Raw genomic sequence first — 55026 nt, 5'->3', positions numbered from 1 at the left:
CCGATATATTTCAGATGATAGCGCAGATTGGCGCGCGCCACCCGGAGCGATGTCGCATCCGGAGAGCCGCCGCCCTGCTCGCGGGTCATGTAGCGCTTGTGGATGCGCTCCCGCACCAGCGGCTCGGTCGATTCGACATACATCTTCTCGTTGAACCACTGGGTCAGCCGGCGCACTTCGACGCGGCCGGCGGGGTCCTCCGGCAGGAGACGGTGGTTGCCGAGGGCCAGGCCCCGGGTCTCATCGAGATATTCGGCGATGATGAAGGCGCCCGGCACCGAGGCCGCCATCTCCTCCACGATCACCGGCGTCTCCCCCGACGGATTGAGCGCGAGGAAGCCCGGCCGTCGCTCCCACACGCGCTCCTCCACCAGCTCCGGCTCCAGGCCGTATTCGGCGAGCAGCAGGCGGACGAATCGGGAATGGGGGCAGAAAGGGTGATGATGCAGATACATGGGCCGATTTCGCCGGGGGTCGAAGGGAGGGGGCGAGGCACCCGGCGTTGCCTATGATTAGAAGCCGAACCTTTCCGATTGGTTCCTCCCTGCTGCGGCGCAGTGGCGGGGCCGGAGGCTCCCGCAGTCCCCAGTCCGATCATGGTGAAGCGATCGTTAAGGCGCCAATCTCAGCTGCCCCAAGGTTATTTTCGGGCGTGTGGCGATGCGGCCACAGCGTGGCCGGAAACGCGCCGGCCGCGCCGGCCCTCCCCTTCCGCAGCGGCGCGCCACATTGCACCCGCGAAGGCAAGCGGAGAGGATGACGCCCGTCTCTTCCCGCCTCCCGGATTTTCTGACCCATGACTCTCGGCGACATGCTCGAAGCGCTGATCCTCGGCCTCCTGGAAGGGCTGACGGAATTCATCCCCGTCTCCTCGACAGCCCATATCCTGCTCGCCGGACACTTCCTCGGCTTCGAAAGCAACGGCCACACGTTCGAGGTGCTGATCCAGCTCGGCGCGGTGCTCGCCATCCTCACCGTCTACTTCCAGCGCTTCCTGCGCGTCGCCCAGCAACTGCCGACGAATCCGGGGGCGCGGCGCTTCGTGATGGGCGTCGTCATCGCCTTCCTGCCGGCGGCGGTGATCGGCGCCATGGCGCACGGCTTCATCAAGAGCGTGCTGTTCGAGACCCCGACGCTGATCTGCGGCACGCTGATCTTCGGCGGCATCATCCTGCTGTTCATCGACAAGGTGGTGCCGGAGCCGCGCTACAACAACGCCATGGGCCTGCCGTGGCACATCGCGCTCGCCATCGGCTTCTTCCAGTGCCTCGCCATGATTCCGGGCATGTCGCGATCGGGCTCGACCATCGTCGGCGCCATGCTGCTGGGCGTGGACAAGAGGGCGGCGGCTGAGTTCTCGTTCTTCCTCGCTTTGCCCACCATGTTCGGCGCGTTCGCCTACGACCTCTACAAGAACCGCGGCAACCTCTCCATGGACGATGGGCTGCTCATCGTCATCGGCTTCGTGGCGGCGTTCTGCGCGGCGGTGGTTGTGGTGAAGTCGCTGCTCGATTTCGTGTCGAAGCACGGCTATGCACCGTTCGGCTGGTGGCGCATTGCGGTGGGCATCGCCGGCCTCATCGGCCTCGCTCTGGTCGGCTGAGGTGCCGTCAGAAGTCGGTGGCGATGCCGCCGACTTCCCAGTCGCCGTAACGCACGGGCTCCGGTCCGTTCCGGCCGTTGATCTCCTTGGGCCGGTCCTTCTGGGCGGCGTCGATGGCCGCACGGCGGGCCTCGGCCTCGGCCAGCGCGCGCTTGGCGGCCTCGCTCAGCGGCTTGCGTGGCGGGATGGTGGTATCGTCCATGATCCTGTCTCCAAACCTGTCCGGGAGGCATCCTTCCGGTTGAAGGCCGGGGTGCCTCACCCGTTCGCGTCCTTGCACCGGTTGCGGAAAGCGTGCTAGCAGCGCCGCGCTTTCCGGTCGTGCCCGCGGGGCCGACCCAACACCCCACGGATGGAGATGCGCATGGCCTCGCAGAATGGCGGCCCCAACCCGAATGCGGCGCCGTCGCTGAACGTGCTCGCGCAGTATATCAAGGATTTCTCCTTCGAGAATCCGAACGCGCCGCGTTCGCTTGCCGCTCCCCCGGCCCAGCCCGACGTCAGCATCCAGATCCACGTCAACGCCAAGCCCGGCGGCAATGGCGAGTTCGAGGTCGAGCTGAAGATCGACGGCGGCGCGAGCGTCGAAGGCAACACCCTGTTCGCCTTCGAGCTGGTCTATGCCGGCGTGTTCCGCATCCTCAACATCCCCGAGCAGAGCCTGCAGCCGGTGGTGCTCATCGAGTGCCCGCGCCTGCTGTTCCCGTTCGCCCGCCAGATCATCGCCGACGCCGTGCGCAACGGCGGCTTCCCGCCCCTGATGATCGATCCGGTGGACTTCGCCGCCCTTTACCAGCAGCGCCTCCAGGCGGAAGCCGAGCGTCTCCAGGCCGGCCAGGCCTGAGCCTCAAGCTGACCTGATCGCCGAAGAGCCCGTCGCCGCGACGCCCTGCGCCTGCGGCGACGGGCTTTTTTCCGCGGTCCTTTTCCTTTTGCCCGCGCGCTTTCGTGTGGCAGGCTCCGCCGCGCCGGAGCGGGCCAGTGGTGGCGCCGCCGGCAGGGGGCGGGAGGCATCCGCGCGGCGATGCGATCCATCCGTTTCAAACTGGCCGCGCTGGCGGGCGCGACAGCCGTGCTGGCGGTGCTCGCGGGCCTGAGCCTGCTCATCGCCTTGCGGGCCGTGGACGGGGCGCTGGAGGCGGCCATCTCGGCCCAGCAGCGCCTCGACGTGCTGACAGAGATCTCGGCCCGCTTGTCCGATTACGGCCTCGCCGCCATCGCCGCCACCGAAAGCCCGACGGTGAGCGCCGGCCGGCTGGAGGACACGCGCTCGCGCGTCTCGGCCCTGCTGGAAGCCTCCACAGTGAAGGCGGCGCAGGCGGCGCCCGACATGCAGAACGGTCTGAGGCCGCAGGAGCGACTGCTGGCCCGGCTGCGGGCGGACTTCATCTCGCTGGACCGTCAGATCACCGCCGCGACCCGTGATCCTGATCCCGCCCGCCGGGGCGACCGGGTGCGCGGCTCCCTCAATGCGTTTGCGGCCTCGGCCGGGCCGACGCTTTCCCTGCTTGTGGAGAGCGAGCGGCGCGGCGTCACCGCCGCGCGGGAGGAAGCCGTGGCTCTGGCCGACCGGCTGCGGATCGGCGCGGTGGCCATGGCGCTGGCGGTGTTCGCGGCGGCGCTGGTGCTGTATCGCGCGCTGGCCCAGCCGCTGCTCGGCCGGCTGCGGGAGATCGACCGGGCCGCCGCGGCCATCGGTCGCGGCGATCTTTCCGCCCGCCTCGCCATCGGCCAGCGCGACGAACTGGGCGTGCTGACGGCCCGCTTCAACCGCATGGCCGCCCTGCTGGCGCGGCGCGAGCGCAAGGTCGCGCAGGACCGGGCGGAGCTGGAAAAGACCATCACCGACCGCACGGCGGACCTGACCGAGGCCAATGCCCGCCTGGCCGCCATCGATGCCTCCCGGCGGCGCTTCTTCGCCGATGTGAGCCATGAGCTGCGCACGCCGCTGACCGTCATCATCGGCGAGTGCGACGTCACCCAGCGGGCGCCGGCCATCCCGGAGAGCGTGAGCCGCACGGTCCTCGCCACCATCCGCAAGCGCGCGGGCATGCTCCACCGCCGGGTGGAGGATCTGCTGCGGGTCGCCCGTTCCGAGAGTGGGGAGATCGAGCTGGTGTTTCAGGACACGCCCCTTGCACCATTGCTTGCCGACGCGGTGGCGGGGCTGGAGCCGGTGGCGCGGCGGCAAGGCGTGGCGCTGGTGCTGCACGCGCCGGAGCCGGCGTTTCTCGTGCATGCCGATCGCGAATGGCTGCGGCAGGTGGTGGAAGGGGTCATCGACAACGCCTTGCGCCACGGACGCCCGCTCACCCGCGTCACCGTGGCGGTCACGCACGGGACGGATGCGGACGGGCATGGGGTGGACACCATCAGCATCACCGACGACGGGTGCGGCATTGCGCCCGACGCCCGGACCCGCCTGTTCGCGCGCGGCGCGCGGCTGGGCGCTGGCGAGGGTTTCGGCCTGGGCCTTGCCCTCGCCGATTGGGTGGTGACGCGGCACGGCGGACGTATCACACTGGAGGACGGGGAGAAGGGTGGCACCCGGGTGGCGATCGCGCTCCCGCAGGCCGCCGCAGCGCCCGGCGAGACCGCAGCCGAGCCCCGACCGACCGCGTGACCGGCCGCCAGCAGTCGCGACCCTCTGCAGAGGGCCGCGGGCAGCCGCGCCAACGCCGATGAAGCACTGGAGGAACCATGAACATCCTGGTGGTGGAAGACGACAGCGACATTGGCGCCATGCTGAGCCGCGGCCTCTCCGCCGAGGGGTTCGACGTGACCGTCGTGGGCCGCGCCGACGAGGCCCTGGAGACGGCGCGGCAATACAATCCCTGCGCCGTGGTGCTCGACATGATGCTGCCGGACGGCTCCGGCATCGATGTGTGCCGGGCGCTGCGCAGCGCGGGCCACTCCGGCCCCATCCTGTTCCTGAGCGCCAAGGATGAGGTGCATGACCGTGCCGAGGGCCTCGGCGCCGGGGCCGACGACTACATCGTCAAGCCGTTCGTGTTTGGTGAGCTGGTGGCGCGGCTGCGCACCCATCTCCTGCATCGCCTCGGCGAAAGCCACGCCGACCGCGTGATGGCGGGGCGGCTCGTGCTTGATCCCTCCACCCGCACGGCGAAGTTCGGCGAGGTGCATGTGCGGCTCACCGAGCGCGAGGCTGACCTTCTGGCCCTGCTCATGGCCAGCCCCAACCGCCCGATCGCCCGCGGCGAGATCTTCGACCGGCTCTGGGCCAGCCAGGGCGGCGCCTCACTAAACGTGGTGGACGTCTACGTGGGCTATCTGCGCACCAAGCTCGCGCCGGTGGGGCGCGCGGGCGGCCCCCAGGTGGCGACAGTGCGGGGACGCGGCTTCATGCTCGACCTGTCCGCACCGTCACCGCACTGATGTGCTCCAGAAGTATTGCAATGCACCATCAGATTTCACTTGCGGGAACCGATTCGGCTGCCAATATTCGACTCCGTTGTAGCGAAAAACCTCGTTACATCAATTTCTTATGATCTTCTTATAAGGATCGTAAGAGCACACAGGAGGAAAGCATCATGCGCTGGAACAAGCCCCAGGTCTGCGAAGTCTGCGTCGGCATGGAAGTCACTGCTTACCTGCCGGCCGATTTCTGATCGACCGAGGTCGGGAGCCGCGAGCGATTGGGCAGGAGCGTTTGTCGCGTCATGCAGGTGATCGTTCTCGGTTCAGCGGCCGGCGGCGGCGTTCCCCAGTGGAACTGCCGCTGTCCGGTGTGCCAACTGGCATGGATGGGTGATCCACGGGTCACACCCCGCACCCAGTCGAGCATCGCCGTCTCGGAGGACGGTGCCTCGTGGGTGCTCCTGAATGCCTCGCCCGATCTGCGGGCCCAGATCGCCGCGACCCGGGCGCTTCAGCCTCGGGTGGATGGCCGCGACAGCCCCATTCGCGCCGTCGTCCTCACCAATGGTGACGTGGACCACATCGCCGGTCTGCTGACCTTGCGGGAGCAGCAGGCGTTCGAGGTATACGGCACGGCCGACACGCTCACGCTGATCGCGCAGAACCAGGTCTTCGACGTGGTGTCCAGGGCGCTGGTGCGCCGGGAGCCCGTCTCGTTCGACGTGCCGTTCTCGCCGGTGCCGGGCCTGACCATGGAATTCTTCACCGTGCCCGGCAAGGTGCCGCTCTGGCGCGAGGATGCTTCTCTCGTGATCGGCGAGGAATCCGGCTCCACCGTGGGTGTGACGATCACGTCCGCCGGACGCCGTCTCGTCTACGTGCCTGGCTGTGCCGCCGTGACGGATGGCCTGCGCCGGCGCATCGCCGGGGCCGACCTTCTGTTCTTCGACGGCACGCTCTACCGCGACGACGAGATGATCACCGCCGGCATCGGCACCAAGACGGGCGCGCGCATGGGGCACCTCTCCATGTCCGGCACGGATGGCACGGTGGCGCTGCTTGCCGATCTGCCGGTGGCGCGCCGGGTGTTCATTCACATCAACAACACCAATCCCGCGCTGATCGATGGCTCCGATGAGCACCGCGCCGTGGAATCGGCCGGCTGGACGGTCGCCCGGGATGGAATGGAGTTCACCCTATGAGCGCGCAAGCCACCGTCCGGGTGCTGGCCGAAGCGGCCGATCTTCCCGCCGATTTCCCGCCTTTGCCCGCGCCGCAGGAGCCCCTCTCCCCAGAAGGGCTTGAGGCGGCGCTGCGCGCGGTGGGCGCGACGCGCTACCACAACCTCCACCCCTTCCATAAGCTGCTGCATTCCGGCCGGCTGAACCGCGATCAGGTCCGCGCCTGGGCGCTCAACCGCTACTGTTACCAGTCCGCCATCCCCCGCAAGGATGCGGCGCTGATGGCCCGCTGCGACGACCGCGAGCTGCGCCGGGAATGGCTGCACCGCATCACCGACCATGACGGCTTCGGCGCGGATTCCGGCGGCATCGAGCGCTGGCTGGTGCTGACAGACGGCCTCGGCCTCGACCGGGATTATGTGGTCTCCAGGGAAGGCGCCCTGCCGGCCACCAAGTTCGCGGTGGAAGCCTATGTGCGCTTCGTGGCGGAGAACACCTTGCTGGAGGCGGTGGCCTCCTCGCTCACCGAGTTGTTCGCGCCGGGCATCCATGCCGAGCGCATCTCGGGGATGCTGGAGCACTACGATTTCATCAACGAGACCGTCGTCGCCTATTTCCGCCGCCGCCTCGACCAGGCGCCGAAGGATGCGGACTTCGCCCTCGAATACGTGAAGCAGCACGCCCGCACGGCGGCCGAGCAGCGCGCCGTCATCCGCGCCCTCACCTTCAAGACCGAGGTGCTGTGGGCGCAGCTGGACGCGCTCTATCTCGCCTATGTGGCGCCGGGTTGGCCCGCGCCGGGTGCCTGGCGACCGGGCGTCGCCATCGTCGGGGAATGAGATGCGCGCCGAGGAAACCGACGTTCCGCGCCTGCCCCGTGGCGTGAAGCTCAAATACGATCAGGTGCGCGCCCGCCATGTGCTGCTGGCGCCGGAGCGGGCGTTCGACATCGACGAGATCGCCGCCGCCGTGCTGGAACTGGTGGACGGAAAGCGCACCTGCGCCGAGATCGTGGATGCCCTCGCCGCCCGCTACGACGAAAAGCGCGAGGTGATCGCCGATGACGTCAAGGACATGATCGGCAGCCTCATCGCGCGCCGGGTGATCGAGACATGAGCGGGATCGGCAGCGATATCCGTACCGAGGTGCGCGAGGCGCCCCGCCCGGCGGTGGCGCCCCCGGTCGGCCATCCCATCGGCATCCTCGCCGAGCTGACCCATCGCTGCCCCCTGCGCTGTCCCTATTGCTCCAACCCGCTGGAGCTGGAGCGCCGCGAGGCGGAGCTGGACACCGCCACCTGGAAGCGGGTGCTGAGCGAGGCGGCGGCGCTGGGCATCCTCCACGTCCACCTCTCCGGCGGCGAGCCGACCGCCCGGCCAGACCTCGTGGAGCTGACCGCCCATTGCGCGGCGGAGGGGCTCTACACCAACCTCATCACCTCCGGCATCGGTCGCGCCTCCGGCATGATCGACGCGCTCTCGGATGCGGGGCTCGACCATGTGCAGCTCTCCGTGCAGGGGGCGAGCGCCGAGACCGGCGACCGCATCGGCGGATACAAGGGCGGCCACGCGGCGAAGCTGGAATTCGCCCGCAAGGTCACCGACCTCGGCCTGCCCCTGACGCTCAATGCCGTCATCCATCGCGGCAACATCCATGAGGTGGAGGACATCATCGCCCTTGCCGTGGCGCTGAAGGCCCGCCGGCTGGAGGTGGCGCACACCCAGTATTACGGCTGGGCCTATGCGAACCGCGCTGCCCTCATGCCCGCCCGCCCGGACGTGGATCATTCCGTGGCGCTGGTGGAGGAGGCGCGGCGGCGGCTCGAAGGCATCCTCGTCATCGACATGGTGATCCCGGACTATTACGCCCGCTATCCCAAGCCCTGCTCCGGCGGCTGGGGGCGGCGCACGCTGAATGTCACGCCCACCGGCCGGGTGCTGCCCTGCCATGCGGCGGAAAGCATCCCGAACCTCGAATTCTGGTCCGTGCGCGACCACGCGCTGGGCGATATCTGGCGTGCCTCGCCGGCCTTCAACGCCTTTCGCGGCACCGACTGGATGCGCGAGCCCTGCCGCAGCTGCGACCGGCGGGAGATGGACTTCGGCGGCTGCCGCTGCCAGGCCATGGCGCTGGTGGGTGATGCGGCGGCGACCGACCCGGCCTGCTCGCTCTCGCCCTTCCACGCCCGCGTCGAGGCGCTGGCGACGGGGGAGGCGGCGGCGGTCGCCCCGGATTACGTCTATCGCACCATCGGCGGGGCGCCCGCGAAGACGCCCGAAGGAGCCGCATCGTGAGCCTCAATCGTGCGCTGGGCCTCTGGCTCGTCTCCATGGCCGCCCTGTTCTCCGGCGGCGCCCTCGTGATGCCGCAGGCGGCGAGCGGTGCCGAGGCGCAGGCCGCCTCCCAGCCGGCCACCCCTGACGCGGCGACGCTGCTGTTCGAGGAGCCGCAGCTCGCCAACACCAAGGCCGGCCAGACGCTCACCTATCGATATGCCCGCAAGGTGGCCAATCCCGAACTCGGGGCGACCTTCGAGGATCGCGTGGTTCTCATGATCGAGACGAGCGCGGGCGGGGGCGATGCGCGTGACGTGAAGGTCGATTTCTTCTCGCCGGAGCGCCACCACGCCGCCGGGCCGTTCGAGGGCGTGACCACCAACCCCATGCTGCTTCTTTTCCTCGAGAACCACCTCGGCGACCTGTCGGGGCGGCTCAAGGGGAATCCCCGCTACTTCAAGACCGCCATCCGCACTGCTTTGCGCGATGCCGCCACCGTCACCGCAACCGACCTCACCGTGGGCGGGCAGACGGTGAAGGGCTGGCGCGTCGCGGTGAGCCCGTTCAAGGGCGATCCCAACGCCGCGCGGATGCGCGGGCTCGAAACGCTCGTCTATACGTTCGAGGTGTCGCCGGAGGTTCCCGGCCAGATCGTGCGGCTGGCCATCAAGGCCGAGGCGCCGGGCGGCGCCCTGTGGGAGGAGAGCATCGGTTATGATCCGACGGGCCATTGAGGCCGGCGCCCTGCTGCTCACCCTCTGCGGGGCGGCGGCTGCGGCGAGCGCCAGCGACAACGATTATCCCACCTCCGCGCGCGTCGATTACGTGTTCGGCTGCATGGCCGCCAACGGCCAGACCCGGGAAGCCATGGCGCGCTGTTCCTGCTCGGTGGACACGCTCGCCTCGATCCTGCCCTATGACCATTATGTCGCGGCCGAGACCATTCTCTCCATGCGGCAGGGCGTGGGGCAGGCGGCGAACATCTTCCGCAACACGCCCCAATATGAAGACACCATCGCCGAACTGCGCCGGGCGCAGGCGGAAGCAGAAATCACCTGCTTCAAGTAAATCGTTTCCGCGCCGCACAAATCCTTCTCGCAGGCGCCGCACATGTGACGGGTTTTCGGCTCCGCTTCGCTGTGTTAGCGTCCCCGCCAAGAACAGACGCATGGCGCACGGATCTTTCCGAAGCGCACTGCAACGACAAGCGGGCAACCGCCGCGGCGTCTTGATTGGGTCCATCAATCCCAAGGCAAAGCCATGGCCAGTTACCGCTTGAGTCCCGTTCTCTTCTCGCTTGACCCCCGTTTTGGAGCCGGCTTCGCGCCGATGCTGGGCTTTTGTTCGCCGGCCGTGCCGTGCGACGCCTCTTCCGGGCAGGGGTGAGCCTCATGTCATCGGGCGAAACGACCGAAGCCGATGCCCCCCGCATCGTGCGAGACGTGGTGTGCGGGTTCTGCGGCCTCGGCTGCGACGACATCGAGGTGGCCGTCGCCGGCCGCGTGGTGATGCCGCGCAAGGCCTGCGCCGATGCCGCCCGCCTCCTGGCGCGTGGCGACGTGCCTCCCCCTTCTCCCCGCGTCAACGGCGCGCCCGTAAGCCTTGCCGAGGCTGCGGCGGCTGCGGCGGGCCACCTGAAGGCGGCGCGTGCGTCCGTCTTCTCCGGGCTCGGCGCTGATCTCGAAGGGCACCGGCGGCTCTACGATATCGCCATGACGGCGGGCGCGAGCATTGACCATTCCGCGTCGGCCGGGCTGTTCGCCAATCTCGACCGCCTGGCGCGCCGGGGGTGGATCGCCGCGACGCTCGCCGAAGTGCGCAACCGCTGCGACCTGCTGGTGGTGTTCGGCGATGATCCCGCCGCGAGCTTCGGCCGCCTGTTCGAGCGCATCATGCCGGTGCGCGCGGGCGAAGGCGGCGACGCCGCCCCTTTGTTCGCCCCCTCCGCCCGCCGGGTGGTGATGATCGGCGCGCCGTTCTCGGACGCCTCGCGCAAGGCGCTCGCCGGCCATGAGCTGAGCGAAATCCGCGTGCCGCCCGAACAGGTGGCCACGGCCGGCGCCATGCTGGCGTCCGCCCTCGCCGGCCGCGACATCGGCGCCGTTCCGGTGCTGCCGGGCCTAGCCGGAGCCTCGCTGGCGGAGCTTGCAGGCCTGCTGCGCGCGGCGCGCTACAGCGTCTTCACCTGGAACGCCGCGACACTGCCGGCTTCAGATGCGGCTGCTGTCGCCGGCTCCGCCGCCGAAGCGGTCGACCTCCTCTCTCCCACCACCCGTGCGGCGGTGCTGCCTCTTGGCGGACGCGACAACGTGACGGGCGCCCACCAGCTTGCGCTCTGGCGCTTCGGCTATCCCCTGCGCACGGTGATCGGCGCCGGCACCTCCCGCCACGCGCCGGACCTCTACGCGACCGAAACGGCGCTGGAGGACGCGGACCTCCTGCTCCACGCCAGCGCCTTCCGGCCCGATCCGCCCCCGGACTTCACGGCCGGTCCGGTCATCGCCCTCGCCCATCCCGACACGTCGTTTGCCCGCGAGCCGGACGTGTTCATCCCCGTCGGCACCCCCGGCGTCGATCATCCGGGGCATGTCTTCCGCATGGATTCCGTCGTCTGCCTTCCGCTCCAGGGCCTGCGCCCCGCCGAGCTTCCCAGCGTCGCCGAGGCGGCCTCCGCCATCCTCGCCAACCTTGGGAGGGGCGCATGAGGACGCGCGTCACCGGCGGGCGGGTGTTCGATCCCGCCAACGGCATCATCGACCAGGTGCGCGATGTCGTCGTCGAGGACGGCCGCGTCATCGCCGATCCGGGGCCGGGCGGCAGCGAGGAGGTGGTGAACGCCTCCGGCTGCATCGTACTCGCCGGCGGCATCGACCTGCACAGCCATATCGCTGGCGGCAAGGTGAATCTCGGCCGCCTCCTCATGAACGAGGACCGCGCCCTTTTCCCCGAGCCGTTCGGCGATTTCTGCGGCTGTGGTGGCGGGCGGGCGGCGCCGACCACCCACGCCACCGGCTGCCGCTATTCGCAGATGGGCTATACGGCGGTGTTCGAGCCGGCCGTGGTGGGCGCCAACGCCCGCCATGCCCATCTCGAGATGGCGGACATCCCGAACATCGACACCGGCGGGTTCCTGGTGCTGGGCAATGACGACTTCCTGCTGCGCCTGATCGCCATGGGCGAAGGCCAGCAGGCGATCAATGACTATGTGGCCTGGATGCTCAAGGCGACCCAGAGCTGCGCCATCAAGATCGTCAATCCCGGCGGCATCAACGCCTTCAAGTTCAACGGCCGAAACCTCGATCTGGACGAGGCCGGCCCCTTCTACGACATGACGCCCCGGCGCATCCTCAATACGCTGCAACGGGCGGTGACGGAGCTGGGCGTTCCCCATCCCATCCACCTGCACGGCTGCAACCTCGGCATTCCGGGCAATGTGAAGACCACGCTCGCGACCATGGGGGCGACGGAGGGCTTTCCCCTCCACCTTACCCACATCCAGTTCCACTCCTACGGCACCGAGGGCGACCGCCACTTCTCTTCCGGCGCCGCCGAGATCGCGGAAGCGGTGAACGCCATGCCGCACATCTCGGTGGACGTGGGCCAGATCATGTTCGGCCAGACGGTGACCGCCTCGGCCGACCTCATGTCGCAATACCGCAACCACAACATCGCCGATCCCAAGAAGTGGATCGGCATGGATATCGAAATGGATGCGGCCTGCGGCGTGGTGCCGTTCAACTACCGCGACACGTCCTTCGTGAACGCCCTGCAATGGGCCATCGGGCTTGAGCTGTTCCTGCTCATTGAGGACCCCTGGCGGGTCTACCTCACCACGGACCATCCCAACGGCGGCCCCTTCACCTCCTATCCGCACCTCATCCGCCTGCTGATGGACAAGCCGTTCCGCGACCATCACCTGCGGCAGATCCACAAGGCCGCGCGCTCCCACACCCGGCTTGAAAGCATCGCCCGCGAATACACGCTAGAGGAGATCGCCGTCGTCACCCGCGCCGCGCCGGCCCGCACTTTGGGCCTCAAGGATCGCGGCCACCTCGGCCCCGGCGCGCGGGCGGACGTGGTGCTCTATGAGGATCAGGCCGACCGCGAGGCCATGTTCGCCCACCCGCGTCTCGTGATGAAAGACGGCGAGGTCGTGGTGGTGAATGGCGAGATCGTCGCCCTCACCGAAGGGCGCACCTATGCGGTGCATCCGCCCTCCGATCCGTTGATGGACAAGCGTTTGGAGCGGTGGTTCGACGAGGCGGTGGGCCTGAAATCCAGCCATTACCAGATCGCCGACAGCGAAATCCGCGGCGGCCAGGGCCCCGAGATCGTGGAGCTGAAGCCGTGAGCGCGCCGGCCCCCCTCATCATCAACGGCGTCGAGATTCGCGACAGCTTCGCCGAGGCGTTTCCCATGGCGGGGACGCGCCTGATCATCACCGCCGATACGCCGCGCTGGGCGCATACGGCGGCGGCGAGCCTCACGGGGTTCGCGACCTCGGTCATCGGTTGTGGTTGTGAGGCGGCTATCGAACGGGAGATTCCCGCCGCCGAGACGCCGGACGGGCGCCCCGGCTATGCCGTGCTCATCTTCGCCATGTCCCTCAAGGACCTTAAGAAGATCGTGCCGCTTCGGGCCGGCCAATGCGTGCTCACCTCGCCCACCTCGGCGCTTTATGCGGGCCTTCAGGGCGGCGCCGCCGTGCCGCTCGGCAAGGCGCTGCGCTATTTCGGTGATGGCCACCAGATATCGAAAAACCTTGGTGGCAGCCGCATTTGGCGCATTCCCGTGATGGAGGGCGAGTTCGTCTGCGACGAGATCGTCGGCTCGACCACGGCGGCGGTGGGGGGCGGCAACTTCCTCATTCTCGCCCGCTCGCGCCCGGCGGCCCTTGCGGCTGCGGAGGCTGCGGTGGCGGCCATGGGGCAGGTGCGCGGCGCCATCATGCCCTTCCCCGGCGGGGTCGTGCGCTCCGGCTCCAAGGTTGGGTCCAAATATGCCGGCCTGATCGCCTCCTCCAACGAGGCCTATTGCCCGACCCTGCGCGGCATCGCCAAGACTGCTTTGCCGGCTGAAGTTGAGAGCGTGCTGGAAATCGTCATCGACGGCCTGAGCGAGGGCGAGGTGGCGGACAGCATGCGCGCCGGCATCACCGCCGTGTGCGGCCTCGGTGCCGCGGGCGGGGTGGTGGCGGTGGATGCCGGCAATTACGGCGGCAACCTCGGACCCTTCCATTTCAAGCTGCATCAACTGATGGCGCCGGTTTCCGGCGCGACCCCGGAGGCGGGACGATGAGCGGATTCCGCCTGACCTTGAAAGCCCCCCTCGCCGCGCGGGTGGATGCATCGAGCCTTCTGCCCGCGGCGCTGGCTGGCGCGAACGTGGCCGATGTGGCGGCCCGCAGCCTGCCGTTCGGGACCGGCACGGCTCTGCTGGGCGACCTATTCGCGGTGGAGGCCACCGAACAGGACGGGCTCGTCATCTCCGGAGATCGGCGGCTCGACCATGTGGGCGCCGGCATGACCGCCGGTGAGGTTCGGATCGAGGGCAGCGTCGGCGCGGCGGCGGGCGCGGGCATGAGCGGCGGGCGTCTCACCATCTCGGGAGATGCCGGAGATGGGCTCGCCGCCGGCCTAAGTGGCGGGCGGATCGAGGTTTTCGGCAATGCCGGCGACCGCGTCGGCGGCCCGCAGCCGGGCGAGCGGCAAGGCATGCGGGGCGGTGTCGTTTCCATCGCCGGCTCGGTGGGGGACGGCCTGGGCGCGCGGCTGCGTGGCGGCCTGATCCTGGTGGGCGGCAATGCCGGGACGTGTGCGGCTGACGGCTTGTTAGCCGGCACATTGGCGATTGCGGGACGGCTTGGTCCCGGCGCGGGCCGTGGCATGAAGCGGGGTACCGTCCTCGTGGCCACCGCTCCCGATGCCCTGGCGCCGGGCTTTATCGAGGCCGGCCCTCAGGATTTCATAGCCTTGAAGCTGCTGGCCAGACGGGTGCCGGACTTAGCTGCGCTGTTCGGCGGGCAGTTGTCAGGCAGGGCGGTGCGGCTCGTCGGCAACCGGCTGGCCGGCGGAGAAGGCGAAATCCTCGTCCTGAATTGAGCCGACAAAATATCTTCGACATAAACACAAAGAGGAACGCCTCGATGCGCGCACTGCTCGTTTCCGCAGCTCTGCTTCTCACTGCAACTGGCGCGGCCCATGCCGATCCGGATGTGGCCAAAGGCGAGACGATTTTCAAGAAATGCATGGCCTGCCATGCGGTTGGCCCGGATGCGAAGGTCAAGGTGGGGCCGCCGCTGAACGGAATCGTCGGGGCCAAGTGGGCGCACTTCGAAGGCTATGCCTATTCCCAGGACCTCAAGGACGGCGCCGCCGCCGGCAAGGTGTGGGACGACGCCAACCTGAACGACTATATCGAGAACCCCAAGCATCTGGCGCCGAAGGGGAAAATGGCATTCGCCGGCATCAAGAGCGAGCCGGAGCGGGCAGACCTCATAGCCTTTCTCGCCCAGTTCAAGCCCGATGGCAGCAAGTGACGATATAGCCGGCTAACTGAATGCGAGCCGCGCCACGGCTACGGCCGGGGCGCAATCGGCGGCGAGGCCTGCCAGACGGGTGTCGCCCGACAGCAGCAGCCCGGCGTGCAGATAGGGGCGACCCACCCTCTGGGCCAGTCTTCCGACCAGGAAGCGGCCCACCCCCGCCCCGATCAAGGGCGCATCCGGGGACACGCCTCCGGCCGAGAAGACCTGCGCGAGCGCCATGTGGAGGCGGTGCATTTGCACCTCCGCCGCCGCCGCCGCGAGGGCCTTTGCCTCGGCCATCGTCGATGGTCCAAGATCGCGCCCCACCATGCGCAAAAGCCTGCGGGCGCTGGCTTCGCACGTCTTCTCCCCGCCATCGGCGGCAGGATGAAGGTCCGCCCCGTCCGGCAGTTCGCCCGTCAGCCGATGCATGTCGGCCGTGGTCGCGAAATGCTCCGCCATGAGCGGAACCAACCGCCCGCGAAACGGCAGTGACTGCGCCAGCGCCATCACCGGCGTGCGCGCGACGCCGGAATAGACCAGCTCTCCCGTCTCCAGCCGGGCGGCATCCGAATAGCCACGAAAGCAAGGTTGCGAGCCGGCAAATGGAATGAGGTCGGTAGTCGTCGATCCGATATCGGCGAGGATGCCGTCGCCTGCGATCGCGGCCAAGGCCGCAGCGGTGGCGTGCCAGTTGGCAGAGGCGATATCAGAGGTATTCAGATGGGCTTCGGACAGGCTGACAAAACCGGCTCGACCCGCATAAATGCGGGTGTCAGCTCCCAGTAGCACCCCCAATTCGGTGGCGATATCGATGACACCGGTGGCCCTGTCAGGCCAGAGGTCGACGAGTTCGCCCGTCATCGTCACCACGGACCGTCCGGAGACGGGGGGCATGCTCGCCATCGCCGACCGCAGCCGGTCGAGACCCTGCCAGAGGGCGCAGGGTGCGAGGTGGATGGATACCAGCGATCCATCGGGCGCCAGGACCGCCCGCTTGAGGTGGGCGCCGCCCACGTCCCAGCCGATGAGGAGGTTGCTCATGTAAGGGCCAGCTCCACGGTCACGGCAGGACGGGACGCCCCAGCAGCGCCGGCCGCGAAGGTCGCGAGGAGGGTGGCGGGGTTCAGGCCCAGCGCCCGGCCGAGGCCGGCATAGGCGGTGGTGAGGCGGGGGTTGATCTCCACCACCACGGGCTCTGCCTCGGTCAAGATAATGTCGATGCCGATGAAGCCGTCGAGGCCGGGGCAGGCTGCGACCACCTGCCGGGTCAGCCCGGCCAGTTGCCCGTCGTCCTCCTGCGCCCCCACGGTGAGGCCGGAGAGGGAGAGGCGGCCGTCCTGGACCACGATGTGCTGCCGGTTCACGGTGAGGAGGCGTGCCTCCCCCGCCTGCACCAGAACGCAGAGGCTGGCGGCCTCCCCTGCCACATAAGGCTGGATCACGACGCCCTCCGTCGCCTCCGGGGTGGCCGGCACGCCGGCGGGCCAGAGGAAGGTGGCGTCGCAGCCGGCGCCGTCGTCCGGCTTGGTGATGCGGGCGCCGGGAATGTCGGGTGCCTCGGCCAGAGGATAGGTGGGGATGTGCGGCACGCCCGCGGCGGCAAGGCGGCGGGCGGTCTCCAGCTTGCTGGTCGCGATCAGGATGGCCTCGGGTGTGGAGGCCAGAACCGGCTTGCCGCTCGCCGCCAGCATGCGCACCAGATCGGCGAGGATGCCGCCGGTCTCCGGCGCTACCGGCCAGATCACATCCGCCTCGTCCGCGAGCTGCCGCCACAGCACCCAGGCGCTGGTGTCGAGCCCCACGCGAATCGCGCCCGCCAGCGGCTGGCGCTCGTCGCAGGTGGTGAGGATGTCCGGCGGCGTGGGCAGGGCCGCGAGGTCGGCCAGCATGGCGTCGCGAATCAGCGCCGCCTCGGCGGCAAGGCTGGGCGGCAGGGTCTCGCGCCGCATGCCGCCCGCGGTCACATATTCCAGCACCAGAACGCGCATGTCGGTCTCCGGCGCCGCTCAGGCGCTCACCCGCTCACCGATGAGGCAGGCGGCCAGCGGCTCGGCCATGTTGCGGCCGGTGGCGTCGAACAGGCCGTGCCAGGCCGGCATGGAATTCACCTCCAGCACCTTCAGCCGCCCCTCCGCATCGCGGATGAGGTCGACGCCGGCATAGCTGGCACCCACGGCCGCCGCGGCGCGCACGGCATAGTCCGCCAGAAGTCCCTCCGCCGCCACCTCCGCTCCGGTGGCGCCCTGATGGATGTTGGTGATCCAGCCTTTCGCCCGGCGGGCCATGGCTGCCTCGGCCCGGGCACCCACCACGAACACGCGGAAATCCTCGTGAATGGCATCCGGCCCGCCCTGGGCCGGGGCCGACACGAAATCCTGCAAATAATAGACGCCGCCCACCTGTTCCGACTCCGGCAGCGCGCCCTTCGGCGGAATGCGCTCCAGCCCGCGACCCTGCGCGCCAAACAGTGGCTTCAGCACGCTGTCGCCGGGGGCTGAGTCCACCAGCATGCGGGCGGTGGCGGCGTCTTCCATCACGAGGGTGCGGGGCGTCGGCAGGCCCGCATGGGCGAGGAGGAAGGTGGTGGCGCTCTTGTCCACGCAGCGCTCGATGGCGCGGGCATCGTTCATCACGCGGACCCCCAGCGCGGCCAGCGCATGCAGCACGCCGAGCCGGTGGGTCACCTGCTCCAGCGTGCCGGCGGGCACCGAGCGCACGAAGCAGGCCTCCGGCAGATCGTCGCCGAAGCCGGGCAGCAGGAGCCCGTGCGCGGTCTCGCCCACGGCGAAGCCGCAGGCGCGCAGCGAGACGATGCGGGGCTTCACGCCCCGCGCCTTCAGGGCAGCCACCAGCGAGCGGGTGTGCCAGTCCACCCGCTCGGCGAAGATCACGAAGCCGGCCACCTCACACCCCGAAGGAGCGGGCGATGAGGTTGGCGTCGAAGCCGCCGGCGGTGAAGCTTGTGCCCTGCTCCATGGCCGTCACGGTGACGCGGGCGGGGGAGAACAGCAGCGGGTCCACCTTGTAGAAGTCGCAGTCATAGCCCGCGAAGATCTCGGCGAAGGGCCGGCCATAGTCGCGCGAGGCCAGCGATGGCAGGCGCTTCGCCAGATCCTGCGCGGCCTCGGACGACCCGCGCACGAAGAGCTGCACGTCGCCGCCATAGAGCACCGCGTCGTTGGTGCGCCCCATGGCGGTGAGGAAGTCCGGCGAGGGCGGCGCCACCGGGGCGGAGCCGATGCCATCCACGATGTGCTCCAGCGGGAAGTGCAGCGCGTGCGCCTTGTGCAGCGCCACTTCCAGCACGCGGGCGACGATCTGCACCGTGCCGGCGAGCGACGAGGTGGGGGTGAGGATGAAGGTGACGGCCTCCGGCGTGACGCCGCAGCGGCTCGCCACCTCCTCCACCACCTCGGCGGGCGGGGCGACGCCCGTCTCCAGCACGAGGGCGACGTGATCGCCCCGGTCCCGGCAGCCGAGTTCCGCGAACAGCGGCTCCACCGCCGCCATGGCCCGGCCGGGACCGGAGCCCAGCGCGAAGAAATCCCCGTGGGACAGGCTCCAGCCGGCATACTGGCTGGCAAGGCACGCGGTGACGGGATCGGTGGTGGAAACGCTCACCAGAGTGTCGAAGGGCGAGAAGCGCCCGCCGGGCACGAGCGCCACCTTGCCGAGGCCGCCGAGGCAGATCTCGGCGATGCGCCGCCCGGCCTCCAGCGAGCCGGGCACCGAGATGCCGGCATCGACGATGCGACAACCCAGCGGGCCGGTGGAGACGGCGAGGCGCAGCAGCGTCGCCTCCGTCACCAGTGCCTCCACGAGGGGCGCGACCTGGCGGGCGAGGCTGATGCCGCCGGGCAGCGGGGCCGGGTCGGTGGCGAGGGGGTGAGATGGAGCGGTCTTGGGTGAGGTCATGCCCGCACCTCCTGTGCGCGGCAAACGCCGGCCGTCCCCGCGCGGCGGGCGCGGAGCCGGCGGGGAGAAGACGTGATCGTGCGCATGGTTCAGGCGTCCAGGGTTCTCGCCAGCTCGAACACCACCGGAAGGTCGATGAAGAGCGGGGTGGTGGTCTCGCACATGCGCTTCAGCAGGGTGTGCTGGACCGCGTATTTGAGATTGCCGATGGCGAGGGCGCCGATCCCGATGCCGTGGGGCAACTGAGCCGCCGCATCATGGGCGCCGATGCCGGCGATGCCGGCGGGGGGCACGGCGTTCACATCCGCCGCCACGATGAGGTTCTTCGCGGCTTCGAGGTGCGCGGCGTTGAGGATTTCCACGCCCGCCTTGCCGGTGGCGAGGATGACCTCGGCGGAGGGCACCAGCGCCGCCTTGTCCGCATCGGTCACGGCGGCGGTGCAGGCGACGTCGAGGCCGAAGCGGGTCTTGATGTCCCGCGCCTTCTCCTCCACCGCCGCGACCTCGCGATGGCTGACGAGGGTCACGTCCGCCCCGGCGCTCGCGGCGATCACGGCGGCCACCGAGCCCACCACGCCGGTGGCGCCGTAGATCTGCACCTTGGCGCCCTTCAATCCGTCGGGGCGGACCTTCACCAGCGCCTGCTCCACCTTGGCGATCATGGCGGCCGCCGTGGTGAAGGAGCCGGCCGGATCGGGGAAGATGGAAATCTCGAAGGGCGGGAAGATGGAGGCCTTCGCGGCGTCCGCCATGTCGAAGGCGAGCGCGGCATCCTTGCCGCCGATGAACAGGCCGGTGCGCGGCGCCGCCTGCGGGGCGCGGGAGAACATCATGTCCTGCGTCAGGTCGCGGACTTCCTCCAGCTTCACCCGCGAATATTGCGCGATGGTGAGGTAGCCGGCGTCGGCGGCCATGTTCACGTCGAACGGGCTCACATGCGCGAGCGGCGTGATGATGTGGAGGATGGGGGGAATAGAGGCGGAATCCGCCATGGGTCAGCTCCGTGCCAAGGGAAACATAAGCGGGTGGCTTCGCTCCTGAGCTTTGGAAGCCGAGGAGCGCCGCGGTTGTTTCCCCGCACGCAAGTCAATGGAGGGATTGTTTAATCATACGCAGGGCCGGCGCAAGCCCTGCCGTTTGGCGCCCGGCAGGAATCGTTGCTGCGGTGCGGGAGGGCTTGCGCGCGAGCGGGCCTGCGACGGCGGCTTGGGCATCGCTGCGCTGCGGTGGGGTCGGCAAGGACCTGCCGCCGCAGGACGCGCCTATCGCCCGCCCCGATAGGCCGTCTGGTCGATGCCGTGGCGGCGGAGCTTGTCGTAGAAGGTCTTGCGGGGGATGCCGAGGGCGGCGACGGTGGCCTGCACGTCGCCCTTGCTGGCCTCCAGCGCGGCGCGGATTTCCTGCGCCTCGAAGGCGTCGACGCGCTCCGGCAGGGTGCCTGTCCCGCCGACGGTTTCGGCCGGAGCGGCGGCGGGCTCGGGCTCCACCAGCCCCAGCGCCACCCGCTCGGCATAATGCACCAGCTCGCGCACATTGCCCGGCCAGTCGTGCCCGGCGAGGTGCCGGAGCACGCCGGCGTCCAGCTCCGGCGGGGGGCGGTTGAAGCGCTCGGCGGCGCGGGCGAGGAAATGGCCGAACAGCAGGGGCACGTCGCCCCGCCGCTCGCGCAGGGCCGGAATGCGCACGGCGGCGACGTGCAGGCGGTAATAGAGATCCTCGCGGAAGCTGCCCTGCTTGACCAGCGCCGGCAGGTCCACCTTCGAGGCGGCGACGACGCGGATATCCACCCGCCGCGTCTCGTTGGTGCCGAGCGGGGCGATCTCGCGCGCTTCCAGCACGCGCAGCAGCTTCACCTGGAGGGCCGGCGACATGGCCTCGATCTCGTCGAGGAAGAGCGTGCCGCCGTGGGCATGCTCGATGCGCCCCACCCGTTTCTTCAGCGCCCCGGTGAAGGCGCCGGCCTCGTAGCCGAACAATTCGCTCTCGATCACCGTCTCCGGCAGGGCGCCGCAATTCACCGCCACCAGCGGGCGCGTCGCGCGGCGGCTCCAGCGGTGGAGGGCGGTCGCCACCACCTCCTTGCCGGAGCCGGTCTCCCCCTCCACCAGCACGTCCACGTCGGCGTCGGCGATCTGGCGCAGCATCTGGCGCAGGCGCGCCATCACCGCGCTGGTGCCGAGCAGCGGCAGGTCGTCCTGCGCAGTGGCGACGGCGCGCTTCAGCTCGCGGTTTTCCAGCACCAGCCGACGGCGGTCGAGGGCGTGGCGGATGCTGGCGACCAGCCGCTCGGAGGCATAGGGCTTGGCGAGGAAGTCGTAGGCGCCCTCGCGCATGGCATCCACCGCCATGGCGATGTCGCCGTGGCCGGTGATGAGGATCACCGGCAGGTCGGCGTCGCGGACCTTCAGCCGGCGGAACAGCTCCAGCCCGTCGATGCGCGGCATGCGGATGTCGGTGACGACGACGCCGGGAAAGTCCGCGTCGATCACCTCCAGCGCCTCCAGCGCCGAGCCGTAGCCGGCGACGGTAAGGCCGGCCAGCATCAGCGCCTGCACGTTGGCCGCGCGCAGGGCCGGATCGTCGTCGATGAAGGCCACGTCCACGGGATTATCGGTCATGGGAGGGCGGCTCCAACCGCGCGGGGCAGGGTGATGGTGAAGACGGCGCCGCCGTCGTTCTCCACCCGGAGCGTGCCGCCGCACTCGGCGATGATGTCCTTGGAGATGACGAGGCCCAGTCCCAGCCCCTGCGGCTTGGTGGTGTTGAAGGGCAGGAAGAGCGCCCCCAGCATCTCTTCCGGCAGGCCCGGACCATTGTCGGCGACGGTGACCACCACCGTGTCCGGCCGTGTCTCGACCCGGATGCGGATTTCCCCATCGCGCCGTGTGCCGATGGCCTCGGCCGCATTCTGGATGAGGTTCACCAGCACCTGCTCCAGCCGCATGCGGTCGCCGGTCACCGCCACGTCCGGGCGATCGATATCGAGCACGAGGGCGATGTCGGTCTGCAACAGGCGGTAGCGCATGAGCAGCAGCGCCCCGTCGATGACCGGGGCGAGCGCCACCGGCTCGATGCGCGCGGCGGACTTGCGGGCGAAGGCGCGCAATTCGCCGGTGATGGCGCCGATGCGCTCGGTGAGCGCGGCGATGGTGTCGAGATTGGCGGCGGCGGCGGCGGGCTCGCCGCGGTCGAGGAAGACGCGGGAGTTCTCCGCAAATGTGCGGATGGCCGCCACCGGCTGGTTCACCTCATGGGCGACCCCGGCGGCGATCTGGCCCAGCACGGCGAGCTTGGAGGCCTGCACCAGCTCATCCTGCAACGCATCGAAGGCGAGGCGGGCGCGGCGGCGCTCCTCCATTTCCGTCACCAGCTGCGCATTGGCGGCGGAAAGCTCCGCCGTGCGCTCGGCGACGCGCTCCTCCAGCGCGCGGCGGGCCTCGGCCTCCCGCGCCAATGCCCGTACGCGGCGGCGGCGGCGGGTCCACCACACCCCGGCCGAGCCGAGCCCGACGACGCCGGCGAGCGCCGCCGAGGCGCGCGCCGCCGTGGTGGCGAGGCGCGTGGTGGCGGCGGTGGGGGCGAGCACGGTGAGCGTCCATGAGGTAGAGGGCACGGGCATGTCCACCGCGACGAAATCCTGCGCCGTGCCGCGGCCGGGCAGGCGCAGGCGCAGCACGCCGCCTTCCTCCGGCGAGGGGCCGAGATCGAGCCGCGTCAGCGGCGAATCACCGAACTGGAGGCTTTCGCGGATGGCGTCCCGCTCCACCGGATCGAGCACCACGGTGGTGCGGAAGCGGAAATCCGGCTCGGACGCGATCAGCACGATGTGCCGCTCGTCGGTGACGAAGGTGGGCTCGGCGAAGCGCCGCCATTCCGCCTCCAGCGCGTCGAACTCGGCCTTCAGCACCAGCACGCCGAGCGCCCGGCCCTGCGCCTCCACCCGCTGCGCGAGATAAAGGCCGGGCTTGCGGCTCACCGTGCCGAAGGCGAAATGCTCGGCCTGCCCCGTCGCGAGGGCGACGCGGAAGTAGGGGCGGAAGGCGTAGTCCGAGCCGAGGAAGCTCTCCGGGGTGCGGTAGTTGCTCGCCGCGATCGTGTGGCCCTCGGCGTCGATCAGGTAGATGACGCCGGTGCGCGCCTCCTGCGCCAGCGCCTCGAGCCGCCGGTCGAGGGCGTCGAGGCGGGCCGGAGCCGGTGCCTCCAATGCGCCGCGCACGTCCGGATCCTGCGCCAGCACCACCGGCAGGGACCGCTGCTTGTCGATCTCGCTGCGCAGTACCGCGACGCGCAGCGCGGCGGCGGTCTCGGCGGCAGCGGCCACCTGCGCGACCGCCCAGCGCCGCGCCGCATAGTCCGCCCCCCTGTCCAGCGCGACCATGAGCGCGAGCGCGGCCAGCGCCGCGCCGCCCACCGTCAGCAGGCGCCGGCGCGACGGTGGTTCGGCCCGCGATGGGACGTCCGAATCGGCCAAGCGGGGGTCTCCGGATGTGCGGATTTCCGCACAGGTCTGCCGGGCAATGTGCGCCTGACCGCACGCCGAGTCGAGAGGCCTTTCCGGGCGTGGATAAAAAATGCCGCCAAATCAGCCTGTTGCGACTGCCCCGCGTGCGACTCGGAACTGGCATGCGCCTTGCGCAGGGGGAGACGTCGAGGCGCGCTGCGCCGTCCCTTAACGAAGCACCCGATCCTGAAGTGCCCTGGCCGGTTCGGCCGAAAGAGGCACCAATGGCCCGGCGGAGGAAGGTCCAAGATGGCCCATGCGATACCGGCGCATCACGCGTCCAAGCCCCATCATGCCCGCAAGTTCTACCACCACCTCTATTTCCAGGTGATCGTGGCGATCATCGCCGGCTCGCTGCTCGGCCATTTCTATCCGGATTTCGGCGCCAGCCTGAAGCCGCTGGGCGATGCCTTCATCAAGCTGGTGAAGATGGTCATCGCCCCGGTCATCTTCCTCACCGTCGTCACCGGCATCGCCGGCATGCGGGACATGGGCAAGGTCGGCCGCGTGGCCGGCAAGGCCATGATCTACTTCCTCACCTTCTCCACGCTGGCCCTCATCATCGGCCTCATCGTGGCGAACGTGGTGCAGCCGGGCGCCGGGCTCAACATCGATCCCAAGACCCTCGACCCCAAGGCCGTCGCCACCTACGCGGCGAAGGCGCATGACGCCTCCATCATCAACTTCCTGATGGACATCATCCCGGCGACGCCGGTGTCCGCCATGGCCAATGGCGACATCCTGCAGGTGCTGTTCTTCGCCGTGCTGTTCGGCATTGCGCTCGGCGGCGTGGGCGATCTCGGCACCCCGGTGCTCAAGGTGCTCACCGCGGCCTCGCACGCCATGTTCCGGCTGGTGGCCATCGTGATGAAGGCGGCGCCCATCGGCGCGTTCGGCGCCATGGCCTTCACCATCGGCAAGTACGGCATCGGCTCGGTGAAGAACCTCGCCTTCCTGATCGCCACCTTCTATCTCACGGCCGCGCTGTTCGTGTTCATCGTGCTCGGCCTCGTGGCGCGCTACAACGGCTTCTCGCTGTGGAAGCTGCTGCGCTACATCCGCGAGGAACTGCTCCTCGTGCTCGGCACCTCCTCCTCGGAAGCGGCCCTGCCCGGCCTGATGCTGAAGATGGAGCGCGCCGGCTGCGCCAAGTCGGTGGTCGGCCTCGTGATCCCCACGGGCTATTCGTTCAACCTCGACGGCACCAACATCTACATGACGCTGGCGGCGCTCTTCATCGCCCAGGCCACCGGCATCCATCTGTCGCTTGAGGAGCAGGTCCTGCTGCTGCTGGTGGCCATGCTCTCCTCCAAGGGCGCGGCGGGCATCACCGGCGCCGGCTTCATCACGCTGGCCGCGACGCTCTCGGTGGTGCCCTCGGTTCCGGTGGCGGGCCTCGCGCTGATCCTCGGCATCGACCGCTTCATGTCCGAGTGCCGCGCGCTCACCAACTTCGTCGGCAATGCGGTGGCCACCATCGTCGTCGCCCGCTGGGAAGGCGAACTGGACCGCGCGAAGCTGCTGCGCGTGCTCGATGGCGAGCCGATCTCGCTGGAAGACGAGTTCGACGATGGCCTCATCTCCACCGCTCCCGGCGTGAAGGCCGTGGCCTGAGGTCACCGCGCGACATCAGTCCTCCCCAGCTGCCCGCCTCCACGGAGGCGGGCTTTTTTGTTTGCCGCGCCGCGCTTGACCGGCCAAGGCGGCGATGACATCCAGACCCTCTGGAGCGGGAGCTGACCATGGCAGATGAAGCGGTCGAGACGCCGGAAGGCCGTTCGGTGGGCTCTCCCGGCGAGGTGTTCCGCGCCTTCCTGAAGCTCGGGCTCATCTCCTTCGGCGGGCCCATCGCCCATCTCGGCTATTTCCGCGCCGAGCTGGTGGAGCGCCGCCGCTGGATCGACGACGCCGGCTATGCCGACCTTGTGGCGCTCTGTCAGTTCCTGCCCGGCCCGGCCTCCAGCCAGGTCGGCTTCGCCCTCGGCATCATCCGGGGCGGCGGCTTCCTCGGCGGGCTCGCGGCCTGGGCCGGCTTCACGCTGCCCTCGGCGCTCCTGCTCGCCGCCCTCGCGCTGCTCTCCTCCTACACGGGAATCAACGCCCTCACCGGCGGCGTCATCGGCGGCGTCCTGCACGGGCTCAAGCTCGTCGCCGTGGCCGTGGTGGCGCAGGCGGTGTGGGGCATGGCGCGGACGCTGACCCCGGACCAGGAGCGCGCCGGCATCGCGCTCGGCGCCATCGTCATGGTCACGCTGGCGGCGGGCAGCTTCGGACAGGTGGCGGCCATCGCCATGGGCGCCATCGCCGGGCTGTTCCTGTGCCGGGACGCGGGCGCGCAGGCCGGGAGCCCAGCCGCGACGCCCGCCCCCGGCCATCTGCCGGTGCCGCTCAAGCGGCGCACGGGCGCCATCCTGCTCGCGGCCTTCGCCGTGCTGCTGGTGCTGCCGCCGGTCTTCAAGGCCGCATCGCCCTATATCGGCGTGTTCGAGTCCTTCTACCGCTCCGGCGCGCTGGTGTTCGGCGGCGGCCATGTGGTGCTGCCGCTGCTGCAGGCGGAGGTCGTCACCACCGGCTGGGTGCTGCCCGGCCAGTTCCTCGCCGGCTATGGCCTTGCCCAGGCGGTGCCCGGCCCGCTCTTCACCTTCGCCGCCTGGCTCGGCGCGGTGATGGCCCCGCCCGCCGGCGGGGTGACGGGCGCGGCGGTGGCGCTGGTGGCGGTGTTCCTGCCCGGCCTGCTTCTGGTGACGGGCACGCTGCCCTTCTGGAGCACGCTGCGCGGGCTGCCGCTGGCGCAGGCCGCCATGCGGGGTGCCAATGCGGCGGTGGTGGGCATCCTCGGCGCCGCGCTCTACACCCCGGTCTTCACCGGCGCCGTGCTGCGGCCGCTGGATTTCGCCGCCGCCGTCACCGGCTTCCTGCTGCTCACCGTGTGGAAGGTGCCGCCGCTGGTCGTGGTGGTGGTGCTGGCCGTGCTCGGCCCGTTCCTGGCGGGGCTCTACTAGAGCTTTTGCCCAAAGGCTCGCGCAAGCCTCGGCGGCCATCCTGGGAAAAAGTCCCCGCTCGCTCGACACGAGCGGTGGAGCGCCTGCGCGCCTCCACAAGTGGGCACCCGGAGGAAGCAAGTCACCCATGGCGACATCCAGCACGGCCCGGACGCCTTCCCCATCATCCGCGAACCCGCAAGGCGATCTTGAGGGCGACGTGGCCACGCTCGGCCCGGCCGTGGACATTTCGGCCAGTCTCAACGAGATCCTGTGCCTGATGGCCTGGTCCAACGGCAATGCGCGCAAGCTGGCCGGCGAGACCACCTCCGCTTCCTCCGCGGTGGCGCAGATCTCCGCCACCATCGAGACCATCGCCCAGCTCGGCGCCGATGCGGGAACGACGGCCGGGGATGCCCTGCGGCTCGTCACCTCCGGCACCGCCAAGACGCGCACCGCCGGGCAGGCGATGACCGGCATCGCGGAAGCCTTCGGCGAGCTGGAGGCGCGGCTCGCCCAATTGAATGCCGCGACGCGCTCCATCGGCGGCTTCGCCACGTCCATCGGCTCCATCTCGCGGCAGACCAAGCTGCTCGCGCTGAACGCAACCATCGAGGCGGCGCGGGCGGGCGAGGCCGGGCGCGGGTTCGCGGTCGTCGCGGCCGAGGTGAAGGCCCTGTCCGAGGAGGCCTCGCGCACCACCGACCTCATCCGCGATCAGCTCCAGGCCTTGTCGGAGGTGGTCAAGGACATGATGGAGGCCATGGGCGCCGGCGCCACGCGGGTGGAGGATGGCCGTGCCATCGTCGAATCGGTGATGACCGACATGGACGGCATCGAGACCCGTGTCAGCGCCTCCACCGACGGGGTGGGCCGCATCGCCGTGATGCTCGGCGAGCGGCGCGCGGCGCTGCGCGATCTCGCCGACCGGCTGGGGGAGATCGCCCGGCTCGCCAACCAGAACGAGACCGATTCCGCCACCGCCGCCGGCCTTCTCGACCGTGCCGACGCCATCGCCGGCGACCTCATCTCCCGCGCCGCGTCCGGGGCGGGCGCGGCCGCCGCGGTCTGTCGCCTGAAGTCGGACCACATGGCGTGGAAGCGCGGCCTCGCCGAGTGCCTGGCCGGGGTGACGCGGGCCGATCCGCGGACATTCCAGGTGCGCAACGCGCCCTTCGGCAGCGGCTTCGCCGGCATCCACGCGGCGGATGTGAAGGATCCGGCGGTTCTGGCCCAGCTGGCGGGGCTTGGGCGGCAGCTCGCCGGCTGCGGCGAGCAGGTCGTCGCCGGCACCGCCTGCGGCGACATGGGCGGTGCCATTGACGCCTACATGGCCATGGATGCCCTCTCCGCCGAAGCCCTCACGGCGATGGCGCGCCTTGCCGCCCGCATCCGGCCCGGCGCCTCAGCTGCGGCGTGAGGCGCAGGCCGCAGCGGCAATCGCTCAGCGCCGGCGGCGCTGGCGGTGCTCTTCCAGCTTCACCCGCACGCCGTCGAGGGCGCGCAGCGTGCCTTCCAGCCGGCGGGCGATGGCGCGGCGGAACTTGGCGGTGACCTCGGGATAGCGCTCCAGCACGCGCGTGAACACCTCCTGCGGCAGGCGGATCAGCACCGTCTCCTCGCCGGCCACGGCGGTGGCCGGGCGCGGGGTGGCGATGATGAGGGCGGTCTCGCCGACGAGGGCGCCGGCGGTGACTTCCTTCAGCAGGCGCGGGGCGTCGGGGATGCGCTCGTCCATCATCTTCAGCCGGCCGGACACCACCACATAGGCGCCGTTGGAGGTCTCCTTGGCGCGGAACAGCACGTCGCCTTCGGCGAGCCGCACCTCCTCGGCACCCGAGGCGAGCATGCGCACGGCGCCGTCGCTGAGCAGGTCGAAGGTGGCGACCCCCCGGAGCAGCGCGATGTCCCTGTCGATGCTCACGGACGGCGTTTCCTCAAATGGCTGTGCATGATGGTCAGGCCAGGCCGTCAGGGCACGAGCTTGTAGCCCCCGGCCTGGGTCGCAAGAAGGGTGGGATTGGAGGGATCGGGCTCGATCTTCTGGCGCAGGCGGTAGATGTGGGTTTCCAGAGTATGCGTGGTGACGCCGGAATTATAGCCCCACACCTCCTGCAGCAGCGTCTCGCGCGGCACCGGGTTTTTCCCGGCGCGGTAGAGATAGCGCAGGATGGCCGTCTCCTTCTCGGTGAGGCGGATCTTGGAGCCGCGCTCGGTGAGGAGGAGCTTGGCCCCCGGCCGGAAGGAATAGGGACCGATGGCGAACACCGCATCCTCGCTCGCTTCGTGCGAGCGCATCTGGGCACGCAGGCGGGCGAGCAGCACCGCGAAGCGGAACGGCTTCACGATGTAATCGTTGGCGCCGGCCTCGAGCCCCATGATGGTGTCGCTGTCGGTGTCGTGGCCGGTCAGCATCAGGATGGGCGCCTTGAAGCCGTTGCGGCGCATCTGGCGCACGGCGTCGCGCCCGTCCATGTCGGGCAGGCCCACGTCCATGATGACGAGGTCGATGGCCCCGTTCTTCGCCTGCTCGACGGCGCCGCCGGCGGTGTCCGCGCCCACGGGTTCGAATTCGTCCTGGAGCGCGAGCTGCTCGATCAGCGCATCGCGCAGCTCCGGGTCGTCCTCGACCACCAGGATTTTCCACGCATTGGGCATCAATTCCTCCTGCGCCCTTGCGGACGCGCGAATCGCGCAAGTAGAGCATGGACATGGCTCTGCGCAAATTTCCATCCGGGGACGGCTGTGGAGAGGTATCACACTAAGTTATGAAGCAGGCTAATCCTGTGGGCATCTCCCGCATCGCCGTCCGCCGCCGCCCCGGCACGCGACATCTGGGGATATTGCGGGCGGGCGGGCTCAATATTCCGGTGGCGCTGGGGCGCTCCGGCATTGGCTTCGACAAGGCCGAGGGCGACGGGCGCACCCCCGCCGGCCGCTGGCGAATCCTCGCGTTGCTCTACCGGCCCGACCACGGCCCGCGCCCGGTGACGCGCCTTGCCGCCCGCCCCATCCGCCCGGATGACGGCTGGTGCGACGACCGGGCGGACCGGCGCTACAACCACCCGGTCACGCTTCCGCTCGGCGGGGCGCGCAACGTGTCCCACGAGACCATGTGGCGCGACGATGCGCTCTACGATCTGGTGCTGGTGATCGATCACAACCAGCGTCCCCGCATCGCCGGGCGCGGCTCGGCGGTGTTCGTGCATCTCGCCCGGCCGGGCTTCAGGCCCACAGAGGGCTGCGTCGCGCTGAGGCGCGGAGACATGAAGCGCCTGCTGGCGCGGCTCAGGCCGGGGGCGGTCATCGATATCAGGTGAGGGGGATCGCTCACGGGCCTGCGGCCCCGCCCGTCATTTCGCCGTGCCGGGGTGCAGTGCTATAGAGCCGTTCCAATCAGCGGCGGGCGTTTCACGCCCGATCCAACGCACGGGGCATCATGACCGCGCACTTTCCGCCCGATGCGGCGCGCCCTCCACGGGTGGGCCTGTTCTCCACCTGCCTCGTGGATACCATCCGCCCCTCGGTGGGCTTCGCCGCCGCCAAGCTGCTGGAAGACGCCGGCTGCGAGGTGGACGTGCCGCCCCAGACCTGCTGTGGCCAGCCCGCCTTCAATTCCGGCGACCGCGCCACCACCCGCGCGCTGGCGGAACAGATGATCGCGGCGTTCGAGTCCTTTGATTACGTCGTCGCCCCCTCCGGCTCCTGCGCCGGGATGATCAAGACCCATTATCCCGAGCTGTTCGCCGGCGAGCCGGACTGGGCCGGGCGGGTGGAGCGCTTCTGCGCCAAGGTGTTCGAGCTGACGTCCTTCCTCGTGGACGTGCGCGGCGTGAGTGCGGTGGATGCCACCTATCCCGGCACCGTCACCTATCACGACAGCTGCTCGGGCCTGCGCGAGCTGGGGGTGAAGGACCAGCCGCGCCGGCTCCTCGCCTCGGTGGAGGGGCTTGAGCTGGAGGAGATGAAGGACGCCGACACCTGCTGCGGCTTCGGCGGCACCTTCTGCGTGAAGTATCCCGACGTCTCCAACGCCATCGTGGAGAAGAAGGCCGCCAACATCGCCGCCACCGGCGCCAGCACGCTGCTGGCGGGCGATCTCGGCTGCCTCATGAACATGGCCGGCAAGCTCCAGCGCGAGGGGCGTCCGGTGCGCGCGCTCCATGTGGCCGAGGTGCTCGCCGGCATGGGGGATGAACCCGCCATCGGCGAACCCGCTGAAAAGGGGGCGAAGCGATGAGCGTCGAGATCACCACCCCCCGCTTCAAGGCCAATGCGAAGGCGGCTCTGGCGGACCTTCCGCTGCAGGGCGCGCTCTCCAAGGTCGGTCCCGGCTTCATCGGCAAGCGCGCGGTGGCGGCCGAGAAGCTGCCCGAGTTCGACGCGCTCAGGGATTCCGCGCGCGACATCAAGAACCACACGCTGGCACACCTCGACCTTTATCTTGAGCGGTTCGAGGCCAAGGCGAAGGAGGCCGGCGGCCATGTGCATTTCGCTGTGGATGCGGCGGACGCGCGGGCCATCGTCACCGACATCTGCAAGCGCCTCGGCGCGAAGACCGTGACCAAGGGCAAGAGCATGATCTCGGAAGAGATCGGCCTCAACGACCATCTGGCCGCCGCTGGCATCCAGCCGGTGGAGACGGATCTCGGCGAATATCTCATCCAGATCCGCGGCGAGGCGCCCTCCCACATCATCGCGCCGGCCATCCACCTCAACAAGGATCAGGTGGAAGCCGACTTCCGCCGCGTCCACGCCCACCTGCCGCCGGAGCGCGACCTCTCCGAGCCCACCGCGCTGCTCGCCGAGGCGCGGGGCGAACTGCGCCAGAAATTCCTCGCGGCGGACGTGGGCATCACCGGCGCCAATTTCCTGGTGGCGGAAACGGGCACGTCCATCATCGTCACCAACGAGGGCAATGGGGACCTCACCCAGACCCTGCCCAAGGCGCATATCGTGCTCGCCTCGCTGGAAAAGCTGGTGCCGACGCTGGAGGACGTGAGCCAGATCCTGCGCGTGCTGGCCCGCTCGGCCACCGGGCAGGACATGAGCGTCTACACCACCTTCTCCACCGGCCCCCGCCGCCCCGGCGATCCGGACGGGCCGGGGGAATATCACGTGGTGATCCTCGACAATGGCCGCTCCGCCATGCTGGGCGGGCAATTGCGCGAGGTGCTGCGCTGCATCCGCTGCGGCGCCTGCATGAACCATTGCCCGGTCTATCACGCGGTGGGCGGGCATGCGTATGGCTGGGTCTATCCCGGCCCCATCGGCTCGGTGCTCACCCCGGCGCTGATCGGCATCGAGAAGGGGCGCAATTTGCCCAATGCCTCCACCTTCTGCGGCCGCTGCGAGGAGGTGTGCCCCATGCGCATCCCCCTGCCCAAGCTGATGCGGCACTGGCGGGAGAAGGAATTCGAGCGCCACCTGACCCCGGCCACCCAGCGCTTCGGCCTTTCCGTGTGGGGCTTCTTCGCCCGGCGCGGCTGGCTCTACCGGCCGGCGACGCGCCTCGCCATGGGCGCGCTCTCGCTGTTGGGACGCACAAAGGGGCGCTTCGCCTCCCTGCCGCTCGCCGGCGGGTGGACGCAGCACCGCGATTTCCCGGCGCCGCAGGGCGGAACCTTCCAGGCCCAATGGCGTGCCCGGCAGGCCGGGCGGCGCGCGGCGCGGACGCAGGGAGCCGGCCGATGACATCTTCCCGAGATACCGTCTTCGCCTCGATCCGGGCGTCCCTCGGCGTCACGTCGCAGGAGGCGCCGCGTCGGCAGGCGGTGGCCGACCGGATCGCCTCTCATCCACGAGGTGTCATTCCGGCGCGAGGGCAGTTGCCGGAGGCCGGGCGCCTCGCCTTGTTCCGCGACATGGTGATCGGCGCGGCGGCGACCATCGATCATCTGCCCTCCACGGCCGAGGTGCCGGAGGCCATCGCCGCCTATCTGAGGTCCCGCAACCTGCCCATGACCATCCTGCGCGGCGCCGACGCGCGCCTCGCCGCTCTGCCATGGGAGCGCGCCCCGGCGCTCGACGTCTGGATCGGTGCCTCGGACGGGCGCCAGCTCGCCGGCCTCTCCCACGCCTTCGCCGGCGTCGCGGAATCCGGCTCGCTGGTCATGCTGTCCGGCCCGGACAATCCGTCCACGCTGAACCTCCTGCCCGATCATCATCTGGTGGTGGTGGACGCGGCTGACGTGGCGGGGGATTACGAGACGGTGTGGGACCGCATTCGCGCCCGCTTCGGCGCCGGCGTGCTGCCGCGCACGGTGAACTGGATCACCGGCCCGTCGCGCTCCGCCGACATCGAGCAGACCCTGCTGCTTGGTGCGCACGGCCCGCGCAGCCTGCATGTGCTGCTGGTGGGCGGACCGGCTGCGGCCTAGAGCACGCGCCGATCTGATTGCATCGCAAGCAGATCGGATCGTTCTCTAGTCGGAGAAGCGCATCGCCCAGATGCCGATGCCGACACCGAGGGGCAAAGCGAGGAACAGGGTGAGCGCGACGGTGAGGTAGCCGCCGAACAGGAGGCCCATGACCGCGCCCGACAGGCCGGACATCAGGGCGAGAAGCAGGATTCCGCCCGGCGGCCGGTCCTGTCGCGCGCCGGCGTCCGGCGGTCGCGCCGGGGAGGGGTGGGGCGTGCTGGGCTCCGGCCGCGCGTTCGCCAGCGCGGGCACGGTAGGCACGAAGGCGAACCCGCGCGGCCCGCGCGGATTGCCCCCATCGAAGGCGAAAACGGGTGTCAAAGGTGTCGTCCTCATCCTGACCTGAGGGAGCGCACTCTCGATCTTATACAACTCCTGCGAAGCTATGAACCGATCCAAATCAAGCGTGGCTGTACTTTTTCGCATTTTGCACGTTGATGCAGGCGCGACACGGGGCGGGAAAAAACGCCTTTCCCGGCCATCCCGCTGTGCCGGATAAGCAATCCGGTATTGCCCGGCCGACGTTTTGTCGGCAGTACTCGGTCACTTTTCAGGAACGGTGAGACAATGAAAGTTGGCTTGCGCTTCGTCCGGGCGCTGTTCGCGGCGTTCGCCGCCCTTTGCGTCGTCCTCTGCGTCGCCCCGCCGGCGATGGCCCAGCAGAATCGCGGCCACGTCTACCTTCTCAGGGGGCTCGCCAACGTCTTCTCGCTGGGGATGGACGATCTCGCCAAGAAGCTGAACGCCCGCGGCATCCCTGCGACGGTGCATGAATACGGCCAGTGGGCCTCGCTCGCCGATGCCGCCGCCGCCGAGAGCCGCGCCACCGGCAATTCGCCCATCATCATCGTCGGCCATTCGCTGGGCGCCGACGCGGCGGTGGAGATGGCCGAGCGCCTGACCGCGCTGGGCACCCCGCCCAAGCTGGTGGTGACGTTCGATCCGGTGGGCGTGACGCAGGTTGGCGCGTCCTCCGGCTATTTCGTCAACTACTACCAGTCCAACAACGGCTACGGGAAGCGGCTGACGGCCGGCGCGGGCTTCCGCGGCAACATCGTCAACCGCAACCTCAATTCCATCGGCGGCATCGACCACTTCAACATCGAGAAGTCGCCGCGCCTCCACGACGAGGTGATCACCCAGGTGCGCTCCATCACCGCGCCGAAGCCCAAGCCGAAGCCCAAGCCGGCGGACCCCGCCGCCACCCCCTCCGCGCCCACCGCCTCCCCCGGCACGCAGGCCGCGGCCAGGCCCGGCGCGCCGGGCTGAAGACCGGATTTTCGGACCAGGAGTTCAGCGGCGGGCTTCGGCCCGCCGTTTTCGTTTGGGGGCACGGCACCCGTGTTCGCCGTCATCGCCGGCCTTGTGCAGGCGGTCCACGGAGGGTCTGAAACGGCGCCGCTTTCCCGGACCGGGGCGTCGCGCCGCGGGATGACGCTCGAAGGACCGCGCCTGCCCCTCACCCCCAGAAGGCCCTGATCCCTGCCGCCACGGCCATGGCCACCACCACGGCGAGGAGATCGCTGCGGGTGAGGCGGGTGACGACGAGGGCGGCGGCGAGGCCGCCCAGCATGCCCATGTCGCCCTTGACTGCGCCCTGCACGGCGCCGGGCACCAGCAGCGCGACGAGCACCGCGCCGGGCAGGCAGTCCAGCACGCGGCGCACGCGGGGCGTGACCGGCACGAGCCGCATGAGCCAGAAGCCGCCGGCGCGGTTGAAGGCGGTGGCGGCCGCCATCACCAGGATGGCGGCGAGGGTGCCGGGATCAACGGTCATCGTCGGTGAACCCGCCTGCGAGCGCGCCCGCCACGGCGCCGATCACGATGAACCACCAGCCCGGCAGCACGAACGACACGGCGGTGGAAACCGCCGCCGCCACGCCCCAGCCCACCGCCTCGCGCTTGCCCTTCCAGTTGGGGAGCAGCATGGCGATGAAGAAGGCGGGCACCACCAGGTCGATGCCCACCGCCTTCGGATCGGGAATGCCGCCGCCCACCACATGCCCGAGGGCGGTGGCCAGCACCCACACGAACCAGGTGATGAGGCCCGAGCCGACGAAATAGCCCACGTCGTTGCCGCCCTCGGCGCGGTAGCGCAGGGCGGCGGCCCAGTTGTTGTCGGCCATCATCATCAGCGCCGGATAGGATTTCCACGCCGGCAGCGTGCCGAGCCAGGGGCGCAGCGAGGCGCCCATCAGCACATGGCGCATGTTCACGGTGAGGGTGAGAAAGCCCAGTGCCAGCAGGGAGCCGGCGGTCCAGTGCTGGGTCCAGCCCTCCAGCGCCACCATCTGCGACAGGCCGGCGAACACGATGGCGCTGGAGAGGGTCGCCTCGATGAGGGAGAAGCCCTTTGGAATGGAGGCGGCGCCGAACGCCATGCCGAACGCGGTGATACCGGGCATCAGCGGCAGCATGGCGCGCGCGCCTTCGGCCACGCCGGCGAGGGTCAGGGGTGCGGGGTGGGGCTTGGTCATCTGGAGCGGAGCAATCAACAGTCGCTAAGCGGAAATACCGCCCTTATGGACGCCCCCGCCGGAAAGGCCAACCCGATTTCCGCTTATGGGCGGATGGGAGGGGCGCTCCCCATCCGGAGCATGACGGCGTGAAAATCACCCCACCGGCTCGGGCTCGAACAGGCGCGAGAGGCCCTCGTCCCAGGGCGGGATGCCGCCGTGGCCCTGGCCGTAGAGGGCGGCGAGGTGGTCGATGAAGACGCGCACCTTCTGTGGCAGGAAGCGGCGGGAGGGATAGACCGCGAACAGGCCCACCCGGTGGGAGGCGCGCCAGCGCGGCAGCACCACCTTCAGCGTGCCGGAGCGCAGTTCCGGCCCCACGTCCCAGGTGGAGCGCAGCGCGATGCCCACCGAGGCGAGCACTGCCTCGCGCACCACCTCGTTGGAATTGGTGCGCAACTGGGAATGCACGCGCAGCGTCACCGGCCCGTCCGGCCCCTCCAGCTTCCACGGGTCCTGTCCGTGGGTGGCGATGAGGACGTGGTCGGAGAGTTCGGAGATGTGCTTCGGCTCGCCGGCGCGGGCGAGATACTCCGGCGTCGCGCACAGCACCCGGTGGACCGGGGCGAGGCGGCGGGCGACGAGGCTGGAATCGTCGAGGTCGGCGATGCGCACCGCCACGTCGAAGCCTTCGCCCACGATGTCCACGAAGCTGTCCGACAGTTCGAGGTCGATGGTGAGGTCTGGATTGGCCGCCATCAGCGGCAGCAGGTTCGGCGCGATGTGCATCCGGCCGAAGGAGGTGGGCGCCGACACGCGCAAGAGCCCCCGCGCCTCGGTGGACTTGCGGGCAAGCTGGCTTTCCGCCTCCTCGATGGAGGCGAGGATGGTCACGACGCGCTCGTAGAAGCCCTGTCCCGCCTCGGTGAGGGCCACCTTGCGGGTGGTGCGCTGGAACAGCCGGGCGCCGAGCCGCTCCTCCAGCCGCTGCACCCGCTTCGACACCACCGGCGGCGACAATCCCATCTCCCGCCCGGCGGCGGAGAGGCTGCCGGCGGTGACGATGCGCGCGAAGATTTCAAGATCGCCGAGATTGCCGATCATCGATCGACGCTCCTCCTGGCCGGGGTGAACCGCACCGGCCGATTGTTTTCTCTTCCGCCGCCGACTTTATCCGTCAGGGAAAGAATGGGCGACGTTTTTTCCCGAATGAACCGATTATAGTTCCTCCAACAAGAACGGCTCAAAGGGACGCCGACATGACGGGAACCACTCCGGGCCTCAGGCTGCCGGAAGCGGATGCTCGGGTGCTCGCCCGACGGGAGGACATCATCGCCGCGCTCCGGGCCATCGTGCCCGGCGAGGGCGTCATTTCCCACGAACGGGAGATGCGGCCTTACGAATCCGACGGCCTCACCGCCTATCGCCAACTGCCCCTCGTGGTGGTGCTGCCGTCGACGACGGAGCAGGTGGCCGCCGTCCTTAAATATTGCCATGACAACGAGATCCGCGTGGTGCCGCGCGGCTCGGGAACCTCGCTCTCGGGCGGTGCGCTGCCGCTTCAGGACGCGGTGCTGCTGGGCCTCGGCAAGTTCAACCGCATCCTCGACATCGACACCGCCAACCGCGCCTGCGTGGTGCAGCCGGGGGTGACCAACCTCGGCATCTCCAAGGCGGTGGACCATCTGGGCTTCTATTACGCCCCCGACCCCTCCTCACAGATCGCCTGTTCCATCGGCGGCAATGTGGGGGAGAATTCCGGCGGCGTGCACTGCCTGAAATACGGGCTGACCACCAACAACGTGCTGGGCGTCGAGATGGTGCTCATCACCGGCGAGATCGTGCGCCTCGGCGGCAAGCACCTCGATGCCGGCGGGCTTGACCTTCTCTCCGTCATCATCGGCTCGGAAGGGCTGCTGGGGGTGGTGACGGAAGTCACCGTGCGCCTCCTCAAGAAGCCGGACACCGCCCGCGCGCTCCTCGTCGGCTTCCCCACCTCCGAGGATGCCGGCGAGTGCGTCGCGCGGATCATCGGCGGCGGCATCATCCCGGCCGCCATCGAGATGATGGACCGCGACGCCATCGCCGCCGCCGAGGCCTTCGTGAATGTCGGCTATCCGCTGGATGTGGAGGCCCTGCTCATCGTCGAGCTGGACGGGCCGGAGGCGGAATGCGCCCACCTGCTGGAGGAGGTGACGCGCGTCGCCGAGGGCTGCAATTCGGTGACGCTGCGCGTCTCCACCAGCGAGGCCGAGCGCCTCGGGTTCTGGGCCGGGCGCAAGGCCGCCTTCCCGGCGGTGGGGCGCCTCTCGCCGGATTATCTCTGCATGGACGGCACCATTCCCCGCCGCCAATTGCCCTATGTACTGTCGCGCATGCGCGAGCTTTCCGCGCAATACGATTTGCGCGTCGCCAACGTCTTTCACGCGGGCGACGGCAACCTCCACCCGCTGATCCTCTATGACGCGAACGCGCCGGGACAGCTCGAAGCGGCGGAGAATTTCGGCGCCGACATCCTGCGGCTGTGCGTGGAGGTGGGCGGCGTGCTCACCGGCGAGCACGGCGTGGGCGTGGAGAAGCGCGACCTGATGCCGACCATGTTCAACGAGGTCGATCTCGCCCAGCAGCTGCGGCTGAAATGCGCCTTCGACGACAAGAGCCTGCTCAACCCCGGCAAGGTGTTCCCGACCCTGCACCGCTGCGCCGAAATGGGCCGCATGCATGTGTCGGGCGGCGCGCTGCCCTTCCCGGACCTGCCGCGCTTCTGAACGCGCTCCTCCCGATATCCCAAGGCCCCAGATCATGAGCGACATCATCGCAGCGCGCGACGAGCAGGAGGTCGCGGAGGCGGTCTTGACCGCCCTCGGCGCCGGCAAGACGCTGGAGGTGCGCGGCCACGGCTCGCAGCAGGCTCTCGGCCGGCCGAGCCAGACCGACCTCACCCTCGACCTTTCCGCCCTCTCGGGCGTCACCCTCTACGAACCGGAGGAACTGGTGCTCTCCGCCCGCGCCGGCACCCCCCGCGCCGACATCGAGGAGATGGTGGCGGCGCGCGGACAGATGCTCGCCTTCGAGCCCATGGACACCGGCCCGCTGCTCGGCGGCGCGGCGGGACGCGGCACGCTCGGCGGCATGTTCGCGGTGAATTTCGCCGGCCCCCGCCGCATCAGCCACGGCGCGGTGCGCGACCATGCCCTCGGCATCAAGGCCGTGTCCGGCCGGGGCGAGCCGTTCAAGTCCGGCGGGCGGGTGGTGAAGAACGTCACCGGCTACGACTTGCCCCGCCTGATGGCCGGCGCCTTCGGCACGCTCTGCGTCGCCACCGAGATCACCCTGAAGGTGCTGCCGCGCCCGCCCATGGAGGAGACGGTGATCGCCCGCGTCGCCTCTCCCGGCGAGGCGGCGGCGGCGCTCTCGGCGGCCATGGGTTCCTCCTGCGAGGTGTCCGGCGCCGCCTTCCTGCCGCAGGGCGTGGCGGGGCGCCTCCCGGGCCTCTCCGGCTCCCCGGCGCTGGTGGCGCTGCGCATGGAGGGCGTCGCGCCCTCCGTCACCGCGCGTCGCGCCATGCTGCTCAAGGTGCTCGCCGGCATCGGTCCGGCCGAGGTGCTGGAGACCGAGACCTCCCGCCCGCTGTGGCAGGCGGTGCGCGACGTGATCCCCTTCGCCGGCTCGGGCGAGCGGGCGGTGTGGCGCATCTCCACCCAGCCGAAGGTCGGCCCGGAGCTGGCGGCGAAGCTCGCGGCCGATCTCGGCGGCGAGAGCTATTGCGACTGGGCCGGCGGCCTCATCTGGCTCTGCCTGCCGGGCGAAGCCTCCCACGCCGATCAGGTGCGCGCGGCCCTTGCCCCCCATGGCGGCCACGCCACCCTGATGCGCGCCAGCGCGGCCGAGCGGGCCCGCACGGCGGTGTTCCAGCCCCTCGACGGGGCGCTGGCGGCGCTGACCAAGCGCGTGAAGGAGAGCTTCGATCCCGGCCTGGTGCTCAACCCCGGCCGCATGCATGCGGGGATGTGAGATGGCCCGCACCCCCGTCCCCTCGTTCCTCCGTCACGGCTGAGCGCCCATGCAGACCAACTTCACCCTCGCCCAGCTCGCCGATCCGCATGTGGAGGCGGCCAATTCCATCCTGCGCAAATGCGTGCATTGCGGCTTCTGCACCGCCACCTGCCCCACCTACGTGCTCTTGGGAGACGAGCTGGATAGCCCGCGCGGGCGCATCTACCTCATCAAGGACATGCTGGAGAACGACCGGCCGGCGACGCAGGAGGAGGTGAAGCACATCGACCGCTGCCTCTCCTGCCTCTCCTGCATGTCCACCTGCCCCTCGGGCGTGAACTACATGCACCTCGTGGACACCGCCCGCGTCCATATCGAGAAGACCTATTCCCGCCCCGCCCCCGACCGGATGATCCGGGAAGTGCTGGCGCGGGTGCTGCCCTATCCCGACCGCTTCCGCCTCGCCCTCATGGGGGCGCTCGCCGGCAAGCCGTTCGCCGGCCTGTTCGCCAAGGTGCCGGCGCTGAAGCCGCTCGCCGCCATGCTGCGCCTCGCCCCCGGCCGGCCCCATGGTCGCGCGGCGGATGACAAGGGCGGCGTGCATCCCGCCCACGGCACGCGCCGGGCGCGGGTGGCGCTGCTCAAGGGCTGCGCCCAGCCGGTGCTGAACCCCGGCATCGACGAGGCCGCCATCCGCCTCCTCACCCGGCAGGGCGTGGATGTGGTGCGGGTGAAGGGCGAGGGCTGCTGCGGCGCCCTCGTCCACCACATGGGCCGCGAGGAGGAGGCGCTCAATTTCGCCCGCAACAATGTGGACGTGTGGATCAGGGAGATGGAGACGGAAGGGCTGGACGCCATCCTTGTCACCACCTCCGGCTGCGGCACGCCCATCAAGGACTATGGCTACATGCTGCGCCTCGATCCCGCCTATGCCGAGAAGGCGGCGCGGGTCTCGGCGATCACCCGCGACATCAGCGAGTTTTTGCCCACCCTCGATTTGCCCAAGGCGGAGACGCCGCGCGGCATGCGTGTCGCCTACCATTCCGCCTGCTCGCTCCAGCACGGGCAGAAGGTGAAGACGCCGCCCATGGACCTGCTGCGCCGCGTCGGCTTCGAGGTGGTGGAGCCGTTCGATCCGCATCTGTGCTGCGGCTCGGCCGGCACCTACAACATGCTCCAGAGCGACATTGCCGGGCAGCTCAGGGACCGCAAGGTGGCGACGCTGGAGGCGCTGGCGCCCGACGTGATCGCCGCCGGCAACATCGGCTGCATGACGCAGATCGGCTCCGGCACCGGCATTCCCATCGTCCACACGGTGGAACTGCTGGACTGGGCCACCGGCGGTCCGGTGCCCTCAGCTTTGGCCGGACGGGCGAAAGCGGCCTGAGGATTGTTGCCAAAACGGCAAAGACCCATGTGCGATGCGGTCAATAGACCTTCGTCGCATGCGACGTTTCGCACCGAAGCGCATTGAGCTAAGGGAGCGGGGCGGCTTACGCTGCGCCGCAGCACGCCCCGCACCATGAGCACCTGATGTCCCGTCCCTTCGACCTGACCCTCTATCTCGTCACCGACCCGCGCCTCGTTGCCGAGCGCGGTCTGCTGGCGACCGTGGACGCGGCGGTGAAGGGCGGCGTGACCCTCGTGCAACTGCGCGATCCCGACGCCCACGGCCGCGCCCTGGTGGAGCAGGCCCGCGCGCTCAAGGCGCTGCTCGCGCCGCTGCGCATCCCGCTCATCGTGAATGACCGGGTGGACGTGGCGGTGGCGGCGGATGCCGACGGCGTCCATCTCGGCCAGGACGACATGTCCCCCGCCGACGCCCGCGCCCTTCTGGGGCCGGAGCGCATCCTCGGCCTTTCCGTGGGCAATCCGGCGGAATTCGCGGGCTCCAGCAGCGGCATCGACATCGGCGCCGTGGATTATCTCGGCGTCGGCCCGGTGAAGGCCACCGGCACCAAGACGGATGCCGGCGCCGCCATCGGCGCGGCCGGTGTCACGGCGGTACGGGCGCTCACCCGCCTGCCCATCGTCGGCATCGGCGGCATCGACGGCGCGCTCGCCGGCGAGGTCATCCGTGCCGGGGCGGACGGGGTGGCGGTGGTGTCCGCCATCTGCGCCGCCCCCGATCCCGAACACGCTGCGCGCGCGCTGCTTTCGGCCGTCACGGCCGCGCGCTGACGCTTTCCATCCCGCTTCGGGGCCGCCACGGCTCCGGGGTGGTTCCTGCCTGCGGCGACGCCACGCGCTTCAGGCTTCCTCAAGGAGAACCGACATCATGTCGTCCCCTGCCCTGAAGACCGCCCCCGTCGCGGGCGTCGAGATCACCGGCGCGCTCGGCCCCCGCTTCGACGAAATCCTGACCCCCGAGGCGCTGGCCTTCGTCGCCGACCTGCATCGCGCCTTCAATCCCACCCGCAAGGCCCTTCTCGCCCGTCGCGCCGAGCGGCAGGTGACGTTCGACGCCGGCGAGCTGCCCGACTTCCTGCCCGAGACCAAGGCCGTCCGTGACGGCGACTGGACCATCGCCGACCTGCCCGCCGACCTGCTCGACCGCCGCGTCGAGATCACCGGGCCGGTGGACCGCAAGATGATCGTCAACGCGCTGAACTCCGGCGCCAAGGTGTTCATGGCGGACTTCGAGGATGCCTCCTCCCCGGTGTGGGAGAACATGATCGAGGGCCAGATCAATTTGAAGGATCGCTGGGCCGGCGCCATCGACTTCGTCGACGCCAACAACGGCAAGTCCTACAAGCTCGGCGCGAATCCGGCCGTGCTCATCATCCGCCCGCGTGGCTGGCACCTGCCGGAAGCCCATGTGCTGGTGGACGGCGAGGAAGTCTCCGGATCGCTGTTCGACTTCGGCCTCTACGTCTTCCACAACGCCAAGGCGGCGCTGGCGCAGGGCTCCGGCCCCTATTTCTACCTGCCGAAGACCGAGAGCCATCTCGAGGCCCGGCTGTGGAACGAGGTGTTCGTCGCCGCGCAGACCGCGCTGGGGCTCCCCGTCGGCACCATCAAGGCCACCGTCCTCATCGAGACGCTGCCCGCGGTGTTTGAGATGGACGAGATCCTGTTCGAGATGAAGGACCACATCGCCGGCCTCAATCTCGGCCGCTGGGACTACATCTTCTCTTTCATCAAGCGCCTCGGGAAGAACGACCGCTTCCTCACCCCCGACCGCAGCCGCATGGTGATGAGCGAGGCCTTCCTGAAGGCCTACGGCATCCTCCTCGTGCGCACCTGCCACCGCCGCAACGCTTTCGCCATGGGTGGCATGGCCGCGCAGATCCCGGTGAAGGGCGATGCGGAAGCCAATGCCGCCGCCTTCGCCAAGGTGAAGGCGGACAAGGAGCGCGAGGCCAATTCCGGCTGCGACGGCACCTGGGTGGCCCATCCGGACCTCGTGCCGGTGGCCATGGAGGTGTTCAACCGCCTCATGCCCGGCGCCAACCAGCGCGATGCCAAGCCGAGCGACGTGCCGGTGAGCCGCGATGACCTGCTGGAAGTGCATCAGGGCACCCGCTCGGAAGCCGGCTTGCGCGAGAACATCCGCGTCGGCGTGCAATATATCGAGGCATGGCTGCGCGGCCGTGGCGCGGTGCCGCTCTACAACCTCATGGAGGATGCGGCCACCGCCGAGATCAGCCGCGCGCAGGTGTGGCAATGGATCCACCTCGGCGCGACGCTGGATGACGGCCGGACGGTGACGCCGGAGCTGTTCCGCGCCCTGCTGGACGACGAGATGTCCAACCTGCGCTCGGTGCTCGGCCCGGAAGTCTATGATTCCGGCCGCTTCCCCGAGGCCATCAAGCTGTTTGCCGACATGACGCTGGCCGACAGCTTCGAGGAATTCCTCACCCTTCCGGCCTACCGCCTGATCGCCTGAGGATCAGCCCGCACACGTCATGCCCGGCCGCGCGCCGGGCATGATCCTGGTCTAGAGCAATTCCGGCGAACTCCGGTTCACCGGAATTGCTCTATGTCTCTGAGTCTTCGCATTTTCTTCACGCGAACCGGATCCACTTCGCTTGAAAATGCTCTACCCCAGCTCCAGCGACGTGATGCCGTAGATGCGGGCGAGGGGCAGGTCCGGGGCCGGGCCGCGATACATGCGGGCCGTCTCGAACACCGGAACGAGGCCGGCCGCCGCGGCCATGGCCATGGCCGCCGCATTGGGCTCCGGCACATCGATGAAGACCGCTTCTCCCGCCGCCGTCCGGATGCAGGCGGAGAACAGGGCTCCGGCCGCCTCGACATCGTCCGCGAACAGCGGGCCGATGCGAAAGCCCGTGCGACACCGGCGGACCACCGCGACGCCTTTCACCTGACCATCCGTAACGAAGGCTAGCGCCCGGCCATGAGGCGGGGCGAGCCAGACGGCCAGGAAATCCGGCCGGGCGAAGCCGAAGCAGGCGCGGTCGAGCGCCGCCACCGCGTCTTGGTCCGCCGCCGCGATGTCCACCACCCGCGCATCTTCCGGCCCGGCCGCCGCGACTCCACCGTGGCGCACGTTGCGATTGGCGAGGACGAAGCCGGAGCGCGCATAATTGTGCTGCTGCGCCACCACGCCATCGAGACCCACCGTGCCTTCGAGCCCGGCGAATGCCGCCTGCCAGACCGCGAGGCCGAGCCCGCGTCCGCGCAGGTCCGGCCGGCAGATGTAGAAGCCGACGAAATGGAAGCCGCCCGCATACCGGGTGGCGGAAATGATCGACGCCAGCTCATCGCCGAGGAACAGGCCGAAGAAGGCATCGCGATCCTGCGCGAGGAAGGCGGTGGCATCGGCGAGGCCGGGATTCCAGCCCTCGGCCGCCGCCCAGTCCACGGCGGTGAGCACTTCGGCGGGGGTGAGGGTGCGAATGGTGGGTGTGGTCATCGTCACTCCGGGTCCACCGGCAGCGGCGGGGGCAGGTCGCGGGCGACGGTTTCGAGGAAGCCGGCGAGGTCTTCCGTGACGTGGTTCACATAGGCGTCCTCGCGGCCCTCGAACTCCCAGCCCTCGCGCGCCGAAACCGTCTGGCCGGGGGGCACCACCAGCACCGTCACCATGCCGAGGCGGTGGGGCACCTCCAGATTGCGGGCGAGGTCCTCGAACATGGCGGCGCGGGTCGCCTCCACCCCATGGGCGCGCAGGAAGCGCTCATAAGCTTCCTCGGTGGGCTTGGGGTGGAATTCGGCGGCCACGATGTCATGGACGGCGGTGAAATGCGCGTCCATGCCGAGCTTTTCCAGCACGTTGCGGGCATGGCGCTCGGAGCCGTTGGTGTAGACCAGCTTCTGTCCCGGCAGCGCCTCGATGGCGGCGGCGAGGCGGGGGGAGGCGTCGAGCGTGGTCAGGTCCACGTCGTGCACATGGGCGAGGAAGGCCGCCGGCTCCACCCCGTGCTCGATCATCAGCCCGCGCAGGGAGGTGCCGTAGCGGCGGTAATAGTCCTTCTGGATGCGGAACGCCTCCTCGGGCGCGATGCCGAGGAGGTCCGAGATGTACGCCTTCATCCGGGCGTCGATCTGGCCCCAGAGATCGTGCTGGGCGGGATAAAGGGTGTTGTCGAGGTCGAACACCCAGGTGTCCACGGCCTCGAAAGCCGACGATGCAAGCGCCGCGGGGGAAGGGGAGATCATCGCCGGACCATGCCTCAGAACGGGCCGCGGGAATAGATGTCGGAGAGCATCCCCTCGATGGCGCGGATGCGGGTCTGGTAGGCGTTGGAGATGCAGGCCGCGTCGCCCTTGCAGGTCGCGCGCTCCACCAGCCAGGCGCGCTGGTCGTCCTGGATCATGCCGCGCTGGCCCATGCCCACCAGCTTGGTGATGACGCCATAAAGCGTCGCCATCTTCACGTCGAGCTGGGCGAGATCGCAGCTCTTGCAGATGGCCACCTCATCCGGCGCGCTGACACCGGCGCAGCTGAAGCTGGCGGCGGAGGCAGGGACGGTCAGTGCGGTGGCGAGCGCGGCGGCAAGGAAAGCGGACTTCAGGCGCATGACGGTTCTCCCGAAAACGACGAATCAGTCGGCGGCGGGGCGGATGGTGTCGCCCACCTGAACCCGGCCGGAGCGCACCACCTTGGCATAGATGCCGCAGTCGGCGTGGCCGTAGGCGGAGACGAGGCCCTTCACCACATTGAGGTCGCGGACGGCGGTCGCGGGGTTCACATTCACCGCCGCGCAGCGCTCGGTCCGCTTGAGGATGGCGATGCGCGCGGTGCCCACATCGAGCCGCGCGCCGGACAGCTCCAGCTCCGCGCCCGCCGGCCAGCCCTCCAGATGCAGGTTCATGCGGAAGCGGCGGGGGTCCAGCTCCGCCCCCATCCGCGCGCCGAGATCGCGCACGCTCGCGCGGTTGAGCAGAGAGAGGAAGCCCGAGCGCAGCGAATCGGTGAAGCGGAAGCCCTCCGGCGCGGTGAGCAGCTTCAGGGGCCCGCGCGCCTCCTCGCCCATATAGAAGGTGAGGAAGGCCTCCACCTCCACCCGGCCCTCGGGTGTCGAGAGGTTTGCGGCCACCACCTCGTGGCCGTCGAGGGAAAGCGTGAGCGTGCCCGTGGCTTCGTCATAGCGGGAGGCGAGGGCGGCGAGGCGGGCGTCCCGCATCAGCATCAGGAAGGCGGTCTTCTGCCGGTAGGACGGCGCGGCGGGATCGAAGCCGCTGGGGCCGTTCTCCACTGCATAGAGCCGGTCATTGGGGAAGAAGGCGCCGGCGGTCAGCTCCACGGCGTCCAGCGCCTCGGGCGTGAGCCCCTTCACCGGATGGCGGTAGAGCGCGGTGATGGTGGCGGGCGGCAGCGCGGCCGCCGGAACTGGGGCGGCGGAGGTGGCGGACGGCACGGGCATGCGGGGCGCTCCTTCGGGTCCGGAGGCCTCGGCGTCCCATGCCGCGCCTGCTTGGTCAAGGGCGGGAAAATTTCGCCTGGATCAAGGCGATGGCGGCGCGCCGGACCTAGCCTCCCTGGAGCGGAGGGCGGTGGCGGCGCGGTTCGGCCCGGCCGGCTCGAAATCGTTCCGTCACCCCCTTCCGTTGCCGCGGGGCCACACCCACATGAGGCACGGCGCAGGTTTGTTCCGCCTGTGCGACGGTAGCCGGGGATGCCGGGACCGTGTCCCGCCGTGCCCCTTATGCTTCTTGGAAGGTATCGGGCGCGGGAAGGAGGAGAGACAGATGAATTTTGAGATCTATACCGAACGCGCGCGGGGCTTCGTCCAGTCCGCACAGTCGCTGGCGGTGCGGGAGGGCAACCAGCAGTTCACGCCGGAGCACCTCCTCAAGGTGCTGATGGACGATCCCGAGGGCCTGTGCTCGGGCCTCATCCAGCGCGCGGGCGGCAATCCCACGCTGGTGCGCGCCGAGGTGGAAGCGGCCCTCAAGAAGCTGCCGAAGGTGTCGGGCGGCTCGGGACAGGTGTACGTGTCCCAGCAGCTCGCCAAGGTGTTCGAGACCGCCGAGCAGGCGGCCAAGAAGGCGGGTGACGGCTACGTCACCGTCGAGCGGATGCTGCTTGCCCTCGCCATCGAGAAGGACACCGACGCCGGCAAGCTGCTGGCGAAGGCGGGCGTGACCCCGCAGACCCTGAACGCGGCCATCGAGGCCCTGCGCAAGGGCCGCACCGCGGACACCGCCACCGCCGAGAACGCCTATGAGGCGCTGAAGAAATATGCCCGCGACCTCACCCAGGCCGTGCGGGACGGCAAGCTCGACCCGGTCATCGGCCGCGACGAGGAAATCCGCCGCACCATCCAGGTGCTGGCGCGCCGCACCAAGAACAACCCCGTGCTCATCGGCGAGCCCGGCGTCGGCAAGACCGCCATCGTGGAGGGCCTCGCCCGCCGCATCGTGGATGGCGACGTGCCCGAGAGCCTGAAGGACAAGAGCCTGCTTTCGCTCGACATGGGCTCGCTCATCGCCGGCGCGAAGTATCGCGGCGAGTTCGAGGAGCGTCTGAAGAGCGTGCTGTCCGAGGTCGAGGCGGCCGAGGGCGGCATCATCCTGTTCATCGACGAGATGCACACCCTCGTCGGCGCCGGCAAGACCGACGGCGCCATGGATGCGTCCAACCTCCTGAAGCCCGCCCTTGCCCGCGGCGAGCTGCACTGCGTCGGCGCGACCACGCTGGACGAGTATCGCAAGCATGTGGAGAAGGACGCGGCGCTGGCCCGTCGCTTCCAGCCCGTCTTCGTCTCCGAGCCCACGGTGGAGGATACCGTCTCCATCCTGCGCGGCCTGAAGGAGAAGTACGAGCTGCACCACGGCGTGCGCATCACCGACTCGGCGCTGGTCTCGGCGGCGGTTCTCTCCAACCGCTACATCACCGACCGCTTCCTGCCCGACAAGGCCATCGACCTTGTGGACGAGGCGGCCTCGCGCCTGCGCATGCAGGTGGATTCCAAGCCCGAGGAGCTGGACAGCCTCGACCGCGAGATCATGCGCCGCAAGATCGAGCAGGAGGCCCTGAAGAAGGAGACCGACAGCGCCTCCAAGGACCGCCTGAAGCGCTCCGAGAAGGAGCTGGCGGACCTTGAGGAGAAGGCCTCCGTTCTCACCTCCAAATGGAAGGCCGAGAAGGAGAAACTGGGCGAGGCGACCACCGTCAAGGCCAAGCTCGACCAGGCGCGCGCCGACCTTGCCACCGCGCAGCGGCAGGGCGAATACCAGAAGGCCGGCGAGCTCACCTATTCGGTGATCCCGCAGCTGGAGAAGAAGCTCGCCGACATCGAGAAGGCGGGCAATGCCGGCCAGATGGTGGAAGAGGCGGTGACGCCCAGCCACATTGCCGGCGTCGTCTCCCGCTGGACCGGCGTGCCGGTGGACAAGATGCTCGAGGGCGAGCGCGAGAAGCTGCTGCGCATGGAGCTGGAGCTGGCGAAGCGCGTGGTGGGCCAGTCGGAGGCGGTGGCCGCCGTCTCCACCGCCGTGCGCCGCGCCCGCGCGGGCCTGCAGGACCCGAACCGGCCCATCGGCTCGTTCCTCTTCCTCGGCCCAACGGGCGTCGGCAAGACGGAGCTGACCAAGGCGCTGGCCGAGTTCCTGTTCGACGACGAGACGGCGATGGTGCGCATCGACATGTCGGAATACATGGAGAAGCACTCCGTGAGCCGGCTCATCGGCGCCCCTCCCGGCTATGTGGGCTATGACGAGGGCGGTGCCCTCACCGAAGCCGTGCGGCGCCGGCCCTATCAGGTGGTGCTGTTCGACGAGGTGGAGAAGGCGCATCCGGATGTGTTCAACGTCCTCCTGCAGGTGCTCGACGACGGACGCCTGACGGACGGGCAGGGCCGCACGGTGGACTTCCGCAACGTGCTCATCATCATGACCTCGAACCTCGGCGCCGAATTCCTCGCCGATCCGCGCCAGCCCATGGGCTTCAAGGTGCCGGGCCACGAGGGTGAGCAGGTGGTGTCCGACGAGGAGGCCTACGACATGGTGATGGGGGCCGTGCGGCGTCACTTCCGCCCGGAGTTCATCAACCGGATCGACGAGATCGTCATGTTCCACCGCCTCAAGCGGGACCAGATGGACCACATCGTGGACATCCAGCTGGGCCGGCTGCGCAAGCTCCTGGAGGATCGCAAGATCACCATCGAGCTCTCCCCCGAGGCGCGCAGCTTCCTCGCCGAGAAGGGCTACGACCCGGCCTATGGCGCGCGTCCGCTGAAGCGCACCATCCAGAAGCTGGTGCAGGACCCCCTCGCCGAGAAGATCCTCGGCGGCGAGATCCTCGACGGCGCCAAGGTGACGGTGGGGCTGGATGGCGGGCGCCTCACCTTTGCCAGCGAGGCGGCGAAGGTGGATCAGGCAGCCTGAGGCCCGCCCGACCTGTTCTGAAGACAAGGCCCCCGGCGTCCCGCGCCGGGGGCTTTTTCATGGTGGCGGCTCCGGCAAAGTCCGTGGGCGACGGCGGCGCGCGGCCAAGCTAATCTCGCGCCGGTCCGGGGAGCGGGGGGCTCTTCCGGCGACGGGAAGGCCCATCATGCTGTCCAAGCGTCATTTCCTGAAGATCCTGGCCGCCGGCGGCGTTGCCGGCCCCGCGCTCTCGCTGGTGCCCGGCCTGATGCCCGGCGCGGCGCAGGCGGCGGACCGCCCCGGCTTCTTCAAGGCGCGGGATATCGCCGAGGCGGGCTTCGTCTACGGCCTGCCCATCGTGATGAATTACGGCGTCATGTACGAGTATGCGGTGGACCGGAACTCCGGGCAGTTCAAGGCGCCGTTCAACCAGATGTTCAACGACGCGCAGGTCTTCACCTGGCGCGACACCTCCATCCCCACGCCCAACAGCGACACGCCCTATTCGCTGGCCTGGCTCGACTTGCGGGCCGAGCCCATGGTGATCTCCGTGCCGGCGGTGGACCCCAAGCGCTATTATTCCGTACAGCTGGTGGACGGGAACACCTTCAACTACGGCTATATCGGCAGCCGCGCCACGGGCAGCGCGGCCGGCGACTATCTGGTGGTGGGGCCGGGCTGGAACGGGGAGACGCCGCCCGGCATCCGCAAGGTGTTCCGCGCGTCCACCCAGTTCTCGCTCACCATCTTCCGCACCCAGCTGTTCGACCCCGCGGACATGGACAATGTGAAAAAGGTACAGGCGGGCTATCAGGTGCGCCCGCTCTCCGCCTTCCTCGGGAAGGCCGCGCCGCCCGCCGCGCCGCAGATCGACTTCCCGAAATTCTCCAAGGACCTCGCCCGCACGGAATTCTTCGAGTTCCTGGACTTCGCGCTCCAGTTCGCCCCGGCGCTGCCGGAGGAGAAGGCGATCCGGGAACAGCTCGCCAGCATCGGGGTGGGCGCCGGCAAGACCTTCGAGTTCAAGAGCCTGTCGCTGGAGGACAAGGCGGAGGTGTTGCTGGGCCTCAAGGCCGGCCTCGCCAAGGTGACGGACGCGGTAGCCGCCTTCGGCACGGATGTGAACGGCTGGCGCGTGGGCTCGCCCGCCGGGGACGCCGCCTTCTACAACGGCGACTGGCTGCTGCGCGCGGTGGCGGCGCAGGCCGGCATCTATGGCAATGACGCGGCGGAGGCCACCTACCCCTTGACCCGCCTCGACGCCGAGGGCCAGACCCTCGACGGCTCCAAGGCCAACTACACCCTCACTTTCCCGGCCGACGGCCTGCCGCCGGTGAACGCCTTCTGGTCCGTCACCATGTATGACGGCAAGACGCAGCTCCTCATCAAGAACCCCATCGACCGCTACCTCATCAACTCCCCCATGCTGCCCGGCCTGAAGCGCAACGCCGACGGCTCCCTCACCCTCTACATCCAGAACAAGTCCCCCGGCCCGGACAAGGAGAGCAACTGGCTCCCCGCCCCCGACGGCCCCATCTACATGGTGATGCGCCTCTACTGGCCGAAGGACACCCCGCCGTCGATTTTGCCGGCGGGGAAGGGGACGTGGAAGCCGCCGGGGGTGAGGAAGGGGTGAAGGGGGTGGCGATTGTAGGCGCAATTGCTTCTAGCAATACATTGCCATCTGCTGGCTATGATAATTGCATTTGAGGAACGCAAATGCCGAAGGGAAAGTTTGAATCAACAGGTTATTATGGTGTGGTTGAAGATATAATCGATGCCGATCCCAGAAATTTATACACTAGATCTTTTATGTTAATTGATGCAATTCGATCTGAATACTTTGATCGAGAAGGAGAATTGGCTATCCGCGAGCGCCGCGGACTCGCGCTTGTGCGGGCAATGTCAACGCCTAGGCGTTGGAGGGAGCAGTTCCATTTGGGGGAGGTCGCCAAAGGCGATTGGCTTTCGTTTGAACTCGACGACAGTGGTGGTATTCCCCGTGCGTGGGAATTACGCGCTGAGAATAACTATATTGCAGATCGTCACAGATCGATAAAATCCATGCGACGGATTAGTGGGGTTGGGGCACAACTCCAGAATGGAGACGATGAACTGTCTAAGCGGCTGACTTCAGCAACAAAAATCCCACGAAGGAAAGCGTCCCAAGTTAGTGCAGCGGCCGCGTTACAGAGGTTGGGCTCGCCCGGCCGGATCGAGATTGTCGTGCTGGATGTGGGTCAAGCCTCTGCCGCGTTGATAAAGCGAAACGGTAGGCCGATTGGTTTCTTCGACGTTGGGGCACCCATTTGGTTTAATAAAGGATCTTTCCCTAAGATCAGGCCCCCGTTGTTCGATCGGAGAGGTTTTATCATACTTTCTCACTGGGATTTTGATCATTTCGATCTAGGGCGCCGCCACGATCCCTATCGAAATTTCTATTGGTTTGCCCCCGATCAGCCCGTCGGTCCGAATACAGCTAATTTTCAGTTTGAATTAGGCCGCAGGCTCAAATTTATCGATGGGTCCGCGACAATCGGCGGCTTCAGCCTTTCGCGCGGCATGTCGACAAATCCAAATGACCGTAACGGAACAGGATACCAACTTCGTTATGAGGAGAGTGCACGAGCTGTAATTCTCACAGGCGATACCCCCTATGACCTGATCCAGACCAAAATGCTCGATAATGTCAGCGCTCTTACGATGCCCCATCACGCCGGGCGTTCAGATGCTTTGCCTCCGAGACCTGATCAGTCTGGGCCGGCGATCGCATCCTATGGAAACCCAAACTTTTATCGCCATCCAAACGCAGAAACACTTGATCTTCACAAAAATCAAGGGTGGAGGATCGAGACTACAGCCGCGACATCAACTTCTTTGCGCGGAGATCGAACATTGTTCCCATGATCACATGTCTAACTTAAATATAGAATTGTCTCTTCTATTTTGTCGAGTCCAGAAACTATCGTATTTCTATTTGATCAGCCAGCGGCCGGCTCGATTTTACGGTTCGGAATCGAATGCGGAGCCCCGATAGCGAGTTGTACGTTCGGCCACCCCCATGCCCATCCCCCTCGACCTCCAGCACGCCACCGAAGCGTTCGACCGCTTCCTCGCCGATGCGCGGGATACGGCGGGGCTCGGCACGCGCAATCAGGCCTACACCATGGTGGATGGGGTGCTGCGCGTGTTCCGGCGGCGGCTGTCGGTGGAGGAGGCGATCCGCTTTGCCGGGGTGCTGCCGCCGGTGCTGCGGGCCATCTTCGTGGCGGACTGGGACACGGCGGAGCCGCGCCGGCCGTTCGCGGATCGGGCGGCAATGACCGCCGAAGTGCAGGACCTGCGCCGGCACCACAATTTCGCGCCGCAGACCGCCATCGCCGATGTGGCGGCGGCGCTGCGGCGGGCCATGGACAGGGAGAAGCTCGACCGCGTCCTCGCCACCTTGCCGGCGGGCGCGGCTGAATACTGGTCGGCGTGAGGGGGCGCCGCCGGGTGAGGCGCCGCCCCGGCGCTCAATTCCCCCGGGCGGTGGCGAGCAGGGCTTCGGCGCGCTTGACGGCGGCGGCGAGGAAGGGCTGGCCCTGGGCCTCCTTGGCGAAGCAGGCGCGGAAGGCGTTGGAGGCGTCCACGTCGGCCGTGTTCGCCTGCTCCCAGCGCGGATCATCCTCTTTCTTCGACTTCTCCGCGGCGGTGCGCAGCGCCTCCGCCTTGGCGCTCGCCGCCTTCCAGGCCTTGTCGCACACGGGCAGGGACGTGATGCCCAGCTCCACCGCGGCGTTTCCAACGGTGACCCGGCCGTTGGCCACGCGGGTGACGACCACCGCTTCGGGCAGCGTGTTGGAGGGAAGGTCCTGGCTGAACAGGCCCAGCGCCGCCCGCACCGTCTCGCCCTCCGCCGCCCTCACCGGCAGATCGATATAGCGGGAGAAGGCCGCCTCGGCACCGATGGCGAGGGTGTAGAATTCCTCGCTGGCCGTCGCCGCCGCGATCCCCCGGCCGAGGGCCGGGTCCGCGCCCTCCATCTTCGCCCGCGCCGCCAGCCAGTTGGCGAACACCGGCTCGGGTGACACCAACACGTAGGTGGTGGCGTCGGCGTCGGAGAACAGGAGGCCGTCCGGCCCGCCGGATTCGATGCTGCCGTCCAGCAAGGTGGCGGGGGAGAAGCTGGCCGTGAACCCCTTGATGGTGAGCGGGCCGATGAGCCCGCTCATGGTCCGCTCCAGCGTCTTGCGCTCGGCGGCGTCGCGCTTCTCCAGTTTTTCCGGGCTCGCGCCGTCCTTCTCCGCCTTGGCCAGCGCCGCCACGGCCTTGTCGCGGGCGGCGATATAGTCCTCGGCCGGTCCCGCCCCGGCGCCGCCCGCCGGGGCCATGGCGAGGCCCAGAGCAAGCACGAAGGCGGGTCCATTCAGCAGATGCGGCAGGCGTCGCGCGGGGCGGGTCATGTCAGGTCTCCGGTCCGGGGAAGGGTGCGCTCACTGTCCGCGCGCGGTGGCGAGGAAGGCTTCCGCCTTCTTCACGGCGGCGGCGAAGAAGGGCTGGTTCGGCGCCTCCTTCATGAAGCAGGCGCGATAGGCGTTGGAGCCTTCGTCCTGGATCCTGGTGATCTCTTCCCAGCGCGGGTCCTGGTCCTTGTTGTCCTTCTCCACCTGCTTCTGGAGAGCGTCGGCCTTGGTCTTGAAGGGCTGCCAGATGGCATCGCAGGCGGGAATCGGCTTGTCGCCGAGCTTCACCATGGTCACGCCGGCCATGGCCATGCCGCCGCCGATCCGCACGATGGCGACCTCGTTGGGCGCGGTGTTGCCGGAGGGTTCCTCGGTCTGGAGGCCGAGCCAGGCGGTGGCGGTCTCGCCCGGCACGGCGGCCACGGGCAGTTCCACATAGGGCTGGTAGAAGCCGCCGTCGAAGCCGACGGCATTGGTGTAGAATTCGGGCGTCCCCGCCGCCGCCTTCACGCCGGAGGCAAAGGCCTTCGGGGCATCCGGATCCTTGGCGCGGTCGGCGAGCCAGGCGGTGAAGATGCTTTCGGGCACAACCACCAGACGGGTGTCGAAATCCTTGCTGACGAAGGAGAGGCCGCCCAGATCGTGCGCGGGGGTGTTCTCGTCGTAGGTCAGCACGCGCAGCGTATATTCGGGCGAGCCCAGACCCTTGAACTTCATCGGGCCGACGAGGGCCGTCATGCGCTTGCCGAGATCCTTGAGCGCGGCTTCCTCGCGCTTGATCACGGCCTCGTCGCCGCTCTTGCCGGCCTTGGCGGCGGCGAGGGCGGCAGCCGTCGCCTTGTCGCGGGCGGCGACATAGTCGCTGAGCGGGTCGGCGGCGGCGATCGCGGGCAGCGCGGTGGAGAGGATGAGGGCGCAGGCGAGGGAACGAACCGAACCACGGAAGGGGCCGCTCATGGGGGCAGTCCTCTGGGAGAGAAAGGTTTGGCTTTCAACCGGTCGCAGCGGTAGCTGAACCGTTCCCAAGGTCAAGCTTTGTTTGTGGCGAAGTGCGGCCCGGCCGGTGGCACCATTTCGCGGGTCCCGCGGTGTTTTGAAGACGCGCGCCCTTCCCCGCGGATGGCGAGGGAAGGGCGGGCCGTCAGTTGCTGGCGGCGCGGGTCTTGGCGGCGCTGGCGCTGGCGTTCGCCACCTTCGGCGGCACGGGGGCGTGGCTGAGCAGGGCCTCGATGCGCTCCCGCTCCTTCTTGAACTCGGCGAGGAACTTGCCGTCCAGCGCCCGGCCGCGCGGCAGGCGGATACGCATGGGATCGACGAAGTTGCCGTTGATCTTCACTTCGTAGTGCAGATGCGGGCCGGTGGAGAGGCCGGTGTTGCCGAGATAGCCGATGAGCTGGCCCTGGCGCACCGTCACCCCCTCGCGGATGCCGCGGGCGAAGCCCGACTGGTGCGAATAGGTGGTGACGTAGCCGTTGGCGTGCTGGATTTCCGTGTGCTTGCCGTAGCCGGATTTCCAGGTGGCATAGATGATGGTGCCGTTGCCCGCCGCGTAGATCGGCGAGCCGA

55 protein-coding genes (2 of these 55 running past the window's edge) are annotated in these 55026 nt (G+C 69.0%); 33 read left to right on the top strand and 22 right to left on the bottom strand.

All coding sequences use genetic code 11. The features are described 5' to 3' along the window. Positions 1–455 carry the 5' portion of a glutathione S-transferase family protein gene (locus J2126_RS11445; RefSeq protein WP_209486949.1) on the bottom strand. It extends 235 nt beyond the left edge of the window, so only the first 455 of its 690 coding nucleotides appear in the window; the start codon lies at positions 453–455; its stop codon lies off the left edge, out of view. 341 nt (positions 456–796) lie between these two features. Here J2126_RS11445 and J2126_RS11440 point away from each other — a divergent pair, with 341 nt between their 5' ends. After that, positions 797–1603, top strand: a complete 807-nt coding sequence (locus J2126_RS11440; RefSeq protein WP_209486947.1) for an undecaprenyl-diphosphate phosphatase — start codon at positions 797–799, stop codon at positions 1601–1603. 7 nt (positions 1604–1610) lie between these two features. On the opposite strand, the gene J2126_RS11435 is transcribed toward J2126_RS11440, so the two are convergent. Next, positions 1611–1805 carry a DUF1674 domain-containing protein gene (locus tag J2126_RS11435; RefSeq protein WP_209486945.1) on the bottom strand — a complete coding sequence of 65 codons (195 nt, stop codon included), beginning with the start codon at positions 1803–1805 and terminating at the stop codon, positions 1611–1613. 162 nt (positions 1806–1967) lie between these two features. On the opposite strand from J2126_RS11435, the gene secB reads away from it, so the two are divergent. The 15 genes from secB to J2126_RS11360 all read left to right on the top strand — a co-directional run bounded on the left by secB (position 1968) and on the right by J2126_RS11360 (position 14976). Further along, positions 1968–2447, top strand: a complete 480-nt coding sequence (gene secB, locus J2126_RS11430; protein ID WP_168458696.1) for a protein-export chaperone SecB — start codon at positions 1968–1970, stop codon at positions 2445–2447. A gap of 180 nt (positions 2448–2627) precedes the next feature. Further along, positions 2628–4226, top strand: coding sequence for a sensor histidine kinase (locus J2126_RS11425; RefSeq protein WP_209486943.1), 1599 nt, complete (start codon positions 2628–2630; stop codon positions 4224–4226). Positions 4227–4303: 77 nt separating this feature from the next. Next, positions 4304–4999: a response regulator transcription factor gene (locus J2126_RS11420; RefSeq protein WP_209486941.1), complete on the top strand. Its 696-nt coding sequence runs from the start codon at positions 4304–4306 to the stop codon at positions 4997–4999. 155 nt (positions 5000–5154) lie between these two features. After that, positions 5155–5232 carry a pyrroloquinoline quinone precursor peptide PqqA gene (pqqA, locus tag J2126_RS25940; protein ID WP_081437156.1) on the top strand — a complete coding sequence of 26 codons (78 nt, stop codon included), beginning with the start codon at positions 5155–5157 and terminating at the stop codon, positions 5230–5232. Positions 5233–5283: 51 nt separating this feature from the next. Then, positions 5284–6183 (top strand): pyrroloquinoline quinone biosynthesis protein PqqB, encoded by a 900-nt coding sequence (gene pqqB, locus J2126_RS11410; protein ID WP_209486940.1) that lies wholly within the window; start codon positions 5284–5286, stop codon positions 6181–6183. Next, positions 6180–7001, top strand: a complete 822-nt coding sequence (pqqC, locus tag J2126_RS11405; protein ID WP_245327279.1) for a pyrroloquinoline-quinone synthase PqqC — start codon at positions 6180–6182, stop codon at positions 6999–7001. Before pqqB ends, pqqC begins: the two co-directional genes overlap by 4 nt. Before the next feature lies 1 nt (position 7002). After that, the gene (gene pqqD / locus J2126_RS11400) at positions 7003–7278 is read left to right on the top strand and encodes a pyrroloquinoline quinone biosynthesis peptide chaperone PqqD (RefSeq protein WP_209486938.1); all 276 of its coding nucleotides are present in this window, start codon (positions 7003–7005) and stop codon (positions 7276–7278) included. Further along, positions 7275–8456 carry a pyrroloquinoline quinone biosynthesis protein PqqE gene (gene pqqE, locus J2126_RS11395; protein WP_209486936.1) on the top strand — a complete coding sequence of 394 codons (1182 nt, stop codon included), beginning with the start codon at positions 7275–7277 and terminating at the stop codon, positions 8454–8456. The genes pqqD and pqqE overlap by 4 nt, the downstream gene beginning before the upstream one ends. Beyond that, a complete protein-coding gene (locus J2126_RS11390; RefSeq protein ID WP_209486934.1) occupies positions 8453–9172 on the top strand; it encodes a hypothetical protein in 720 nt (239 codons plus the stop codon). Before pqqE ends, J2126_RS11390 begins: the two co-directional genes overlap by 4 nt. Further along, positions 9153–9506 carry a hypothetical protein gene (locus J2126_RS11385; RefSeq protein ID WP_209486933.1) on the top strand — a complete coding sequence of 118 codons (354 nt, stop codon included), beginning with the start codon at positions 9153–9155 and terminating at the stop codon, positions 9504–9506. The genes J2126_RS11390 and J2126_RS11385 overlap by 20 nt, the downstream gene beginning before the upstream one ends. 323 nt (positions 9507–9829) lie before the next feature. Further along, complete coding sequence (locus tag J2126_RS11380; protein ID WP_209486931.1) at positions 9830–11143, top strand: formylmethanofuran dehydrogenase; 1314 nt, start codon at positions 9830–9832, stop codon at positions 11141–11143. After that, positions 11140–12789 carry a formylmethanofuran dehydrogenase subunit A gene (locus J2126_RS11375; RefSeq protein WP_209486929.1) on the top strand — a complete coding sequence of 550 codons (1650 nt, stop codon included), beginning with the start codon at positions 11140–11142 and terminating at the stop codon, positions 12787–12789. Before J2126_RS11380 ends, J2126_RS11375 begins: the two co-directional genes overlap by 4 nt. After that, a complete protein-coding gene (gene fhcD / locus J2126_RS11370; RefSeq protein WP_209486927.1) occupies positions 12786–13736 on the top strand; it encodes a formylmethanofuran--tetrahydromethanopterin N-formyltransferase in 951 nt (316 codons plus the stop codon). Before J2126_RS11375 ends, fhcD begins: the two co-directional genes overlap by 4 nt. Further along, a complete protein-coding gene (locus J2126_RS11365) occupies positions 13733–14539 on the top strand; it encodes a formylmethanofuran dehydrogenase subunit C (protein WP_209486917.1) in 807 nt (268 codons plus the stop codon). Before fhcD ends, J2126_RS11365 begins: the two co-directional genes overlap by 4 nt. A 44-nt stretch (positions 14540–14583) precedes the next feature. Continuing rightward, positions 14584–14976, top strand: coding sequence for a c-type cytochrome (locus J2126_RS11360; RefSeq protein WP_209486915.1), 393 nt, complete (start codon positions 14584–14586; stop codon positions 14974–14976). 12 nt (positions 14977–14988) lie between these two features. Here the strand turns inward: J2126_RS11360 and J2126_RS11355 are convergent, their stop codons facing one another. From J2126_RS11355 to J2126_RS11325, 7 genes are all read right to left on the bottom strand, one after another. Further along, positions 14989–16008 (bottom strand): hydantoinase/oxoprolinase family protein, encoded by a 1020-nt coding sequence (locus tag J2126_RS11355; RefSeq protein ID WP_209486913.1) that lies wholly within the window; start codon positions 16006–16008, stop codon positions 14989–14991. Further along, positions 16005–16955 carry an ATP-grasp domain-containing protein gene (locus J2126_RS11350; RefSeq protein WP_245327278.1) on the bottom strand — a complete coding sequence of 317 codons (951 nt, stop codon included), beginning with the start codon at positions 16953–16955 and terminating at the stop codon, positions 16005–16007. Before J2126_RS11350 ends, J2126_RS11355 begins: the two co-directional genes overlap by 4 nt. Before the next feature lie 18 nt (positions 16956–16973). Beyond that, on the bottom strand, positions 16974–17870 hold the full coding sequence (locus J2126_RS11345; RefSeq protein WP_209486911.1) for a RimK family alpha-L-glutamate ligase: 897 nt from the start codon (positions 17868–17870) through the stop codon (positions 16974–16976). Between the two features lies 1 nt (position 17871). Then, entirely contained in the window at positions 17872–18882 is a 1011-nt protein-coding gene (mch, locus tag J2126_RS11340; RefSeq protein WP_209486903.1) for a methenyltetrahydromethanopterin cyclohydrolase, read from the bottom strand. Positions 18883–18971: 89 nt separating this feature from the next. After that, positions 18972–19874, bottom strand: coding sequence for an NAD(P)-dependent methylenetetrahydromethanopterin dehydrogenase (locus J2126_RS11335; RefSeq protein WP_209486901.1), 903 nt, complete (start codon positions 19872–19874; stop codon positions 18972–18974). Positions 19875–20144: 270 nt separating this feature from the next. Continuing rightward, positions 20145–21500 (bottom strand): sigma-54-dependent transcriptional regulator, encoded by a 1356-nt coding sequence (locus tag J2126_RS11330; RefSeq protein WP_209486893.1) that lies wholly within the window; start codon positions 21498–21500, stop codon positions 20145–20147. After that, on the bottom strand, positions 21497–23353 hold the full coding sequence (locus J2126_RS11325) for a sensor histidine kinase (RefSeq protein WP_245327277.1): 1857 nt from the start codon (positions 23351–23353) through the stop codon (positions 21497–21499). The genes J2126_RS11330 and J2126_RS11325 overlap by 4 nt, the downstream gene beginning before the upstream one ends. Before the next feature lie 279 nt (positions 23354–23632). On the opposite strand from J2126_RS11325, the gene J2126_RS11320 reads away from it, so the two are divergent. The 3 genes from J2126_RS11320 (at position 23633) to J2126_RS11310 (ending at position 27784) form a co-directional block, all read left to right on the top strand. Beyond that, the gene (locus J2126_RS11320; protein WP_209486891.1) at positions 23633–24997 is read left to right on the top strand and encodes a dicarboxylate/amino acid:cation symporter; all 1365 of its coding nucleotides are present in this window, start codon (positions 23633–23635) and stop codon (positions 24995–24997) included. A gap of 128 nt (positions 24998–25125) precedes the next feature. Next, entirely contained in the window at positions 25126–26385 is a 1260-nt protein-coding gene (gene chrA, locus J2126_RS11315; protein ID WP_209486889.1) for a chromate efflux transporter, read from the top strand. 199 nt (positions 26386–26584) lie between these two features. Beyond that, the gene (locus J2126_RS11310; protein WP_209486887.1) at positions 26585–27784 is read left to right on the top strand and encodes a methyl-accepting chemotaxis protein; all 1200 of its coding nucleotides are present in this window, start codon (positions 26585–26587) and stop codon (positions 27782–27784) included. Positions 27785–27808: 24 nt separating this feature from the next. Here J2126_RS11310 and J2126_RS11305 read toward each other — a convergent pair whose 3' ends face one another. Then, entirely contained in the window at positions 27809–28288 is a 480-nt protein-coding gene (locus tag J2126_RS11305) for a Crp/Fnr family transcriptional regulator (RefSeq protein WP_209486885.1), read from the bottom strand. Positions 28289–28335: 47 nt separating this feature from the next. Beyond that, complete coding sequence (locus J2126_RS11300) at positions 28336–29022, bottom strand: response regulator transcription factor (protein WP_024281375.1); 687 nt, start codon at positions 29020–29022, stop codon at positions 28336–28338. A gap of 110 nt (positions 29023–29132) precedes the next feature. Here J2126_RS11300 and J2126_RS11295 point away from each other — a divergent pair, with 110 nt between their 5' ends. From J2126_RS11295 to J2126_RS11280, 4 genes are all read left to right on the top strand, one after another. After that, complete coding sequence (locus J2126_RS11295; protein ID WP_209486883.1) at positions 29133–29684, top strand: L,D-transpeptidase family protein; 552 nt, start codon at positions 29133–29135, stop codon at positions 29682–29684. Positions 29685–29803: 119 nt separating this feature from the next. Then, positions 29804–30604: a (Fe-S)-binding protein gene (locus tag J2126_RS11290; protein ID WP_209486881.1), complete on the top strand. Its 801-nt coding sequence runs from the start codon at positions 29804–29806 to the stop codon at positions 30602–30604. Further along, complete coding sequence (locus J2126_RS11285) at positions 30601–32058, top strand: LutB/LldF family L-lactate oxidation iron-sulfur protein (protein ID WP_209486879.1); 1458 nt, start codon at positions 30601–30603, stop codon at positions 32056–32058. Before J2126_RS11290 ends, J2126_RS11285 begins: the two co-directional genes overlap by 4 nt. Next, the gene (locus J2126_RS11280) at positions 32055–32744 is read left to right on the top strand and encodes a LutC/YkgG family protein (protein ID WP_209486877.1); all 690 of its coding nucleotides are present in this window, start codon (positions 32055–32057) and stop codon (positions 32742–32744) included. Before J2126_RS11285 ends, J2126_RS11280 begins: the two co-directional genes overlap by 4 nt. Before the next feature lie 45 nt (positions 32745–32789). Here the strand turns inward: J2126_RS11280 and J2126_RS11275 are convergent, their stop codons facing one another. Continuing rightward, on the bottom strand, positions 32790–33107 hold the full coding sequence (locus tag J2126_RS11275) for a hypothetical protein (protein WP_209486875.1): 318 nt from the start codon (positions 33105–33107) through the stop codon (positions 32790–32792). A 246-nt stretch (positions 33108–33353) separates the two neighbouring features. Between J2126_RS11275 and J2126_RS11270 the strand changes: the two genes are divergently transcribed. Beyond that, the gene (locus tag J2126_RS11270; protein ID WP_209486873.1) at positions 33354–34055 is read left to right on the top strand and encodes a thioesterase domain-containing protein; all 702 of its coding nucleotides are present in this window, start codon (positions 33354–33356) and stop codon (positions 34053–34055) included. 190 nt (positions 34056–34245) lie between these two features. On the opposite strand, the gene J2126_RS11265 is transcribed toward J2126_RS11270, so the two are convergent. The 3 genes from J2126_RS11265 to J2126_RS11255 all read right to left on the bottom strand — a co-directional run bounded on the left by J2126_RS11265 (position 34246) and on the right by J2126_RS11255 (position 36346). Next, a complete protein-coding gene (locus J2126_RS11265; protein ID WP_209486871.1) occupies positions 34246–34563 on the bottom strand; it encodes an AzlD family protein in 318 nt (105 codons plus the stop codon). Further along, positions 34553–35263 carry an AzlC family ABC transporter permease gene (locus J2126_RS11260; protein ID WP_209486869.1) on the bottom strand — a complete coding sequence of 237 codons (711 nt, stop codon included), beginning with the start codon at positions 35261–35263 and terminating at the stop codon, positions 34553–34555. Before J2126_RS11260 ends, J2126_RS11265 begins: the two co-directional genes overlap by 11 nt. A gap of 135 nt (positions 35264–35398) precedes the next feature. Then, positions 35399–36346, bottom strand: coding sequence for a LysR family transcriptional regulator (locus J2126_RS11255; RefSeq protein WP_209486867.1), 948 nt, complete (start codon positions 36344–36346; stop codon positions 35399–35401). A 155-nt stretch (positions 36347–36501) separates the two neighbouring features. Between J2126_RS11255 and J2126_RS11250 the strand changes: the two genes are divergently transcribed. The 5 genes from J2126_RS11250 (at position 36502) to aceB (ending at position 43127) form a co-directional block, all read left to right on the top strand. Then, a complete protein-coding gene (locus J2126_RS11250) occupies positions 36502–38010 on the top strand; it encodes an FAD-linked oxidase C-terminal domain-containing protein (RefSeq protein ID WP_209486865.1) in 1509 nt (502 codons plus the stop codon). A 34-nt stretch (positions 38011–38044) separates the two neighbouring features. Then, positions 38045–39256 (top strand): glycolate oxidase subunit GlcE, encoded by a 1212-nt coding sequence (gene glcE / locus J2126_RS11245; RefSeq protein ID WP_209486863.1) that lies wholly within the window; start codon positions 38045–38047, stop codon positions 39254–39256. A 49-nt stretch (positions 39257–39305) separates the two neighbouring features. After that, positions 39306–40625, top strand: a complete 1320-nt coding sequence (gene glcF, locus J2126_RS11240) for a glycolate oxidase subunit GlcF (protein ID WP_209486861.1) — start codon at positions 39306–39308, stop codon at positions 40623–40625. A 146-nt stretch (positions 40626–40771) separates the two neighbouring features. Continuing rightward, positions 40772–41419 carry a thiamine phosphate synthase gene (gene thiE, locus J2126_RS11235; RefSeq protein WP_209486859.1) on the top strand — a complete coding sequence of 216 codons (648 nt, stop codon included), beginning with the start codon at positions 40772–40774 and terminating at the stop codon, positions 41417–41419. A gap of 97 nt (positions 41420–41516) precedes the next feature. Then, entirely contained in the window at positions 41517–43127 is a 1611-nt protein-coding gene (gene aceB, locus J2126_RS11230; RefSeq protein WP_209486857.1) for a malate synthase A, read from the top strand. Positions 43128–43280: 153 nt separating this feature from the next. On the opposite strand, the gene J2126_RS11225 is transcribed toward aceB, so the two are convergent. The 4 genes from J2126_RS11225 to J2126_RS11210 are packed head-to-tail and all read right to left on the bottom strand — an operon-like array spanning position 43281 to position 46071. Continuing rightward, positions 43281–44117 (bottom strand): GNAT family N-acetyltransferase, encoded by an 837-nt coding sequence (locus J2126_RS11225; protein ID WP_209486855.1) that lies wholly within the window; start codon positions 44115–44117, stop codon positions 43281–43283. Positions 44118–44119: 2 nt separating this feature from the next. Continuing rightward, positions 44120–44863: a pyrimidine 5'-nucleotidase gene (locus J2126_RS11220; protein WP_209486853.1), complete on the bottom strand. Its 744-nt coding sequence runs from the start codon at positions 44861–44863 to the stop codon at positions 44120–44122. A 14-nt stretch (positions 44864–44877) separates the two neighbouring features. After that, positions 44878–45225, bottom strand: coding sequence for a lysozyme inhibitor LprI family protein (locus J2126_RS11215; RefSeq protein WP_209486851.1), 348 nt, complete (start codon positions 45223–45225; stop codon positions 44878–44880). Positions 45226–45249: 24 nt separating this feature from the next. Then, complete coding sequence (locus J2126_RS11210; protein WP_209486849.1) at positions 45250–46071, bottom strand: MOSC domain-containing protein; 822 nt, start codon at positions 46069–46071, stop codon at positions 45250–45252. A gap of 325 nt (positions 46072–46396) precedes the next feature. On the opposite strand from J2126_RS11210, the gene clpB reads away from it, so the two are divergent. From clpB to J2126_RS11190, 4 genes are all read left to right on the top strand, one after another. Then, positions 46397–49036: an ATP-dependent chaperone ClpB gene (clpB, locus tag J2126_RS11205; RefSeq protein WP_209486847.1), complete on the top strand. Its 2640-nt coding sequence runs from the start codon at positions 46397–46399 to the stop codon at positions 49034–49036. 166 nt (positions 49037–49202) lie between these two features. Then, positions 49203–50651 carry a DUF1254 domain-containing protein gene (locus J2126_RS11200; RefSeq protein ID WP_209486840.1) on the top strand — a complete coding sequence of 483 codons (1449 nt, stop codon included), beginning with the start codon at positions 49203–49205 and terminating at the stop codon, positions 50649–50651. An 83-nt stretch (positions 50652–50734) separates the two neighbouring features. Continuing rightward, positions 50735–51922, top strand: a complete 1188-nt coding sequence (locus J2126_RS11195; protein ID WP_209486832.1) for a hypothetical protein — start codon at positions 50735–50737, stop codon at positions 51920–51922. A 154-nt stretch (positions 51923–52076) separates the two neighbouring features. Further along, positions 52077–52496, top strand: a complete 420-nt coding sequence (locus J2126_RS11190; RefSeq protein ID WP_209486830.1) for a DUF2267 domain-containing protein — start codon at positions 52077–52079, stop codon at positions 52494–52496. Positions 52497–52530: 34 nt separating this feature from the next. Here the strand turns inward: J2126_RS11190 and J2126_RS11185 are convergent, their stop codons facing one another. The 3 genes from J2126_RS11185 to J2126_RS11175 all read right to left on the bottom strand — a co-directional run. After that, complete coding sequence (locus J2126_RS11185; RefSeq protein ID WP_209486828.1) at positions 52531–53460, bottom strand: hypothetical protein; 930 nt, start codon at positions 53458–53460, stop codon at positions 52531–52533. Between the two features lie 30 nt (positions 53461–53490). Continuing rightward, complete coding sequence (locus J2126_RS11180) at positions 53491–54417, bottom strand: hypothetical protein (protein ID WP_209486826.1); 927 nt, start codon at positions 54415–54417, stop codon at positions 53491–53493. A gap of 184 nt (positions 54418–54601) precedes the next feature. Then, on the bottom strand, positions 54602–55026 hold the 3' portion of the coding sequence (locus J2126_RS11175; RefSeq protein WP_209486824.1) for a peptidoglycan DD-metalloendopeptidase family protein. It continues 1648 nt past the right edge of the window; the window shows 425 of its 2073 coding nt (coding positions 1649–2073); its start codon lies off the right edge, out of view — the gene reads right to left on this strand; its stop codon occupies positions 54602–54604.

This window comes from Xanthobacter flavus (assembly GCF_017875275.1).
GTDB lineage: Bacteria > Pseudomonadota > Alphaproteobacteria > Rhizobiales > Xanthobacteraceae > Xanthobacter > Xanthobacter flavus_A.
The sequence above is the reverse complement of the archived record's forward strand: the minus strand, read 5'-3'. Positions and strand labels throughout refer to the sequence as shown.

Excerpts from the sequence above, each read along its gene's own strand:
- J2126_RS11440 (WP_209486947.1), top strand. The coding sequence starts at position 797 with ATGACTCTCGGCGACATGCTCGAAGCGCTGATCCTCGGCCTCCTGGAA.
- J2126_RS11435 (WP_209486945.1), bottom strand. The coding sequence starts at position 1,805 with ATGGACGATACCACCATCCCGCCACGCAAGCCGCTGAGCGAGGCCGCC.
- secB (WP_168458696.1), top strand. The coding sequence starts at position 1,968 with ATGGCCTCGCAGAATGGCGGCCCCAACCCGAATGCGGCGCCGTCGCTG.
- J2126_RS11425 (WP_209486943.1), top strand. The coding sequence starts at position 2,628 with ATGCGATCCATCCGTTTCAAACTGGCCGCGCTGGCGGGCGCGACAGCC.
- J2126_RS11420 (WP_209486941.1), top strand. The coding sequence starts at position 4,304 with ATGAACATCCTGGTGGTGGAAGACGACAGCGACATTGGCGCCATGCTG.
- pqqA (WP_081437156.1), top strand. The coding sequence starts at position 5,155 with ATGCGCTGGAACAAGCCCCAGGTCTGCGAAGTCTGCGTCGGCATGGAA.
- pqqB (WP_209486940.1), top strand. The coding sequence starts at position 5,284 with ATGCAGGTGATCGTTCTCGGTTCAGCGGCCGGCGGCGGCGTTCCCCAG.
- pqqC (WP_245327279.1), top strand. The coding sequence starts at position 6,180 with ATGAGCGCGCAAGCCACCGTCCGGGTGCTGGCCGAAGCGGCCGATCTT.
- pqqD (WP_209486938.1), top strand. The coding sequence starts at position 7,003 with ATGCGCGCCGAGGAAACCGACGTTCCGCGCCTGCCCCGTGGCGTGAAG.
- pqqE (WP_209486936.1), top strand. The coding sequence starts at position 7,275 with ATGAGCGGGATCGGCAGCGATATCCGTACCGAGGTGCGCGAGGCGCCC.
- J2126_RS11385 (WP_209486933.1), top strand. The coding sequence starts at position 9,153 with ATGATCCGACGGGCCATTGAGGCCGGCGCCCTGCTGCTCACCCTCTGC.
- J2126_RS11380 (WP_209486931.1), top strand. The coding sequence starts at position 9,830 with ATGTCATCGGGCGAAACGACCGAAGCCGATGCCCCCCGCATCGTGCGA.
- J2126_RS11375 (WP_209486929.1), top strand. The coding sequence starts at position 11,140 with ATGAGGACGCGCGTCACCGGCGGGCGGGTGTTCGATCCCGCCAACGGC.
- J2126_RS11365 (WP_209486917.1), top strand. The coding sequence starts at position 13,733 with ATGAGCGGATTCCGCCTGACCTTGAAAGCCCCCCTCGCCGCGCGGGTG.
- J2126_RS11360 (WP_209486915.1), top strand. The coding sequence starts at position 14,584 with ATGCGCGCACTGCTCGTTTCCGCAGCTCTGCTTCTCACTGCAACTGGC.
- J2126_RS11355 (WP_209486913.1), bottom strand. The coding sequence starts at position 16,008 with ATGAGCAACCTCCTCATCGGCTGGGACGTGGGCGGCGCCCACCTCAAG.
- J2126_RS11350 (WP_245327278.1), bottom strand. The coding sequence starts at position 16,955 with ATGCGCGTTCTGGTGCTGGAATATGTGACCGCGGGCGGCATGCGGCGC.
- mch (WP_209486903.1), bottom strand. The coding sequence starts at position 18,882 with ATGACCTCACCCAAGACCGCTCCATCTCACCCCCTCGCCACCGACCCG.
- J2126_RS11335 (WP_209486901.1), bottom strand. The coding sequence starts at position 19,874 with ATGGCGGATTCCGCCTCTATTCCCCCCATCCTCCACATCATCACGCCG.
- J2126_RS11330 (WP_209486893.1), bottom strand. The coding sequence starts at position 21,500 with ATGACCGATAATCCCGTGGACGTGGCCTTCATCGACGACGATCCGGCC.
- J2126_RS11320 (WP_209486891.1), top strand. The coding sequence starts at position 23,633 with ATGGCCCATGCGATACCGGCGCATCACGCGTCCAAGCCCCATCATGCC.
- chrA (WP_209486889.1), top strand. The coding sequence starts at position 25,126 with ATGGCAGATGAAGCGGTCGAGACGCCGGAAGGCCGTTCGGTGGGCTCT.
- J2126_RS11300 (WP_024281375.1), bottom strand. The coding sequence starts at position 29,022 with ATGCCCAATGCGTGGAAAATCCTGGTGGTCGAGGACGACCCGGAGCTG.
- J2126_RS11295 (WP_209486883.1), top strand. The coding sequence starts at position 29,133 with ATGAAGCAGGCTAATCCTGTGGGCATCTCCCGCATCGCCGTCCGCCGC.
- J2126_RS11290 (WP_209486881.1), top strand. The coding sequence starts at position 29,804 with ATGACCGCGCACTTTCCGCCCGATGCGGCGCGCCCTCCACGGGTGGGC.
- J2126_RS11285 (WP_209486879.1), top strand. The coding sequence starts at position 30,601 with ATGAGCGTCGAGATCACCACCCCCCGCTTCAAGGCCAATGCGAAGGCG.
- J2126_RS11280 (WP_209486877.1), top strand. The coding sequence starts at position 32,055 with ATGACATCTTCCCGAGATACCGTCTTCGCCTCGATCCGGGCGTCCCTC.
- J2126_RS11270 (WP_209486873.1), top strand. The coding sequence starts at position 33,354 with ATGAAAGTTGGCTTGCGCTTCGTCCGGGCGCTGTTCGCGGCGTTCGCC.
- J2126_RS11265 (WP_209486871.1), bottom strand. The coding sequence starts at position 34,563 with ATGACCGTTGATCCCGGCACCCTCGCCGCCATCCTGGTGATGGCGGCC.
- J2126_RS11260 (WP_209486869.1), bottom strand. The coding sequence starts at position 35,263 with ATGACCAAGCCCCACCCCGCACCCCTGACCCTCGCCGGCGTGGCCGAA.
- J2126_RS11255 (WP_209486867.1), bottom strand. The coding sequence starts at position 36,346 with ATGATCGGCAATCTCGGCGATCTTGAAATCTTCGCGCGCATCGTCACC.
- J2126_RS11250 (WP_209486865.1), top strand. The coding sequence starts at position 36,502 with ATGACGGGAACCACTCCGGGCCTCAGGCTGCCGGAAGCGGATGCTCGG.
- glcE (WP_209486863.1), top strand. The coding sequence starts at position 38,045 with ATGAGCGACATCATCGCAGCGCGCGACGAGCAGGAGGTCGCGGAGGCG.
- glcF (WP_209486861.1), top strand. The coding sequence starts at position 39,306 with ATGCAGACCAACTTCACCCTCGCCCAGCTCGCCGATCCGCATGTGGAG.
- thiE (WP_209486859.1), top strand. The coding sequence starts at position 40,772 with ATGTCCCGTCCCTTCGACCTGACCCTCTATCTCGTCACCGACCCGCGC.
- aceB (WP_209486857.1), top strand. The coding sequence starts at position 41,517 with ATGTCGTCCCCTGCCCTGAAGACCGCCCCCGTCGCGGGCGTCGAGATC.
- J2126_RS11225 (WP_209486855.1), bottom strand. The coding sequence starts at position 44,117 with ATGACCACACCCACCATTCGCACCCTCACCCCCGCCGAAGTGCTCACC.
- J2126_RS11220 (WP_209486853.1), bottom strand. The coding sequence starts at position 44,863 with ATGATCTCCCCTTCCCCCGCGGCGCTTGCATCGTCGGCTTTCGAGGCC.
- J2126_RS11215 (WP_209486851.1), bottom strand. The coding sequence starts at position 45,225 with ATGCGCCTGAAGTCCGCTTTCCTTGCCGCCGCGCTCGCCACCGCACTG.
- J2126_RS11210 (WP_209486849.1), bottom strand. The coding sequence starts at position 46,071 with ATGCCCGTGCCGTCCGCCACCTCCGCCGCCCCAGTTCCGGCGGCCGCG.
- clpB (WP_209486847.1), top strand. The coding sequence starts at position 46,397 with ATGAATTTTGAGATCTATACCGAACGCGCGCGGGGCTTCGTCCAGTCC.
- J2126_RS11200 (WP_209486840.1), top strand. The coding sequence starts at position 49,203 with ATGCTGTCCAAGCGTCATTTCCTGAAGATCCTGGCCGCCGGCGGCGTT.
- J2126_RS11195 (WP_209486832.1), top strand. The coding sequence starts at position 50,735 with ATGCCGAAGGGAAAGTTTGAATCAACAGGTTATTATGGTGTGGTTGAA.
- J2126_RS11190 (WP_209486830.1), top strand. The coding sequence starts at position 52,077 with ATGCCCATCCCCCTCGACCTCCAGCACGCCACCGAAGCGTTCGACCGC.
- J2126_RS11185 (WP_209486828.1), bottom strand. The coding sequence starts at position 53,460 with ATGACCCGCCCCGCGCGACGCCTGCCGCATCTGCTGAATGGACCCGCC.
- J2126_RS11180 (WP_209486826.1), bottom strand. The coding sequence starts at position 54,417 with ATGAGCGGCCCCTTCCGTGGTTCGGTTCGTTCCCTCGCCTGCGCCCTC.